Source organism: Larkinella humicola, assembly GCF_008727875.1.
GTDB lineage: Bacteria > Bacteroidota > Bacteroidia > Cytophagales > Spirosomataceae > Larkinella > Larkinella humicola.
In genome coordinates this window covers 1-57671 of sequence record NZ_VTWS01000009.1, presented here as the reverse complement: position 1 = coordinate 57671, position 57671 = coordinate 1, and the positions used below count along the sequence as shown (strand labels likewise).

Below are 57671 nucleotides of genomic sequence, written 5' to 3'. Positions count from 1 at the left end.
TTGGGAACGGTGATGGCCACTTTGTAATTGCCAAAAATCAGCGTGAACTCGCCCTGTCCCAGAAATTGCTTGTTCTGCCAGCCGTTCACGTCGTCGTAGGCGCACAAACGCGGAAACCAGTGGGCAATGAAGTAATTCCGGTTGCCATCGTTCTCGAAAAATTCGTAGCCGCTCCGCCCATAATAAGCCGTGATGTTGTAATTCCAGTCGACGCCGAATACGAAATTCTGACCCGGTTTCAGCGGAGCGGAGAGATCGATCCGCATCATGGTTCCGTTGATGGTATACTTCAGCGGTTTGCCGGTCGCGTCCCGAACGGCGGTTATTTTATGGCCATATTCTTTTTGGGGATCGACCTGGGCACCGGGCTCGGCATTGTTGAGGTTGTGCAACCGGGTCAGGTTGCTACCGCTGGTCGAAACCGCCGACCGGGTGGTTAAGTTGGCCGTTGAATTCTTCTCAAACAGGTTCTGATCCAACTGGAGCCAGAGGTATTTCAGGGCGTCAGGCGAGTTGTTGTAGTACGTAATCCGTTCTGAGCCAATGATTTTCTGGTTCGCGTCGTCCAGTTCCACCTTGATGTCGTAATCGGCCCGGTTCTGGAAAAAATCCCGGCCCGGTGCACCGGTGGCCGTCCGGAAAGTGTTGGGGGTGGGGAGTTGGGGGCCAAGCTGTTCAAAGCGGTCATTGGCCTTGTAAGGCGTCGTTGAAGGAGCCTGCGCCCAGATTCGGACGGTCAGGGTCATGCATACCGCAACCAGGGCGGTGATTTTTTGTCTCATGGGTTAGTAACCGTTTTTAGCGTAGAAAAGTAGATGAAGTGCGCTTTAAAGATAAAACGAAAGCGGAAGTGTCCCAAATTTTCGGCTACGATTCCGCAGAAGACCCCGGTTATTACAAAAAGCACAACGCGAATCCGGCATTCTGTGCCCGATTCGCGTTGTGCTTTTTGGTGGATTATCTCCGGATCGAATGTTCCTGTGGCCAAATTAGAAAGCGTGAATAATGACCCGCTCGGCAATCTTTTTAACCACCCAGGGCACCTCACCGGACCGCCGGGACGGCGTATGGTTGACCTTCCAGGTGCCTTCTTTCGTGCCCGCGATTAGTCTCGGATTATCGGAATTGACCAGCCCGGGTGTCCAGACCACCTTAAGCGATTGACCCGGTTCGAGAAACGTATAGCCCGCAAAGGGTTTGTACTGGTCTTTTTCCGGCAGCGAAATAACCTTCAAATCATCGTATCGTTTGCCTGGATCCCAAACCGACTCGATAAATGTATCACCCTGATAAACAAATCGGTATCCGGTGACGGGAATCCATTTGCCCTCTACTTCGTCGGACCAGGCCATGTAATCCGAGTGCAGTAAACCGGCTTCCCAGTGGGTTTCCAGCCCTTTTGCTTGATCGGTAAATTGATAGCCCGGAAGTGGTTTCCAGTCGCCCTGGGTTGGGGTCGTTTCGGCATTGAACTCCGGATGTTTGATGCCCGCCAGCCATTTTACGCCGGTGATTTGCCAGAAAAACCGGGCATCGGCATTGCCGCTGTCGGCCCACCCATACCCTGGGTCAGCCGGTTTCGACAAAAACAGGCCGCAGACCGTAATTTGGTTGGTCATGGCCACAACGAGATGCCACAACACGACCAGAGCGACTATCCCAATGGCAATTTTCTTGTAACTATTCATCCGTCAAAACCGTTTGATCGTCCTGGTGTCCTTAAAATTTGACCGAAAGCCCAACCCGCGACGACGACAGGCCGGTGTAGCCCAGTTCCAAAAAGGCACCAACTTTCGGGCTGAAGTAGTATTTGCCGCCAATAAAGTAGTTCAGGAATAGCCCGCTGCGGGCATCGTACCCGTAGCCATACGCCGAATCATTCCACCGGAAGCTGCGGTAGCCCAACCCCAGCCCGGCGTAGAGGTCGACCTTCTGGGTGTTCAACTTCAGGAGCCGGTTGACGTGAAAAGACCCACGGAGACCCAGATAAGTGGCGGTATACCGCCAGCGGGAGCTGTTGTAGTAGTAATTGCCGTAATTGCCGGAGTTGTAATCCAGTTGAGCACCGACGCTGAAATCCTTGTCGATACCCGCTTCATACGAAATGCCGAGGGGGTTGCCGTAGTAATACGATGACAGCCCAACGCCGATGTTCAGCAGGTTGTCGCCTTTTTTGTAGCCATAGCTGGGCGAGCGGCTCGATTTCCAGGCATACCCCCGGACGGGCGACGACTGGGTCGTCGTACTTGGTGGAGCCGGTGGCGGAGTGGGTGGCGGTGGTGGGGGCGGAGTAGTTTTCTGGGGAAGTTTCGACGAATTGGCCCGGTCTGCAGCGGGGGTGCCGGGCGTGCGCGGTGCCGGTTTTCTGGCAGGGGCCGCAGCCGGTGTTTTCAGAACCCGCGCTTTGGTCTGGGCGCGAACGGCAACCGGCAGACTGAGGGCGAGCAGGATCATCACTAATGTTAAGGACTTTTTCATTTGTGGGCTTGTTTAGAGAAGTTACATCTTTTTGAAATCGGTGAACTGGCCGTGAACCGTGAGGGTGTAGTTGCCAGGGCCCCGTCTGGTTGCAGAAGGATACGATTGCACCATGATCCGGTAGGTACCCTGTGTTACTTTTTCAATCGCGAGATACGTTGACTTGACCGCACAGCAGGTGTTGTCAAGTTGCTGACCGACGCTGTTCTGCAAGTTTATCCGAACGTCGATGTCGGCCGAGGAGAGATTTATATCCAGTGGCGAATTAGTATTGGTAATCTGGATCGTATAGGTATCGAATGCGGCACCTGAGGCCCAATTTCCCGATACCGTTGTCGACTGTGAGACCACCCGTTTCAGGTTACCTACTTTGCCGAATACGTTCAGGCGATAACTTCCGATGCTTCCCCGCTCACGGGTACCAGCCATAACCGTGTAAGTGCCTTTTTTCGCGGCAATAATTTTGAATCCGTAGCGGTTACCGTATTCCTTTGTAACAAGTTGCCCCAATTCATCATATAAATGCAGCGAAATATCCGTATCGGGCGATTCCAGTTCAACATCGATGCTGGTGTTATCGTCGGTAATGTCAAACGTGTAGAAATGATTCTTAAATGATTTATCGAGACCGCCACCACCCAGCGTTCCCCAGTTCTGGGTCTCCGATTGCAGAAGCTGCGACGGTATTCGGACGGGTTCACCGTTCACCCCCAGCATTGTAAGTTCAAATTTGCCCACGGCCCGCCGGTCGGAGGTAACCACCACGCGGTGTTTTCCGGTGTTGAGTTTGTGCAGTTTCGACATACTCCGCGATTGCCCGCTCACATCGATACGCTGTCCCAGCGGGTCGAACAAGGCATAGGCTACATTGATGTCGGACGAGGTAAGTCCGACAATCACATCCTGATTCGCGTTTTTTACCTCAAAATTGAACTGGTAATTTTTGAAGGTATCGAAGTTATTGAAACCGCCCCCCCCACCCTGGGCCGCCACCCACTCGCCGGTAACCTTTTGGGGTGTACTAATCGGGTCAACAGGTGTAGGAACAACGGGTGTAGGCACAACGGGGGTAGGGGCAACGGGATCAGGCTCCCCTTGTTTTTTGCAACCCAGCAGAATGCCGATCAGCAGGGCGAAAAATAGACTATGTTTCATGATCGTGTTCGTTTTGGATGTGGGTATATAATCAGTTGGTGGCCAGGGTGTAGCGGTTGTAAACGCTCCCCCGGTTTTTGACGCGGATGGTAAACAGACCGGTGTAGCGCGGTGTCCAGGAGGCCACACAGCCGTCGGTGTAATCGTCATCGCGGGCAATCAGATTGCCGTTGTCGTCGTAGATATACAGGTCGAGATCCGTGTCGCCATCACCCCGCAGGGCTACGATGGCCGACTCATACCCGCGAAACCGAATTTGGAACACGTCGACCGAGTTGGCAGAAACGCTGGTCGTGCTGCGCTTGGGGCCACCAACAGCGCCCCGGGTGGGCAGAGCAGGCTTCACCCGGTTTGCCAGGGCCAGCACGGTCGCATCGCCTTTGGCCAGCCGTCGGGCGTCGATCAGCAGTTGTTCAGGATTGGCCAGGTCGGGTTTGGCGGGTTTGGAATCCGTCGGCGCCGATTCGTAGGGGTTCTGACGGGCGCTGGCGGGCAGGGGGCTGACATTCAGCTTGTACATCATGTCGGCAGCCGTAATCAGACACAACGCGTTTTTCGTGGCATAACCGTAGCGGGCCAGGCTCAGGGCCGAGCTGTAGTCCTGCACCTTCTGGGTTTGGGGTGTTGTCGGTACGGCGGGTTTTTCGGTCTCTTCGGGCTTGGTGACCGGGGTCTTTTGGGCGAACAGAGAACCACACAACAGGGTTAAAATCAGGGCGAAAATAGCGGGCTTTTTCATGGGACTTAGCAAAATGTTTGGTTGTTTAGTAGGTTATTCAGGAGGGGGGGTAAAATGTAACAACCCGTCCGGAAAAATTTTACAACCTTTTTTTGCCTACACGTCACGCCCGCCAGTTAACCCGGGAAAGCCCGGGACTCCTCACGGTTTCACCAGGGCCTGCGCCCGGGTCAGCACCGACTGCGCCAGCTCGGGTAGCTTGCTTTTTGTCCCCGTTACCACAAATTCGCCCACCGCAACGGTGGCCCTAAATACTTTACACGACACCGAAATCTCCTCGCCCCGCAGCGTGTAGCGACCGCTCAGGGTGTAAGCTCCCGGATAGTCTTTGGCCTCCATCGTGAGCACCGGCGCGTCGGCGCCCCGCGTGGCGATCAGGTCGTTCAGGGCATTTTCGACCTTGTTCTTCAAATCCAGCACGTCGTCAAACTGCGTTTCTTCCTGAAAGCTTCTGACCAGCAGTACCGGTTTGGGTTCGGATATCCGGATTTTAGCTTTCACCTCCTCCGTCACCCGCCCCACATCGAAACTGCGCTGGTTCTGAATTCCCCGGTAGAACGGCTGCTGGATACCACCAATGCCTTTGGCCAGCAGCGGAACCTGCTCCACGGCGTAGCCCAGCCACTTTTCTACGTCCACGAACTCCTCGGAACCTTCCCGGCGCAGGGCCGCACCCCGCAAGCCTTTCAGGAGGGCGTAGGTGAGTAACCCCTGCCCATACACGCTGGCTTCGTAGCTGACGGCATCAGCCGCCGAACCGGCCAGCACGTAAAAACCGGTTCGCTCCTGGAGTCGATCCAGTGCCCGGATCTGGCTGGCGGGAATGTCACGGGCCGCGACGAGCAGCTTCTCTGCGCCTTTTCCAGCCGCGCACACATCCAGAATCAGGAGCTTCTTCCGGGCCGGGATTAGGTTGAGAAACTGGGTCAGCTCCTGACTCGACAGGGCGTAGGTCTGTCGGATAGCGGGATCGGTGAGGTAACTGGCGTCGGCCGAGGTGGCCCCGGCGGTGAGGTAATACAAATCGCCATCCTGCCCGCCGTAGTTGATGGCATGGCCCGACAGGTGTAGTACAAACAGATCCTCCGGCCGGGTTTTCTGGGCGGCTTCCAACGCTTTTACAATGTCGGCTTTGGTGGACTGGGGTGGTGCGCCCGGCTTGGTAACGAGCCGTTGCACGCTTACATTCGTCGGGCCGAGCAGTTCGGTGGCGGCCAGTTGCAGACCATTCGCAATCTGCTCGGCATCGGTATGGGCAAAGTGCAGTCCGACGTTGGACGTGCCGACCACCACGGCCCGCAGCCGCGCGGTTTTGCGAACGCCCGGCGATGATGGCTTTTCGGCTATGCCTCCCCTTGTCGTACCACCAGTCCGGTACCTGATTTCGGCGGGGCGGCTGTTGAGCCAGTTTGCTCCGTTGGCGGCCACCACCCGGATGGTGTTCAGCATATCGAATCGATTGGCAAACCGGGTCAGCGGCAGGGTGAGCGTGAGGACATTCTGGTTGACATCACGCTGCGGATTGGCGCGTAAATCGTCAACCACCTCGGCTCCGTTGATAAAGACGGCAATCCGGCCAATACCACCCCTGCGGTTTATGAGTTTGACCGTAAGAGCTTCGCCTTTCAGAGAAAGCTGGATGCTGGGTGGTAGATTAACATTCTCAAATGCGGGCACCTGACGGAGCGGTTCTTGACTAAAACCCATCAAAATAGGCAGTAAACCCGGTTGGTAGTAGCGTTGTTTGAGTTGATTGAGTTCAATCACTTTCCAGGGTTCATTCTGGTCCGTGTAGTCGTTGACCACGTAGTGCATGAGGTCCATGGCTCCCGGCGAGGCATCGAACAGCCCGGCAGGGGTTGTGACAACCCAATCGGTGGAGTCGACAGCGATGAGGGTAGCGATTTCTTTGCCTGTGACTACGTTCCAGATTTTGAGCGTTTTGTCCCATGATCCAGACAGAATAAAACGACCGTCGGGTGAAAAGCAAACAGTTGTTACAATCCCTGAATGACTAAAAGTGTGAATCGGTTTGCCGGTGTTAACTTCCCACATTTTGAGAGTTTTATCATTTGATCCCGATAAGGCATAGTGACTATTGGGGGAGAAAGCAACCGAGCTAATTTTGTTAGAATGGCCCTCAAAACTACGAATTAACTGGCCACTATTTACATCCCATAGCTTTAGACGTCCACCATGTGATGAAGACAGTATATGGCGACCATCGGGGGAGAATGCTATTGGTGTCTGACTTAAAGAGATTTGGGTTTGCTCAAAACTGCGAATTAACTGGCCACTGCTCACATCCCAAAGCTTTAAGGAGTCGTGACCTGATCCGGACAAGACATGGCGACCATTGGGGGAGAAAGCTACAGAATTAACCCCATCCTTATGACCTTTAAAAGTGTGAATTGGTTTACCCGTATTAATGTCCCACAGCTTCATCGTATTATCCCATGATCCGGACAGGGCATAACGACCATTAGGGGAGAAATTTACGGATCTAACTCTACCTGTATGTCCAGTAAAAGTGTGAATCGGTTTACCCGTATTAATGTCCCAGATTTTGAAAGTACTGTCCCGTAATCCGGTCAGAGCAAAGCGACTATCGGGGGAGATCGCGATGGACTGAATCTCGCTTGAATTGCTCCCGAAACTACGAATTAGTCGTCCACTGTTCACCTCCCAAATCTTCAGATTATCATCCTCCTTCCCTGATCCGGCCAAGATATGGCGACCATCAGGGGAGAAAGCCACGAATTCAATTTTCTTCGAATTGCCCTGAAAACTGCGGTATAACCGTTCACTGTTGATTTGCCAAGATTTTAAATTTCTGTAGAATGAAGACGAGTCATAGTGGACATCCGGCCAAAGAATCCTGGAGGTTGCCAAACCCGCATATTTTATGTTAGTGTGTAGTAACTTCCCACTGTTCACTTCCCATAAAAATAAATTCTCTGCTGATGCAGACAGTATATGGCGACCATCGGGTGAGAAAGCAACATAAGTTACATCATCCGTATGTCCATAAAAAGTGTGAATTGGTTTGCCTGTATCAATGTCCCAGATTTTGAGGGTTTTGTCACCTGATCCGGATACAACAAAACGACCGTCGGTTGAGAAAGCCATTGAAGTAACTTTATCTGAATGGCCTTCAAAATTACGAATGATATTTCCACTGCTCACATCCCATAGCTTCAAAGTCCGGTCGCTTGATCCAGACAATGCATATCGCCCATCGGGCGAAAAAGCTACTATATTTATCTCTTGAGTATGACCCTTAAATATATGCAGGAATCGGCCGCTTTTGACCTCCCACAGTTCCATCGTATTATCCCATGATCCGGACAGGGCATATCGCCCATCGGGGGAAAAAGCAATGGAGGAAACGTTAAAAAAAACGCCATTTGAGTGGGTATAAAAATTGTGCACCAATCGGCCGCTGCTAACCTCCCACAACTTCATGGTGTTGTCCATTGATCCGGAAAGAGCAAAGCGACCATCGGGAGAGAAAGCAATGGATGATACCGGATTTAAATGTCCTTCAAAATTATGCAGTAGCTTTCCGCTGCTAACCTCCCACAGCTTCATGGTGTTGTCCATTGATCCAGTCAGTACATACCTTCCATCCGGTGAAAAGGCATGTGAAATAGAATTATCCGTATGCCCAACCGGCACCACTAGCTCCGGTTTTTGGCTGTACGTGATGAGCGGAGCCAGCACAAGATATAAAAACAGAATGAGCAGAATCAGGCGTTTCATAGTGCTTAGTTGGTAAGATTCAGGTTGGGCGTCCGTTGGGTGGAAATACGCTACAAGATAAAAATGAATTGAATTCTGCCAATCGATCCACCCCCCGGCTTCGTAGAGACCGAAACCGGGGGGTGTTTCAATGGATATGGATAAAATCGGAAAACCGTGGTGTGGCGGGTGTTACATTTGGTTATTCTTGCGGAATAAAGAAATGTAACAGGTTCGCCGAAAAAAAACCGTTTTCACATGGGCCAGCCCTTTTTCATGCACTTTGTACTGGCAGTTAGCCTGCTTTTTCCCGTATCACCCCCGAAAAAACCGGTCGATCAAACGGTTTTGATGCACCGCGTTTATGCCCGGCTGCTCCGGACCATTGGCAATCCGCCCGATGCGCCCGTGCTGAAGCTTCTGCCACGGCGACAAACCGGTGTCGAAGGCCGGTTGAGATACCGACCCGACAATCCGACCCGAATCGAACTGGGTGACGATGTGCTGTCGCTCTGCGGGGGCTTTGGTGCCGATGCCGATGCGGCACTGGCCTGTTTGCTGGGGCATGAACTGGGTCATTTTCAGTATCGGCACGGCAGTAAAAAGGAATTCTTTTCGCCGTTGGAAGTGCCAAACAGCAACCCCAATTCGTTCGAAAATCAGGAAGCCCTCGCCGATCGTTCGGGGGTATTTATGGCTTATCTGTCGGGCTACGATGCTTTTTCACTGGCCCCGGAAGTCTATACCCGGTTTTACGACGCTTTCGTACCCGGTCAATTGACGGGGTATCTCAGCAAGCAGCAACGCTTAAAAATGGTGGCCGACACCACCGACCGGGTACGGGAACTGGCGCAACTGTTCGAGGTCGGCGAAATCAGTTACCTTTTGCGCGATTATGAATCCGCCAGCAATGCTTTTGTCGGGTTAATCAAACGGTATCCGAGTGCTGCAACGCGCAACAATCTGGGAGCAATCAAACTCAATCAGGCGCTGGCCCTGATGCCTCTAGAAACGGAAAATCCCCGGCTGCGGTTTAAATTTCCGGTCGAATTCGATAGCGATAACCGGCTGCTGACCGTGCTGCGACGCGATCGCTCATTGCCGTTTCGGCAACTGTTGACCGAAGCCCGGACCCTTTTCCGAATCGCTTTGTCGGAACAACCCACGCACCAGACGGCCGGGCTCAACCTGTCCATTGCGGAGTATCTGCTCAACAATTCCGGCGAGGCCCGGCAAACGCTGGCCAATTTGCAGAAACCGCTGTCGGCCAATGCCCATCTGATGTTGGGCATCGTTCAGGCCGACCTCGGTCAGACTGACGAAGCCAGGAAGTCGTTCAAGCTGGCGGTAACACAGGGGGCTTTTCGGGCAGCCGAAAATCTGTCGTATTTTGAAAAAGGTCTGCAACCCGGCTGGAAACAGTGGCTGGACGGCTTCGTTCGGGACCGGGATGCAAAATCGGAGAAACAGACGCCCATTCCGGCCTGGCCAGATCCGAAGAATTTGCCCAAACTTCCGCCGATGGAACAACTCCCCGGCGTTTCAAAGGCCGCCCGGATCGCCCGAACCGACTCGCTGACCAGCTACTTGCTGCCGATTGCCGACGAGCCAACCAGGAATTCGTCGCCGACAGTGCGGATGCACCGGGTCTTGAAAAGCAGCCGACTGGCACTGAAAGGATTCGCCATCGGTAGTCCGGCCAGTCAGCTAAAACGGTATGGGGCACCGGCGACCGTTATCGCCGGTGCCCGGAACACGGTTTTCTACGGATTTCGGAGTGCCAAACGGTGGCTTTTTCTGGAATACCGCGACAGTCGGCTGGCGGGCTGGGTGGCGGCCGAAACTAATTAATCGGTGAAAGCGGTTTTCGTTCGCCAGAGGTTTGTTTATCAAGCTGGTAGGATTTTCCCTGGGGCGTTCTGAGCAAATAGTCGCCCTCACGCCGATCGCTCAGAATCCATTGTTTTGCATCGGCAGGCAGCTCAGGCAGGAAAAGCTGGATACGGCCTTCACCGCTGCTGTATTCGCCCCCCGACGGCCCCCGGCTGTTGAATTCAACCGAAAAAGTCGTTCGGTTAACTGAGCTGTCAGTTGCCATCCCAAAGTCTCGTTGGTCATATGGAATTTCAACCGCCAGCATTTCCGGAGCGCGGTTGTTGTAGGCCAGCCAGCCTAAGCCCACCACCAGAACGAGGACGGCTGCGGCCCGGAACCAGGTTTGTCGCCAAATCGGTACCGGCAGCGGCTTCACGATGCCTCGCTTCGGCCGGTTCGCCATGAACTGCGCTACGATTTCGCGGTCTTCGGCCTGTTTCTGCGCTTCGATTTCGCGGTTAAGCGCCTGTTGAATCAGCACATCGGTTCGAAAAACCGGGTCCTCGTCCATCTTCTGCCGGACCAGGGCTTGCGCCGACGCATCAAGTTTTCCGGCCAGGAATGCCTCGATAAAGGTCCATTTATTTTCGTCCGTAATCATTGGGCTGAAGGGGTAATGTTAAGTTTGCTTTTCAGGCAATCATAAATCTTTTGCCGGGTCTCATATAGTCTTGAGGTAGCCATTCGGGAATCCTTGTAGCCTGCCAGTTCGGCGATTTGTTCCATGCTTAGTTTGTCGAAACTGCTGTCTATCTGTTCGTCGCTTAGCGGCCCTTTGTCATAGCCTTTCCAGAATGCGTATTTGAGCCGAAGCAACAATTGCCGTCGGTCCTGTAACTTCTTGAAACAATCAGCAATGGAGCGCTGGAGTTCGGCATAGTCAATTCGTTTGAGGAGGGGTCTTTCCTCATCGGGTCGACCTGGTGTTGTATTTTCCCGGACAACCTCTTCGAACCGCAGGTGAAGATCGACACTGTCTGGTTCCTGACTGTCATCGGGTGGGACGGGGTAGTCGAAGGTTCCGATGTCGTCGTCTCCATCCGATTCATAGGTTGTTTCGAGCCATTGCCACGAATCTTTTCGATTGATGCCCAATTGTTTTAGGGCCTTATAGCGGGCAATTCCCTTCACGACGGTTGAGATGAGGGCCACCACCGGTTTTTGGTTGGCGATCATTTCAAAAAACACCCTGAAACTGTCGTTCAGAACCTCTTGTTGCTGGTCGGTGGTCCGAAAGGTGTAGGCCCCTAAAAACCGCTGGACGGTGGCCTGATTTTCGGCCATGATCTGGTTCATGGCTTCCGCCTGCTTTCGGGATGTACCGTGTACGGCCAGCCAGACCTGCGCCTGCTCCCGGGTCAGCCGCTGCGCAAAAGCGGCCTGGTGCAGCCGCTGTTTGGTGGCCACGCGCCGGATGTGGAGCGCCGTCTCAAGCGTCTTGCCCGTAATCAGGTCGATAGCTGTTTCCGGCAAATGGGCAAAGTCAGTCGCCAGGGTCTGAGCAATAACGGGTTCGATCTGTGATAGATACAGCGGGAGGTCGTCGGGAGTGCGCGGGGGGGCAGCCATCAGAAACAGGAGCGATTAAGCCACAAAGTAAAGAAAAAGCCACCACATTACACTCCCGTAATGTGGCGGCTGGTTTTTACCGCCCGGGCGGCTTGCCAGGTCGGTCTGGTGGGTCTTCGTCGGCGGAAGTCACGCGGACAGTGGGCTGCGTTTCGGCCGGAGCGGGTTCAACCGCCACCGATTCGCAGGCACTCATCGCCAGCATCACCACCAATCCGCACATGCCCATCCAGCCCATAGCCGAAGCTTTGGTCTTTTTTTGCATAGCCGATACCCTTTTACGGGTCGTTTATTGGTTGGTGAAAACCGGCTCCGGGACGTCCGCTAAAAGCTTTCGAAGCAGGGTTTCGAGGGTGTATGCCCGGCTTCGAAAAAAAAATCACAACCCGCCTGAAAAAAATGTTACATTCCTCGGCTATCGCGGAATAGGTGTGTGAAACCCAATTCGCTGCCGCATGACCAGCCAGGACCAAAAGCTCTACGAAGACCTCTGCTCAGACGACCCGCGCCGACTGGCCGGTGCGATCCGCCTGCTAACCCGGCGGGTCAACGTGATTGCCCGGCGCATGGTGCTGGGCAACAGCGGAACCCGTTCGGATGTTGATGATGTGGTGCAGGATACGGTGCTGGCTGTTTGGCAGCAGGTCCGGTCGGGCAGCTATCAGGTTCGGCCCGATGTAGCGCTGGATGCGTATGCGACGACCATTGTGCGGAATAAATGGCTGAGAACGCTGCAAAGACGGTCGGTGGTCGTACCCGGCGATCTTGATGAAAACCGGACCAGCGACGCATTCACCGAAGACCGTCGGCTCCCGGATCTGGAAGAGGCTCTGGCGCGGCTGGGTCAGGCCTGCCAGCGACTACTCAAACTGTTTTACTGGGAGGGCTATTCCATGGAAGAGATTGCCCGCCTGCTGGAGATCACGATGGAAGCGGCTAAAGTGCGGAAATACCGCTGTATGCTGCGACTGGGTGAAATCCTGCGCAAAAAAAACGGTCGGGCTGAGTGATTTGCCCGTACCGAAACCGTTCTGATTCCGAACGGATGATTGACTAAAAACACCAGGAGCATGGGCTTCGGCCCGCTCCCCACAAACCACATCTGTTATGCGACCAACCGATCAAGTACAACAATGGGAATGGATCGAAGCCTACTACCAGAACAAATTACCGGATGCCGAGCGGCTGGTTTTTGAACAGGAACTGGCCCGCGATGCCGACTTCCGGGAAACCGCTCTCCGGCTGCAAACCGCCGATGAGGCCCTGAGGATCTTAAGTTTGGAACATACCGTTCGGAAAACCGTCCGGCACGAATTGGCGCACCGCCAGCCACTCCGCCGGTGGCGCCTGGGGCGGGTCGTGGTGAGCGGAATGGTTTTGATCGGGTTGGGACTGGCGTACCTGACTTTCGACCGGGTTGATCTGCAAAGCTACCGCGACGACGTGACGCTAACCCAACGCTACCGGGCGTCGGGCGACGATTTGCAGGAGACCGACCTGACCCCCCGGCAGCGGGCGTTTTACCGCGACTTTTTCGATGCGCAGGCGTTTCTGGCCAATGGGCAACCCGAAATGGCCATTCCCTCGCTGGAGACGCTGTCGCGGGCTGACAGCCTGCGGCCGTATTTCCGGCAGGCGGTGCAGTGGCACCTGCTGAACGCGTATCTTCTCAACAACCAGCCCGACAATGCCGATGCGACGTTTCAGTTGCTCGACCAGTCGGGGGAGCCGGTGTATCCCATCAATCGAACCGATCGCTGGAAGGTCTGGTGGCAAATTCGCTGGAAAAAACTGGCACCTTAGCGTAATCGATAGTAACGGTATAGTATATACGTAGTAAAACCCAGAAAAACCGTAATGCCCATCCCCAGCCAGCCCCAGGGCCACCCGGACGGGCCGGGGTAAACGGGCTGGTGGTTGCCCATCAGGATCAGGTGAGCCCAAAAATGCGGTGGGGTAAATGCGCCTGCCGTCGCCTGCATCATCAGAAACCGGAGCTTGGCCTGTTGCAGGGCTACATCCGTCGGTTGGCCGCGCCGGAGTTCTTCATAAAACAGTCGTGTCAGGGTCGCCGTGGTACCGTCGTTGGCATTCCAGAGCGAGGTAATCACCTGCGGGCAACCGGCAGAAGCGAAAGCCCGGCTGAGGCTCAGGAGTCCTTCGCCCTCGTGGAATTGGCCGCTTCCGGTGCGGCAGGCACTCAGCACCGCCAACCGGATGTGCCGCAAATCCAGTAAATCCAGTTCGTGGGCATAGAGCCGGTGCGACGAATCGGCGGGGAAAAACGCAATGTTGGAATTACCGGGGTCGGTATCGCTGGCTTCGGCATGGGTGGCCAGGTGCAGCAACTGGTGCTGGGGAAGCAGGGCCAGAAAAGTGCTTTTGCTGGCGTTGTTTGCCGTTGAATGGGTTCCCGACAACACCTCGGCTTCAACATCTGACCCCGCCAGGGGTTCGTAGCCCCATTGCCGAACGGTTGCCAGGGCGGTTTTTGTTACGGCAAATGGCGCCATACTCAGCACCGATGGATTCCCGTCCGGGCGAGATCCCTGGCCTTCGGCTACCCGGTTCATCGCGTACGCGTAGGTGATGGCAGCATAGCGCAGCAGGTAATCATCCGGGCGAAGGCCCGTTTCCAGCACCTCAAAGGGAACGTAGTGCAGCGGCCCGTCGCGCACGATCATCAGTCGGGTGATGCCTTGTAAATCCGTCCAGACGGGACCCAGGAGCCGCTCGAACAAGGCCCGCGCCGTGGCCTGACCGGCGTATTGAAACGGGTCGGGATTGCGGTAGGCTTCGCGCCGGAGGAGGACACTCAGCCGGTTCAGGTCGGCTCCGCTAATGGGCAACAACTGCACCCGAACCGTATTCGCCTTCACCACCGTCAGCAGCAGCGAGTCGGGCGTAAGGCTGTACTGTAAGAAGGCGGTTTGGCGATCCAGGCGGCTTTGCAGGTGCTTTAGTTCATTGGGTTGCGTGGGGAGATGCCGACTGTAGGGCTGTAGCTTCTGGTAGGCGCGGCTCCAGGCCAGTTCGGCGTTGACCAGGTCAGGATCAATGGATTGCGGTATACCCGCCTGATTGCGTTCGACCCAGACGGTTTTGGCCTCCGATAACCGGCTTTTGGCCTGTTGCAGAGCTTCAATCAGGTGCGGGGGCGCGTTGGCATACGGTTTTTGCAATGTTTGGAGCAGTTCGTGCAAAACCGACGCGTTGCCCTGTTCCTGCCGGTGCAGCAAGGTTGCGAGCGTGGCGGGGTCGGGCTGCTGCCGGTAACGGGCGTAGGCGACAGCGACGGCTTCGCGATAGGCTGGGCGGAGTTTTTCCTGCACAAATAATTTGGTCAGTTCTGAACTGTATGACCCCTGCAACAGGTCGCTGAGGGCAAAGGCCCGCTCAAAAGTTTGGTCGGCCAGGCGCAGGTGGTTGGGGATTTCACGCGCCGATCGGAGCAAGCGGGCTTTCTGACAGAGCGATTCGAAGAGGTCAGGTCCATTTAAAAAATCACCGGGGGCGGGATTCTGGCTCAGGTCGGCGCTTTGAAACCGGATGCTGGCCTGCTGGATAGCCCGCTGGGCAAAGGCCAGTGCGCCGGGCAGGTCGTTCTGCTGCCGGGCAATCCGACTCATCGCCATCAAACCACGCCACTGTAACCGGTACGATGCCGCCAGCCGTTGGCTCATTACCAACGACCGGGCAAACAAACCCTCGGCCTCAACTAGCTGGTTTTTTTGTTCCCGGTACTTACCCAGGGACTGATTGAGGTAAGCAGCCAGTTCGGCTCCATCGGCCCCCGCGCGTCGTACGCATTGCCTCGCTTCACGCACGAACAGCAAGACCGAATCGGTCCGCTTTTGGTGTAATCGACACTCAATCAGACCCAGCAGTAACCATCCCCGCGTGAGATCCGGAGCGGTGTAATGTTGTAGCGATGCGCGAAAGAGCGAGTCAGCGAGAGCAGGCTGGTTTGTTTGGAGGTAGAAATAAGCGAACTGATTTTCAGCGATGGCCTGACGGGTAAGGGTATTCTGGTTGGCCAGTAGCAGGAGCCGTTTCTGAAAACAGGTTTCAGCCCGTCGGTAGTCGCCTTGTTCCAGGTAAGCCATACCCTGGTTACTCCAGAATACAGCTACGTAGGCAGGTGTTTCCCGTTCGAGGGCGTGCCGGGCCGTCAGCAGGGCGTTGGCGCGTTGCCAGAACCAGTTCAGCGAGTCGGGGCGGTTTCGCAGGTGGTACAACTCACCCAAACTGGCCCAGAGTTTAAACCGGGTGCTGTCGGCCAGCGGGCTAAGTTGAAGACCGGCCCGGCAAATCGTGGTGGCCTGGGGGTAGTTGTCGTACATCACATTATACACCGTGGCCTCGTCTACGAGAATATTGGCGACCCGGTCGGGTTGTTTGTGCCGGAGCGCCAGTTGCCGCGCCTGCCCGAAGAGCCGGAGGGCTTTGGCGGGCCCGGTGCGGTAGATGGCGTTGCCCTCCCGTTGCAGAGCCTCTGCCGACTGCGCCAGGGCAGGGAGCATCCCCAGCGGGGCGAGTAAAAGCAGCAGCCAGGCTCGGAGCGGCAGAAAAGAATGGCGGATCAAAAAAAACGGGTTTTGATGTTACTATTTCACCGAATTAGCGAATATAGATGAAATTCCTGTTTGTATGCCAACACTTTCTCTGTCAGGTCGATTCGGACTTCTTTTTTTGTTGCTACCGCTGCTGGTGCAGGCTCAGATTGACCCGCCCATTCCATCTGCTCCAAATTTGCGTAATGCTGCTGGACAACGTGTAGGTAATTGGGTTATTACTTATACGAAAACCTGGAAAGAAACAGCTCTGCCGGACAGTATCGCTTATTATCGTCTAATTTCTTTTAACAAAGCGGGCAAGCCCATCGGTATAACCCGTGATTTTTACCGTTCTGGTTCAAAGCAGTGGGAAGGGAAAATGGTTCAAATAATCCCAGAGGAAATAATGGAGGGGATTTGTATCTGGTATTATCCGAATGGAAACCGGAGCAGACTTTCAACTATTTACTTGAAGAAAGAACAAGACACTACCTACACCTGGTATCCCAGTGGTGGTCCGAGTTCAGTTATTTCCTATAAAAATGGGTTAATGGAAGGGCTGGCACAAGTTTGGAATAAAGATGGTGTAAATCATAAATTCTGGTTTGAAAAGGGACGACGCGTGGATTTGGATACGCTAACCTCGCAATTAACCACTTTAGTAAACAGGCGTCTCTTCTTGAGCGCAGTACCCGTCGCTGAGAAAATTCTGGATGTCCGTCTTAGAACAGTTGGTAAGATGAATGCTGACTATGCCGCTGATCTAAATAACCTCGCTTTATCGTATGAGCAAACCGGACAGTTTAACAAAGCTTTGCCATTGTATAAAGAGTCTCTGAAAATTCAGGAGCAACTGTCGGGAAAACTTCATCCGAATTACGCGATGATCCTGACAAATATAGCTGCGCTCGCCCGGAGTATGGGTCAATATCAAGAAGCGCTGACGTTCGCGACGGAAGCGTTAGAAATCAGATATAAAAATTTTGGCAAGGAGCATATTGACTATGCCACTACCCTGAATTTAGTAGCTGTAATAAACGTTAACCTGGATAATTATAAGAAAGGGATCGGATTAGCAGAAGAATCTCTGGCTATTGTGAAGCGCGTAGCGGGAAAAGACAGCCTTGTTTTGGCTAGTGCAATGGGTAATCTGGCCGGCATTTATGTCAAGACGTATCAATTTGAAAAAGCAACAGATCTCTACGAAAATGCCCGGATAATTATTAAAAGTAAACTTGGGCAAAATCATATCAACTATGCAGTTTCGCTGTTTAATTTGGCGAAGATGCACGTAGAGATGGGGCAATATGAGAAAGTTTTGCCATTTTATCTGGAATCCTTATCTATTGTTGAAAACTCATTAGGGAAATTAAATAATAGGTATGCTGATGTGCTGTTTAATTTGGCTGATTTTTATCAAATCATCGGTCAGAATGAAAAAGCTATTCCAATTTTAAAGGAATGTTTAACGATTAGGGAAAGAGCGTTAAGTAAATTACATCCTGACTATGCTATGGTGCTAGCAGATTTGGGCTTACTGCAAGGATACATGGGGCAAGATGATGAATCGTTGCATCTTTTTGAGGATTTTCGCACACTCGCAAAAAACATACCCGATCTGTCCAATAGTTTTCAGTACACATTAGCGCTGATAAAATTTGTTATGTTATTTCAAGCCTATGGTTATTACGAAGAAACAGTGCCTGTATTGAAAGAGGCCCTTCCTATTATTGTAAAAGTGGTGGGTAAGGGCCATCCGCTCTACGCTGAGACATTGAGAATTATAGGTACTTCGTATGTTATGTTAGGTGAATTTGAAAAAGCAAGAATAAATTTTGAAGAGTCGAAAAATATTCTTGAAAAAGCAGTAGATAGGGCTCATCCAACTTACATTAGTTCGCTCCTTCGTTTGGCATTGGTATATAAATCAATGGAACAATATGAGCTAGCGATCCCAATGATTTTAGAAGCACAGCAGCGATATAAAGTTCAGCTTCTTCAAAACGTATATATGCTCAATGAGTCAGGATTGGTTCAGTTTCAAGAAAAACTTGATTTTTCAGAAGCGGTTTACTCCCTCGGATTTGAATCACCTAAAAAGAATACGGTTCTACTCGGACAAAATTATAACGACGCCCTACTTAGCAAAGGCATGGGCCTAATGGCTTCTCAATTACTGAATACTCTCCTCACTCAAACCAAAGACAGTGTAACCATCCGTATTGATAGTCAACTCAGAAGTACCAAAATAATTCTAAACCGCCAGCTCACACTACCCTTAACCAAGCAACAGGGCGTAGATTCGCTCCAGCGTAAAGCCGCCGACTTAGAGCAGCAACTCGTTTTGCGTTTGCCCGAATACGGCCAGGCCTTCACTTCCTTGCGCATAGAATGGCCCCAGATTCAGCAAGCTCTCAAGCCCGATGAAGTCGCCATCGAGTTCGTTTCCTTTCGATATTACCATAAACGCCCGACCGACAGCACTCTTTATGCCGCTCTGGTGCTGAGACCCGGTTATACCCAACCCAAGTTCGTGTTTTTGGGCGAGCAACGACAATTTGATCAATTGCTCACTGCCGGAACCGCATCTCCTTCCGACATCAATGGGTTGTACCGGGGCGGTGTGGCCGAAACCGGCAACGGTAGCGCTCAATTAGGAAAAGGACTCGCCCTTTCGCGACTTATCTGGCAACCGCTCGATTCCCTCTTACAGGGCGTCAAAACCGTATTTGTTTCCCCCGCCGGGCGGCTGCACCAAATCGCGCTGGCGGCCCTGCCCAACCCCGCCGACACCAGCCAGCGCATGGCCGACCGCTTCCGGATTCGGCAGGTGGGCAGCACCCGCGTGGTAGCCTTGCGTACAGCCCAAACCGAGCAGCCGCTGGCTAAAAATACCCTCAAAACCAGTCTCTACGGCGGCATTACCTACGATGCCGACAGTGTGGGGTTGGTTCGGCAGACCCGTCTGAAGGAGGTTCAGCAGCGACTGGCCCTGCGCGAAGCGACCCGCTCCGGCACCTGGGATTATTTGCCCGGCACCCAGGCCGAAGTGGATAACCTGCGCCGGATACTGCCCCCTACTCAAACTACTTACCTAACCAAAGAAACCGCTACGGAAGGCAGTGTAAAAGCGTTGTCGGGTCACTCGCCGAAAATCCTGCACATTGCCACCCACGGTTTTTTCTTTCCCGATCTGCCCAAACCCAAAGCCGACGGAATAGCGCTCGTTAGCGACGAACGCAACCGGTTTCAGTTTTCGGAGAATCCGTTGCTGCGGTCGGGGCTGGTGATGGCCGGAGCCAACTACGTCTGGAAAGGGGGGACGCCCATCGAGGGCGTCGATGACGGCATTCTGACCGCTTACGAACTGTCGAACCTGAACCTGCGCGGCACCGAACTGGTGGTGTTGAGCGCCTGCGAAACGGGGCTGGGGCAGGTGAAGGGCAGCGAGGGAGTTTATGGCCTGCAACGGGCCGTGAAGATGGCCGGAGCGCGGTATCTGCTGATGAGCCTCTGGCGGGTGTCTGACCAGGAAACCGCCGAATACATGACCCTCTTTTACGGTCAACTACTCGAAAAAGGCTCTGTCCCCGCAGCTTACGACTATGCCCAAAGCCAGATGCGGAGCCGGTATCCGAAGGAACCGTTCAAGTGGGCGGCTTTTGTGCTGGTGGAGTAAGGCGTTTGATTCAGCGTAAAATCAATTTTGTGGTTTTGTTACATTCTTAAGCACCAACGGAATAATCAAAAAAGACCAGCATTTGCGCTATGCTCACCCGACTTTCTCTGCTCCTTCAATCCTTTATTTTTTGGCTCTTAATTACTTCCGTCTTCGCCCAGCCACCGTCTACCAACCGGGGCGGCAAGGCCGAGACGACTCAGACAGCATCTGGCGTCGGCACGACGGCCTACGGTGTGGTGGTGGGAATTTCGACCTACCAGTTCCTGCCGTCGCTGCGGTTTGCGGACCGGGATGCGCTCGTTTTTGCCGATTACCTCGTCCGGTCGGCGGGCGTACCCGCGTCGCAGGTCGAGACGCTGATCAACCGGCAGGCTACGTTGATCAACCTGACCGACGCCCTGACAACGGTCAAAAAAAAGGTGAAAACCGGTGATCGGGTGTATGTCTATTTTGCCGGACACGGTGACATCGAAACCCGAACCGACAGTGCCGAAAACGCCATGCTGATGCTCTACGGAGCTTCCCGCCAGGACTATAACGCAACGTTTGACAAGTGCTACCTGCGGGAGATGAAACGCTGGCTCGACGAACTAACCGCAGCCGGGGCCGAGGTGGTATTTGTGGCCGATGCCTGCCGGTCGGGGGCGTTTGCGCTGATGGGCGGAAGTGTGGGCCAAAGCCGGACGATGCTGGGTCTGGGCAAGGAGTGGGCGGGGCAGGTCAAAATCCTGTCCTGTGAGCCGGGTGAACTGGCCATCGAAGGGGTTGAATTCGGCAATGGCCGGGGGCTGTTTTCCTACTGCCTGGTCGATGGCCTGATGGGCATGGCCGACAGCGACAAGGATCGTATCGTCACCAAATCGGAACTGGAGGTATACCTGAAAACCACGGTTCCCAAAACCGCCCGACCCCACGTCCAGCATCCGGAACTGCTGGGTGGCGAGGGCGATATGTCCATCGGAACCGTCAATTCCGACTCGTTGCGGGTTTATCAACAGCGCAAAACCCGCGACTATTCCCTGCTGACGGCCACCCAAACCAAGGGCTTTGAAGCCGACCTGCTCCGGGGCCTCGACTCGACCACACAGCGGGTCTATAAGCAGTTTGAGCAGGCCCTCACCGCCCGGCATCTGCTGCACCCCGCCGGGCAGTCGGCACTGGATTACCTGCGGCAACTCCCCGCCCGCAACAACGCTAAATTGCGGGGTCTGATGACGCGAAACCTCGTGGCGGCTTTGCAAGTTCGCACGGAAGGGTTGCTACGGCCTCTGTTGCAGGAGATTCGGCTATATGAACTTCCTGCGTCTATCGCCCAGCTCGACTCCGCCATTGCTGAAATCGATACCTCTATCGTGCTGCTGGGGAATAATCACAACCTGATTCAGAACCTGACAGCCCGGCGATTATTTCTGGAAGGGAAACGGTTGTTGACCACGAAAAGGAATCGGATCGAATTCAACGATAGCCTGACCCTGATGGCTATGAATCGCTTCCGGGAATCGGCTAGATTGGAGCCGAATATGCCGTATACGTATTGGGAAATGAGTATGACAAGTTTTGTTTTAACGCAGCTCGATTCCTCAATGATATATATGGAAAAATGCCTGGAATTATTGCCGAACAGCGTAGCTGTACTAAATTTAATAGGAGAACAGTATTTGACAAGAAATCAATTTAGTAAGGCCAAAAAGTATTATGAACAAGCCCTGAAACTTGATGCTTCCAGTCCCATGAGCCATGCTGGATTAGCTAAATTTTATCATGAATCAAAAGATGAAAAACGTACTGAATTTCATCGGCAAAAAGGAATAGAAGGTTATGAAAGACAGTATAAAGGAAGGCTAAATGAAATACAAACAGCTAAGATTGACATATACCGAAAGATTGGTCAACATGACAAGGCAATCAGTATAGCGCGAGACTTGCTAAAAATGGACTCGACCTATGCTTTTGCACTGGCTGAAATTGGCTTGAACTACTTTATACAGCAAAGATGGAATGAAAGTATTGATGCCTATGAGCGTTATTTTCGACTTAACTCATCCGATGGCCTTTCGCATGCTATGATAGCCTTCGCTTATCTGCGACGATACGAAAAGACCAAACAAACTATGGACAGGCAATGGGCTGATGAAAATTCGCAAGTTAGTTTACGCTTGAATCCGGGAAATCTAATCGGATTGCTAGTGCGCTATGACCTTGAGTTCGAAAACAAGAATTATTCTGCCGCTTTGCTTTTTGCTAAACAAGCGATGTTGATCAATCCATCCTTTGCCAGTTCCCAATTTAGGTTGGGTAGGGTATATTTAGCCCTAAACGATACATTACAAGCCTGGCATTGCTTTCAACTGGCCGACTCGCTGAGTACTGAAGGGGATGATGTATCTGTAGAGCTAGGTAACCTCTATTTTTCTAATAGAAAATATATTGCAGCAGAAAGTATCTATCGCCGGGCCGTTGCTCTGATACCTGATCAGCCGGAAGTTCTGTTAAAGTTAGCTATGACATTGGTAATGGTTGGGCATCATGACGATGAAGCTTTGGCACTTTGTCAACAGGTTCAGAGACTTAACCCCAAAGATGATGCTCAATGGTTTTTAAGAGGTGGAATACTGGCTAAACAAAATAAATATCCAGAGGCTCTTGCCGCCTTTACAGAGGCCATTCGGTTGAATCCTAAAAATGTCCAGGCACTGGCTTTTATGGGAAAAATCCAGAAGATTGTCGGCCAATATCAACCAGCGGCCGAAGCTTACCGCCAAGCCGCTTACGTTGATAGCGCTAACTCCACTTACCCTATTGAAGCGGCCTGGTTATACTACAATAAGCTCAGAAAGAATGACTTGGCTTTTGAAATGTGTAGCCGTGTGCTTGCCATTGATACAGCCGCTTATCCAATAGCTGCACAACGAGACCATAAAGTGATTGAACGCCTGGCGATAGCTTACGCAATTATGGGTCACATTTCTATTGATCGGAACCAGTATGATCAAATTATCCATTGGTACGCGAAAGCAATTGCCACCAAGCCAGAAGGTAGTGATAACGACAATTATCAGTTCCAAATTGGATTAGCTCATATCGATCTGGGTCAACCAGCCAAAGCAATACCTACTTTACAGGAGGCCATTCGGTTGAAGCCATATAATATAGATTACCATAATTTATTAGCTACAGCTCAGGTCCGATCGGGTGATGCCGTCGCAGGTGAAACCGAAGCAAGGGCCGTGCTGCGCATGGACTCGATCAACGTGCGGGCTACGCAGACACTGGCCGTTGCCCTCTTGCGCCAAAACCGGTATGCCGAAGCCTGGCAGTGGGGGCAGCGGCTCGAAAAAATAGCCACGGTCAACCTGTGGGAAGCGCCCTATTTCTACGCCCGCTGGTTTGCCCGGCAAGGCAATACAAAAGAAGCGTTACCCCACTTGGAGAAAGCCTTTAAACAAGGCTTCGGCACCGATGCCAGCGTCATTCTGACCAATCCCGATTTTGATCCCATCAAACCGGACACCGGGTTTATGAACTTGATGCGAACCTATTGCCCGGAAAAGAAATAAAACCGCTACTCTTAACCCATTTCGGCCGTTCGCACCTGTTACTTTTTGCCCGGTTTTCGGAATAACCCACTGAATACGTTCTTTCAACCTAAGTCTTTTTTCTATGGATCTTCGTCAATTTATCCCGTATTCGGTTCTGGCGGTTTTAGCTGCGTTGGTGCTGGCAACGACGCCCGCGCTGGCCCAGACCAAACGCGCCCTCATTGTTGCCATTGGCGACTATCCGAACGAAACCAACAAAAACCGGGGCAACACCGACTGGCCGGATATCAATTCGGCCAACGATGTGTTGCTGATTCAGGGCGCGCTGAAACGGCAAAATTTTACGGACATCGTTGTGCTGCGCGACGCCCAAGCGACCCGGAAAGGTATTCTGGCGGCCGTAGACACCCTGATTGCCCATAGCCAGAAAGGGGATATTGTGGTCATTCATTTCTCCAGCCACGGCCAGCAGATTAATGATAATGACAGCGATGAACTGGATGCCCTCGACGAAGCCATCGTGTGTTACGGCGCACCGAGCGATACGACCGGTGAATTTGCAGCGTATGACGGAAGCCAGCACCTGCGCGATGAAGACCTGGGCGAATCCATCAACCGCCTTCGTACCAAACTGGGGGCCGATGGCGACGTCCTGCTGATTGCTGATGCCTGTCATTCCGGCACCATTACGCGCGGAAACGATGGCCCGTTCCTCTTGCGAGGCAACAAAAAGCCGATGTATCTGGCAAATCATAAAACCAAAACCGCCCCCCCGGTTGCGCCAAAACCGCGCCCTTTTTTGGCTGCGACCTACAACCGCCCCGCCAGCCAGACCGATATGGCACCCTACGTCGTGATCTCGGCAGCCCGGGCCAATGAAGTCAATCAGGAGTGCATTACGGCAACCAAAATGCCCGCCGGATCACTCTCCTACGCGTTCACCCGATCGATGACGAACCTTCGGCCGGGGGAGACCTACCGGTTATTATTCAACCGGATTGTTACGGAGTTGCTGCGCATGGGCAAAAGTCAGCACCCCGAAGTGGAAGGGGATGTGGACCGGCAACTGTTTGGAGGGCAGGTGGTGGAGCAGCAAGCCTATTACACGATCAGCGAAATGGCTGAAAACCGGCGCCAGTTGACCATTCCGGCGGGCCGGTTGGAAATGATTTATCCCGGAACAACCGTCCGCGTTTGCCCGGCCGGAACCCAAAATCCCGCGATGGCTACGAAGGCCGTTTCGGGCACCGTAGCGACCGGTACGCTGTTTTCGACGACCATCAACCTGGCCAAACCGCTTCCTCCGGGTCTGGAGAGTGAATACTGGGTGTTTCTGCAGGAGCGGACTTTTGGCGATCTAACGGTTCGGGTTAGTCTCGACAGCCTGCAGCGACCCGCCTTGCGGCAACAGATGCAGGCTTCATTGGCTAAACTGCCGCTGGTGAAATTTGACCGGACGACGCCCGACTTGCAACTCTGCCAGCGCGATTCCGCGGGATTTTCGCGGGTGGCCGTGAAGCGAATGTCTGATGGAACGCAATTTGGCGACTTGATAAAACTGGATGAACCGGGCGGGGCAGAGAGGGTGAGTCTCCGGATTCAGGATTATGTACAGGCCACATTTCTGCAAAATTTCAATCCATCGTATCCCGGTATCGACGTTCGGATGGAAATCCTTCCCAACAAACCCCAAAGCCGCGACGCCAACGATACCACCAGTCGGCAGCCGTTTCTTCAGAATGGGTTGCTGGCGTTGCCGCCGGGGTGGATTTCGGTGCGCATGATCAATGCCGGCGATTTACCGGTTTATTATTCCGTGATCGACATTCAACCCGACGGCATCGTGTCGGTTATTTTTCCCCGACCAAACACGCCCGATACGCCCGACCAATACCGACTTGAACCGAAGCAAAGCCTGATCATTCCGAGCCGCGTGGCAATTTCTGCGCCCTACGGAAGCGAAACGTTCAAAGTGCTGGCATCCCTCGAAAAATTTGACTTGCGTAATGTCATTAAAATGCGTGAACGGGGCAATTTGAGCATGAGGGGCGTCAAAAATGTGCTGGAACTCCTGTTTGGCCGGGCTCAGGTGATGGCCCGGTCGTCCGTTGCCGAAACCGGGTTCCCCGAAACCACCATCGGATCATTTAGCTACCCTTTCCTGATTGTTCCGAAAAAGCCGTAAGACTGTCTGTCTGAACCACAAAACCGTTTACTTCCCGTCTTTCTCATAAAACCGCCAGGAGGTCTTGAAATCTTTGCTCAGTTTCTGATTGGTCAGAATGGCCCGGATCATTTCGACCGGCATGGCGTTGAGTTGCAAAATGGCGTCGTGGAATTGCTTGTAGGTCATTTTTTTACTGTCCACGAATTCCTTTTTCAGGCCGTAAAACTGAAAACCGCCCGTCATGTAAGCCAGTTGGTAGAGCGGGGGATAACCGCCCACGAACGACCGGCGCACTTCGCCCTCGGCATTAGCCCGCTCGTGGCCAACCCGGTCCACCAGAAAGTCGATGCACTGCTGCGGGGACCATTTGCCGAGGTGGTAATTGAGCGAAAAAATGATGCGGGCGCAGCGGTGCATCCGCCAGAACAACATCCCGATCCGGTCTTCGGGCGACTGCGGAAACTTCATGTCCCACAGAATCATTTCCCAATACAAGGCCCAGCCCTCCGTCCAGAAGGGTGTGTCGAAATTGCGGTAGGTCTTATAGCGGTTGTTCATAAACCCCTGGAGATGGTGTCCGGCAATCAGTTCGTGGTGAACCGTCGAGCGCGAAAAGTGCGGATTGTTGCCCCGCATACTCATCAGCTTATCCTCGTGCTCCATGGTGTTCGTCGGATACGAAATCAGGATGGATTCGCCCCCCAGAAAGAACGGTGACACCTTCTGCCGGGCGGCTGCCATCATGTTCATTCGCCAGGTTTCTTCGGCGATGGGCGGAATGGTCACCAGGTCGTTTTTTTTCAGGAACGCAATGGATTCATCATACAGCCGTAAGATCAGTTCAGGCTGTTTGCCAGCCGGAACGGCGGTATTTTTGACTTTTTCCTGAGCGGCTTTCCAGTCCGCGCCAAACCCCATCTCCTGCGAAGCTTTCAGCAACTCCCGGTCGCACCACGCAAATTCGCGGTTGGCAATGTCGATCAGTTCTTCCGGCGAATACGGAATGAGTTCAAACTGAAGCTGCCGGAGCAGTTCTTCACGACCCACGGCAATGCCCGAAATACCGCTGCCGTCGTCTTTGGTCGGCGCGGCCTCTCTGACTTTTTTGGTCAGCAAAGCCGTATAGGTTGTCAACAGACTATCGGTTTTTCGGTACGGTTCGGGCACCCACCAGCTAAATTGCGGGTCGTAGGCGTTGTAGAACGTAAAGACGCTTTTCAGGGCAGCCTGCAAGCCTTTGGCGGTTCCTTCGGCGCGTCGGGCCTGCGCCGGTTCGATCTTTTCGGTTTTCTCCACCACCTTCCGAACCGTGATGATCTGTTTTCCAATGGCGTTCAGGTCCGCAGCCACCTGCTCGGCCACCAGCGGCATTCCGCGCCGACGGAGTTTTTCCAGCGCGTAGATTTTGTCCGCAAACGGAAACCAGTCTTTGGTCTGGTTAACCTCGCGTTCTTCGTCTGCTAATTCCTGAAGCGCTTTCTTCAGGTTGCGTTGAAACAGCAGGTAATCCACCCGGCTGTCGGTGCTCATCCGGTCGAAATCCAGTTGCTGCAATTGCCGCAGGTAATCAGCATGAAACGTCTTGAAACGCTCCCGCCGTTCGGGCGAATTTTCAAGGGTGTAAAACCGGCTGAGACTGCCCCGATCGGCTTCGTAGTTCGTCAGCAGATGATGAACATCGCTCGTTTGCCGGTATAATCCGTTCGCCGGATTCGGTTGAGCGAATGCCACCAGTGGGCCGACAAAAAGCAGGAAGGAAAGGAAAGAACGGGTAAACGGTGGTTTCATGGACGGTTTCATCGGTGGTTTCAATTCACTAAAGTAGTTATTGTATAATAAAAACCGGAAAATATTCGGCCAAAAACGATTTTTGCCAACTATTCTGTAACTTTTAGGCCTGTTAACCTGAACAACCTGCTCATCTATGAAACACAACTCCGTTTGCTCAGTGCTTTGGCTGGCGTTGAGTCTGACCGCGGCACAGGCCCAAAAATTTACCGGTTTTACCCCCGCTCGTCAGGCCACTGAGGAAAAAGCGGAAGCCGAATTCAAGAAACACCAGTCGTCGGCAGCTTTTAAAAAGCACCTCGAAATGCTGAGCAGCGTGCCCCACGTGGCCGGAACGCCCGAAAATGAGAAAGTTCGGGACTATATCGCCGAAACCATGCGGAAAGCGGGCTGGCAGGTCGATATTTACCCGCACGACATTTATTTACCCAAAGGTCCGGGCGAAATTGCCGTCGAACTGGTAGAACCCATTCGCCAGCCGCTGAACATTCGGGAGTATCTTTTTGCGGAGGACAAATACGCCAAAGACCCGCGCCTGATGCCGGGCTGGAATGCCTATTCCGGTTCGGGCGACGTCACGGCGGAAATCGTTTACGCCAACTACGGACGCAAGGAAGACTTCGAGCAACTGAAGGCAATGGGTATTTCGGTGCAGGGAAAAATCGTCATGGCGCGTTATGGCGGTAATTTCCGGGGCTACAAAGCCCTGTTTGCCCAGGCCGCCGGAGCTGCCGGGGTGATCATTTACACCGATCCGGCCGACAACGGCTACACCAAAGGTTTGACGTTTCCGGAAGGACCGCAACCCAGCGAGAGCGTCATTCAGCGCGGATCGTTGCTGACGGTTCCGTACACCGGCGACCCGCTGACGCCCGGCGAACCCGCGTTGCCGATCGACGGAAAAACCAAAATCAAACGGCTCGATCCGAAGGATGTTGCCCTGCACACCATTCCGGTGACGCCCATTCCGTACGGTTCGGCCACCGAAATTCTGAAACGCATGACGGGCAGCAAGGCCGTTCCGACGGGCTGGCAGGGCGGTTTGCCGTTTACGTACCGTCTGGAAGGCGGTTCGGCCCTGAAAGTGCGGCTGATGGTGAAGCAGGAAAAAGCCATCACCCGAATTTATGAAGTGGTTGGAACAATGGTTGGAACGGAATTTCCCGACGAATGGATCATTGCCGGGTGCCATTACGACGCCTGGTCGTTCGGGGCTACCGATCCCAACAGCGGCACGGCGATGTTGCTGAGTCTGACCGAATCGTTGGGCAAACTGGCAAAAACCGGTCAAAAACCCCGGCGAACGATCAAAATAGCGCACTGGGATGCCGAAGAGTTCGGCGTTATCGGCTCGGCGGAATGGGCGGAGCAGTTTCGGGATGAACTGACGCAGAAAGCCGTTGCCTACATGAATTACGATGCTGCCGTGTCGGGCCGGAATTTCGGAGCCAGCGCGTCGCCGTCCCTGAAAAAGATTCTGATTGAAGCCACGCAGGCTGTTCAATATCCTGATTCCAACAAAACCGTCTATGAGCATTGGCTGGGGCAGGGCGGTCGTCGGGGTGGCAGCACGGTTGGCATTGCTTCATCAGCACCGGCTACGGTCGTCAACGAGCCGGTCATCGGCAACCTGGGTGGTGGTTCGGATCACATTGCGCCCTACATGCACGTCGGCATTCCGTCGCTGAACGCCGGAACGGGTGGCCCGACGCTCTACCATTCGTCCTACGACGACCTGTTTTTCTACGATAAATTTGCCGATCCGACCTACAAAATGGGGCCGATGGTGGAGCAGGTGGTGGGAACCATGACGCTGCGCCTGGCGAATGCCGACGTGCTGCCCTATGATCTGGTGCGCTACGCCAACGATCTGTCGACGCATTTGAAAGCCGCCGAAAAAGCCATCAAAGCGTATTCGCCGACCTATTCCATCGAACCGTTGCTGACAGCGGTGGTCGATCTGAAAAAGAATGCCGAAGCGGCCGAAACCGCCCGCCAGAATTATTTACAGGCGGGTCGCACCGATAAACTGGCGGAACTGAACAAAACCATGCGCCAACTGGAACAGTCGTTCATCGACCCCAAAGGCATGGCATTCGGATCGTGGTATCGCTCGTTGTATGCTTCTTCAGATCCGAACAGCGGGTATGCGTCGTGGATGCTGCCGGGCCTGCTCTACGAAGCGTCGCTGAAATCGACCGCCAACCTGCCCGATCTGGAATCCCGCTACAAGAAAGCCATCCAAACCCTGAGCGACCGGTTGGGAACGCTGGTGGAAGGCATGGCTTCGGGCAATCCGGCGACCCTGGGCGGAGGGAAAAAATAGCGGTTTTTGGTACCTTCGGGCAGTTGAGGAGATTTTTGATTGCCCGAAGGCATCTGCCACTAACCCGACCCGTTACCATGACCTTTTTCAGTGTTCGAACCGTGATTCTTATCGGTTCATTTTGTGCGTCTTTCGTTGGATTTGCCCAAAACCAACCCATTATTCTCCGAAACCAGCGGGAGCTGTTTGTCGACGATTACCTGATCGACACACGCACCAACCTGGAACTGCGTCTGGGAACTCCGGTTTCGGCCGGAAAAGTGCTGCAATTTACCGAACCCTGGGAAGGACAGTTTTGTACGTACGTGTCCGTTGTGAACGCCGGTGACCGCTTTCAGCTATATTACCGGGGGCTGGCCGGCTATGAAGGCAAAGGTGATCAGCAGGTTACGTGTTACGCTGAAAGTCAGGACGGTATTCACTGGATGAAACCGAAACTGAAGCTTTTCAAGGTGAACGGCACGCTGGAGAACAACGTGGCGCTGGGCGACAATCCTCAGCGGAGTACGCATAATCTGGCGGTGCTTTACGACAACCGGCCCGGTGTTCCGGCCGACGAACGGTACAAAGCTGTTGGCGGAGAGTCGAACACCAAAATTCCGTCCAGCGGGCTGTTCCGGTATGTTTCGCCGGATGGCATTCACTGGAAACGCTACGCCAGGGATACCGCGGCTTTGTTCCATGATTATGCACTGGACTCCCAGAATGTACTGACGTGGGTGCCTGAGGAAAAAGTTTACGCTATCTACCTCCGCGCCTGGACGGGTGGAAAACCGGGTGAACTGTATCCCATTGGCGGCATTCGGTCCATTGCCCGGTCCACGTCCCGCGATTTCATCCATTGGTCAAAACCGGAAATGATGACCTTCGGCGACACCGCACGGGAACATCTGTACACCAACACCACACAACCCTATTTCAGAGCACCCCAGCTTCTGATTTCCATGCCTTTCCGCTTTTCACCCCAGTTAAAAGTGCTTTCGGATGCACAGTTGATCGAAAACGGGACTGACAAAACCCAGTGGAAGGGCGTTGCCGATGGCGTTTTTATGACTTCCAGGGGCGGAACAGTTTACAACCGGAAATTCATGGAGTCGTTTGTCCGGCCGGGTTCCGAGCAGAAAAACTGGGGAGCGCGGAGTAACATTCCGGCGATGGGCGTCATTGCAACCGGTCCAGCCGAAATGTCATTTTTCGTCACCCGGGCCTACGGCACCAAGGCGGTTTTTCTGGAGCGCATGACCCTGCGTACGGACGGTTTTGCTTCCCTGCATGGCGGTTATACAGAAGGAAGCGTCGTGACGAAACCGCTTGTTCTTCAGGGAAATAACCTGGTCGCTAATTACGCAACTTCGTCGGTGGGTTACGTGAAAGTGGCGGTTTTGGATGATAATGGCAAGGCCATTGCCGGTTTTGAAGAGTCGGAATTGTTGGTCGGCGATCAAATCGATGGCCTGGTAAGCTGGAAAAACGGCAAAACCGTCAAAGAACTGGGCGATCGGAAAATTCGGTTGAAATTCAACGTTCGGGATGCTGATCTGTATTCCTTCGCCATCCGTTGACCCGGCGGGCATTGCTTGTCCGGCGAATGTCTGAGCAACGGAAAGTATTCTATCTTTGCAGATCAACTTCCTGAATCCCATGAAACACCTGATTCGACACACGTTCGACCGTGTCACGTATTGTCTATTCTTCGCAACGCTTCTCCTTCCGTCCGTTCGGGCGCAAACCAACGCCACCGGTCCGGCCACGGCGGCCATTCTGAGTCGCTGGGAAAAGCAGGTGACGCCCGAAAACGCCTGGCGCGACTACCCCCGACCGCAACTGACACGGGCCAACTGGCAGAACCTGAACGGAATGTGGGAATACGCCATCCGGCCCAAAACTGAAAGTCAACCTTCCAATTTCGACGGGCAAATTCTGGTGCCCTTCTGCGTGGAATCGACGCTTTCAAAGGTTACGAAATCACTGAAATCCGACCAGCGGCTGTGGTATCGCCGGAATGTGACGATCCCCACCGACTGGAACGGGCAGCGGGTGTTGCTGCACTTCGGCGCGGTGGATTATGAATGCAATCTGTGGGTCAACGGCGGATTGGTTGGATCACACGTCGGCGGCTCGGATGCGTTTGAGTTCGATATTACGGATTTTCTGAAATCGGGTCAGAATCAACTGGTTCTGGGCGTGACGGACCCCACCACCGACGGCGAACAACCGCGTGGCAAGCAGGTTTTTAATCCCAATGGCATCTGGTATACCCCGGTGTCAGGCATCTGGCAAACGGTCTGGCTCGAACCGGTTCCCAACCCCGCTTACATTGAAGAAGTTCGGCTTACGCCGGAACTGGATTCCAGCCGGTTGCGCGTGGAAGTGCTGTTAAACCGCCCCATCACCAGCCCAACGAGCGCCATCCGGCTGACGGCGCTGGACGGAACCCAAACCGTTGCGAGCCTCTTGGTTCGGTCGGGACGGGTGGCCTATTTGCCCATCAAAAACCCCAAGGTCTGGTCGCCCGACAGTCCGTTTCTCTACAATTTCAAGGCGGAACTGGTGACGGTGAAAGACCCCTTTCCCGGAACCGAAAACCGCAACCGCCCGCGCCACAACGACGCCGAACGGTCGGCTTATGCCAAAGCCGAGGTAACGGGCAACGCCGTCGATGCCATAACGAGTTATTTTGCGATGCGGAAAATGTCAATGGGGCCGGGAAAAATCGCCGGGCAGCCCATGATGTTGCTGAATAACAAACCGGTATTCCAGAACGGCCCGCTCGATCAGGGCTGGTGGCCGGGGAGTTTGCTGACGCCCCCGTCGGATGAAGCGATGATTTTTGAGCTGGATTTTCTGAAAAAGTCCGGGTTCAACATGCTGCGGAAACACATCAAGGTGGAACCCGACCGGTATTATTACCACTGCGACCGCCTGGGTTTGCTGGTCTGGCAGGACATGCCGTCCGGTTTTTTGAGCGGCCAGGACATGGGCCGCCAGGAGGTCGTCGAACCGTTGCGCCGGTCGAAAGGCAAGGAGCAGTTTGAACTGGAACTGCGCCGGATGATGAACCGGCTGCACAATCACCCCAGCATTGTGACCTGGGTGGTACACAACGAAGGCTGGGGGCAGTACGACAACGTTCGGCTGGCGGATTGGGTGAAGGCACTCGATCCCAGTCGGTTGGTGAATGCCGCCAGCGGCTGGTCGGACCTGGGCGCGGGCGATTTTTTCGACATTCATACGTATGAAGAAGTGCCGAATATTCCGGAGCCCAAAAAAGACCGCGTCATTGTCGTTGGTGAGTTTGGAGGCATCGGCTGGCCGATCACCGGGCATTTGTGGGACCCCAACAAACGGAACTGGGGGTATCAGACGTATCAGGATAAGGATGCGGTTTTGAAGGCGTATCGCACCAAATACGCCAAAATGGTGGAAATGTACCAGAAAAATGGCGTTTCCGCAGCGGTGTATACCCAGACGACGGATGTGGAAGGCGAGGTCAACGGGTTGCTAACCTACGACCGGGAAATCATCAAGATTCCGATAGAAACACTGCGGGAAATTCACGCGCCCCTGTTCAAATGAAAGCGGTTTTCTAAACCGGTCAAAAGATAGATACGGGTTCGTCGGATTTTGAGTCAACAGAAACAGGCCTGCAACGGGCAGCATCCACTGGATGCCGCCCGTTACAGGCCTGTTTCTGTTGCTGCGCAGACGTATCGTCTTAGTAACTTCCAAAATGGGCTGGATTGCGTGCCCATTTTGATCGAAACCACCAGCTTCGTAACCGGTACAATCTGATTATCAGTCCGTAAATTCTTGTTTCGGAACGCTTTCCATCCGTTTTCGGTCAAAATTTTGTCGTTTCCTTGCGTATATAAATAAAAAACGATTACTTGCTTGTAACTACAAACAACTATTTCGATGAAGACACGATTTCTACTTCTGTTTTCTTTCATCCTGTTCAGCCTGGTGGGATCGGCGCAGGATTTGGATTGGAATACCTTTCCGGATGGCTCGCTCAATCATACCTATCCGACGGTTGGCAATGCTCCGGTCAGTGTGGGAGTTGAGACGACCGGCAGTACGTCGTCGCTCAATGCGAATGAACCCAACGGCCGTCCGACGGGCCTGCGGCTTGCGGCTGATTTTCCCGCCAGCGGCAATTGTGTTTCGGTGAAAATTACGTTTTCGCAGCCCGTCAGTAACCTGAATTTCAATCTGATCGATATTGATTACGCAGATGGGGATAGTGACTATCAGGACGTTGTAACGGTTTCGGGTAGCAACGGGGGAACACCGGTTAGTCCGAGTATTGGGTCGGCGGCTACCAACACGGTCAGCGGCAATACCGTCACGGGAACGAACAGTGACGTTGCTTTAGCCCAGAATCTGGTCACGTTCAGCAGCCCGGTCACCGAAGTAACCATTCAGTACTGCGCCGGACCGGCTTTTGCTCTTCCCGAATCGCAGGAAATTTACATTGGCGACTTTACCTGGGACGATGCTGCGGCCATGCCGGTGCGGCTGGCGTCGTTCAGTGGCAAGCGGGTCGAGCACCAGATGCTGCTGGGCTGGCAAACCACCTTCGAATCCAACAGTGCTTATTTTGTCGTGGAACGCAGCACCGACGCTCAATCCTTTGAAGCCATTGGGCGAGTCGTTTCCAAAGGGTTCTCCGAATCGATGCAGGTATACGGTTTTACGGATGAAGCTCCGCAAAAGGGAACGAATTATTACCGCTTGCGGCAGGTCGACCGCGACGGCCGGTTTGCATTATCGAAAATCCTGGGGCTGACGTACGATGCCGACGGCTTCTATTTTGAGGTACTGGCGCTGGAACGGGGCCGGATCGAAGTGAAAACCAATGCGCCGGACCCCGCGTTTGCGGTGGTGGATATACGGGGCATTGGCAACCTGGGTTCGGTTGAAAAAGTGGGCGCAACGCGGTATGTTTTGCAGGTAACGCCCTCGGGTCTGGTTACACCGGCCCTGAAAATCGTCCAGATGCGAACGAACCAGTTCGGCTACGCCAAACGCGTGCTGCTGAATGAATAACTTGAATTAATGTTTATTTGTGTATACCAGACACCCTGCCGGTTTTGCTGACAGGGTGTTTTTATGCGTATTGCTCAAGGGCTGGTGTGAACGCCGAAACACGACCGGAGAATCGCGTCGAACGTGGCTCCGTAGGTTTCCTGATCCGGGAGGTTCACTTCTACTTTCCGGGTGAGGGGCGCCCGGCTGAAAATGAAGACCTTTTCTTTGGGGAGATCGGCGGGAAGGTAGGGCGAATGGGTGGTGATGAGGCAGTCCTGCCGGATGGTTTCCGCGTGATCGCTGCGCTTTCCGTCCGACGTCGGCAATTCCCGCAGCCGATCCATCAGGTTCATTCGCCAGACCGGATTAAAGTGCGATTCGGGTTCGTCCAGCAAGAAGAGGACATTCGAAAACGAAATCATGCTGAAGGTGCCCAGAAGCTGGGCCAGTTGATGTTCGCCGTCGGAAAGAGACACATAATCGACAATAGCGGTATGATTCCGGGCGTGGAAGTTCACCCGTTCAAAACGGAAAACCTTGTCTTCATCCTGCGGCTCCGGCAACCGCGAGGCAAACCGACGCGCTTTGGTTTCCTTGCTAAACCGTTCGCGGGCGTGTTTGGGAATCACGAGATCATTCAGCATGGCGAGCTTGTGAAATGCCGAATACAGGTCGAAGGCGGTTTTCCAGAAAAACCGAAAGGCGGTTTTGGTTTCGGTATCGACCAGAAAATCAAAGGTGTAGGTTTCGGTTTTGTCATCGTACTGGTAGCAGGTGGCACAGCGTTGCAGTCGGGTCAGGTATTCTTCGAGTTCATCCGTGAGCTGAATGCCTTTTCGTTTCGACTGCTTGCCCGCGCGGGCCGGTGCACGGGGAGCTGCTCCGTGGGCCAGTTGAATGCTGCATCGAAAGGAATGGAGGTCGTCCAGGTGGGCGTGTTTCAGCAGGGCGGAACGCTGTTCATCACTGCCCAGCAGCAGATTGGCAACCAGCACTTCCAGGTGCGTTCCGTAGTCGATCAGCATCAGGCGTGTATCCTGAATACCGGTTGGCGGGGTGGCACGGTCGATCGCGCTCTCGCGTACTTCCTCCGCATACCCACTCCGGCTGAGCAGGAAAGGCAAACTCAGCGTCTCGTTATCCCCGGACGAATACCCAACCACCTTGCCGGGTAGCAATTCCTTCGTTTCGGGCGCGGTCAGTTCGCAGTTTATCCAGGCTCCGTCCACTAGCTTCCGAATCGTCACCACCGGACGGCGTTTGGTTTGCGCCCGGCGCGAAATCCGGACGTGAACCGTTGCCGGGCTGCCGTGGGGGCGGATCAGGTAGTCGACTTCGAACTGCAAACCGGGGTTTCCTTCAATGCGTTCTTCCTGACACACCACGGCATGAAAGGCCGACTGAAACATTTCGGCCAGCACCTGGAGCAACTGCGACTTGCCGGTTCCGTTGGCACCCAGCAGACACAGGGGAGTGAAAGTTGTTTGCTCATCCATTTGAGAGCGCAACGAAAGGTCGAGTCCATCGAGCAGTCCGCCACACGTATCGGCTGAAATGATGTGAATGCGTAAAAGCTTCATGGGTTTATCCGGATCAGGGTCATGGCCTGTTTTTCGGGGTCAAAGACCTGTTTCAGTGCCGGTTGTTTTTCGGAGAGAAGCGTAAAAACCGCTTCTTTCAAGGCATCGTATTCAACGGCGAGCTGACGGCGCAGTTCGTCGAACGTAAACGGTCCATCCGGCAGGAAGCGAATGGATTCCAGCACGGTTTCGGGTGAGAGTGGGGTCATTCTGGGTTTTCGGGTACGTTTGGGCAAGGGCGTCGTCTGGAATCGGGCGGTTTTGTCGGCCTGCATGCGCTGGAGAAGCAAGCCAGTGGGTTCATCTTCCGGATCTTGCGGGACCAAGTGTCCGCGAAAGGCGCTATCCAGGGTGGCGGCCGGCAACCGCTCAATTTTTGCCCGGGCCGCCACGCAGCGGGCTTCCAGGGCATCGGCATACGCAAACAGGGCGTCTACCCGGCGGACAATTTCGTGCTGCTCGGCAACGGGCGGCACCGGAAACCTGAAATGGCGGCATTGGGAAAGCGAAATGTTGATCTGCCCCGCCGACCCGCGCGTCTCGTGCAGGATGGACGCCAGGTTATCACCTTTGCAAAGCAGGTAATACAGCCAGCCGCTTGTGATTCGCGGGCCAGGCCGGAAGAGCGTCAGGGCCTGGTTGATGTTCCATTCGGGATAGGTATCGGGCACGATGGCAACCTTCCCCAGCGGTGGCCCCACGATGTTCATCAGCACATCCCCCGGCACGGTTTGCGACCTTTTCAGGGCCTTGTCGTGCGATGCCGTCGAAATGAACTGCGGTCTGGAAGTGAAGTCAATCGACTGATTGACAATATTATAAACCTTTAAAAACGGAATATTGGGGTGGTCGAGGAAACCTTCTGCGGGGGTACCGCCGTTTTGAACTTTCGCGCAAACCGCGTCTGCCCGCTCCAGTGTCCAGTCCGAAAGGTCTTTTCCGCGCCATTTCTCTGTGAGTTTTCCGGAAATAGCCGCCGATAGAATCGACTGGCGCAGGTTTTTCAGCAGGCCCAGCACGCGGTCCAGACGGTCGCGGCAGGCTTCGATTCGGGCGAGAGTAGCCCCGATTTTGTTCACAATCCGGTGCTGCTCCCGGAGCGGGGCAATCAAAACCGGCAAGGTGGCTACTCGCTTGGGTTGCGCCCGGGTGAGCGACCCCCCAACGCCCGTGACCCCCCGGCAAATCAGTTCGCGGAAAACCGGCGTGCTGAAATAATACCGTAAAAAATCAGGCGATAAAACCGGTAACCGCACCACAATCCATTCGGACGATGCAATTTGCCGGAACTCGCCTTTCGGCATCACCCGCCAGACGCGGTTGATCCGGGGGTTGATCTTGCAGATCAGAATGTCGTCGGGCTCTACCAGTTGTTTGACGGAACCAATGGCCGCGCCGGGGAGCCGTTCAGGCTGACGGGTTGGAAAGGCCGGTACGCTGTAGAGTTCAAAAATGACATCGGGTTGACTGGCCGGGTTGATCACCAGCGACGCGAATTCGTTGATTGCGCCCAGATCGACCCTGGTCCAGCCCTGTGGTACGTCGCTCATACCTCCACCTCCTCTCCCAACTCCTCCATGATTTCCCGCAATTCTTCCAGCGCCCCCTCCAGTTCTTCCATCACTTCCAACGCCAGCACGCCCGGTTCCGGCAGTTCTTCACTTTCGTCCTTGAGCCACGAAATATCCAGGTTGTCGTTGTGCTGCGCGATCCACTCGCGGCTAAACCGGCGGAAGCGGTTGGTGATGCCGGTATCGTCCCGTCGCCGGGACAGAGCCTCCGGACGCCCCAGCGGATCGTCGCCAAAGGCGGCTTCAAATTCGGAAAAGTGGTTCCGGGTCAGGAGCGTGCGTTTTCCGTATTGCGGCATGTTCGCCCGCAAATCATACACCCAGACTTCTTTCGTATTACCCTGATCGGTGTGGCCTCTTGTGAAGAAAATCACGCAGGTTTTTACGCCCTGGGCATAAAAAATGCCCGTCGGCAGACGCAAAATGGTGTGGAGATTGCATTTATCCATTAAATCGGCCCGAATCTGTTTTCCGATGTTGCCTTCGAAAAGCGCGTTGTCGGGCAATACGACGGCAGCCCGGCCACCCGGTTTGAGGCCCCGGTAAATGTGCTGTAAAAAACAGAACTGCTTGTTGCTGGTCGGGTAGGGGAGATCGGTGCGCTCGGGCAATCCCCCGCCTTTTTTGTTGCCAAAAGGCGGATTGGAGAGAATCAACGTGGCCCCCGGCAGCTTCTGACCGTCGGGCGACAGCGTATCGCCGTAATGAACACCACCCGCATCGGGGTTGAAATCAATACCGTGGAGAAATAGATTCATGAGTGCCAGTCGATGCGTATCCTGCACATGTTCCATGCCAAAAAAAGTCCGGGTGCGGTATTTTTCAAGCTGGTTTTTGTTCCAGTTTTCCGGATTCTGGTGTTCACGAATGTAATGATTGGCTGCGATCAGGAAACCGCCCGTTCCGGCCGCCGGATCCTGAATCAGATCGTCCAGCGTGGGTTTCATCACCGTCACCAGGCTGTCGATCAGCGAGCGGGTGGTGAAATACTGACCAGCTCCCGACTTCTTTTCGTTCGCGCTCTTTTCCAGCAGTCCTTCGTAAATGTCCCCCAGATCTTCCCGGCCGGCATTGTACCAGGCTAGTTTATCGATTCCATCTACCAGCGCGGAGAGAGTCGCTGGTTTTTTGATGACCGAGCTGGCATTGCTGAAGATTTCCTTCACAATCTGCTCCCCGTGTGCGCCCAGGTGAATCAGGGTAATTTTATAGGCTTCAAGTCGTTCCGGTTTTGGTTTGGCAATCAGGTTGTCCCAGCGGTGGCCCTTCGGAATCTGCCCTTCTGTACCGGTTTCCTTCGCCATCTTGAAAAAGAGCAGGTAGGTCAGCTCAGTAACGTATTGGTGATACGTCACGCCATCGTCTTTCAGCACATTACAGAGATTCCAGAGCCGGGCGATGATGTCGTTGGAAATAGGTTTCATAGAGTCGTTTTCCGGTTTGTGGGGCCGGAACTAAAAAGCCGGTTAGGCTGCGAAACCGCAGGGGTTAAAATGGATCAATGGCCCAATCTAAAGAGGATGCCTGCGAAAAACAAAGCGGAACGCGGTATTCTGTACCCTCATTTTCCGAAAAAAGTTACATGGGGTAACTGTGGTTATGATTCGCTGGAGCTACTGAGTCGGGCCAAACCTCTCTTTGTTGTTTACAAGATGAATCCCTCTGGTACATTCTCTGACGCCTTTTTGTCTTTTTCTCCTACGGTATTTGACTTTTGCTTGTGTTTAACCTGAATAATTGTTAATTCGCATGTACACACAAATAAACATTAAGCATCATGAGACAATTTGTACGATTAGCCATTTTTTGGCTATCAGTATCGGTGGGTTGGGCCCAGGACCTCAATTGGAATACCTATCCGGATGGGGAGTTAACGAATACCTATACCAACATCGGGAATATTCCGGTCAATGCCACGGTCGATATAACCGGCCTGACGAGTTCCTTTTACCTCGATTATCCCCGCCCGAGCGCCAACGGGCTGGAGCTAAATGCCAACTTTCCCACGAATGGCAATTGTATTTCCGTCAAAATTACCTTTTCGCAGCCCGTCAGTAACCTGAATTTCAACCTACTCGATATCGACCGGATCGATGGCGACAGCCAGTATCAGGACGAGGTGACGGTTTCGGGCAGCAACGGAGGAACGCCGGTTAATCCGGTTATCGGATCGGCGGCAACCAATACCGTCAGCGGCAATACCATCACGGGAATCAACAGTAACGTTAACAATGCGGTCAACTCGATTACGTTTAGCAGTCCGGTGACCGAAGTGACCATTCAATACTGTGCCGGACCGGATTGGGTCGACCCGAAACGACAGTTTATTTTCATTTCCAATTTCAATTGGGACGATGCTGCGGCCATGCCCGTGCGGCTGGCGTCGTTCAGCGGCAAGCGGGTCGAGCACCAGATGCTGCTGGGCTGGCAAACTACTTTTGAATCCAACAGTGCTTATTTTGTCGTGGAACGCAGCACCGACGCTCAATCCTTTGAAGCCATTGGGCGAGTCGTTTCCAAAGGGTTCTCCGAATCGATGCAGGTATACGGTTTTACGGATGAAGCTCCGCAAAAGGGAACGAATTATTACCGCTTGCGGCAGGTCGACCGCGACGGCCGGTTTGCATTATCGAAAATCCTGGGGCTGACGTACGATGCCGACGGCTTCTATTTTGAGGTACTGGCGCTGGAACGGGGCCGGATCGAAGTGAAAACCAATGCACCGGACCCCGCGTTTACGGTGGTGGATTTGCAGGGAATTCCGAATCTGGGAACAATTGAAAAGGTCAGTGCCACCCGGTATGTGCTCCACGTAACGCCCTCGGGGCTGGCCACGCCGGTCCTGAAAATCGTCCAGATGCGCACGAATCAGTTTAAGTATGCCAAAAAAATTCTGCTGAATTAACGGGTCTTTACGGCCAGAGCCAGATCGGCCCCGAAAGCCGGAGTTTTAAGCGTTGCCAAACCGCCGGAATGCCGAAGTGTTTTCTTCTGCTTCCGGCCGGTTTCCGGCTCAACGTAGGTGACCGTGTAGCGACCGGCGGGTAGATTCAGCGTCAGGTCCATCGACTCGGGCTGTTTCGGATGATTGCCGTTGTAGACGTACAGGGCATACTGTTTCCCGGTTTCGCTGAGGGCGTGAACCCGCACCCGCGACGGCAACGAACCGCCCGGCAAAACCGTATCCGGTTTCATCCGAACGAAATCCAGCCCTTGCATAAAGTCTTTCAGAACACCCAGTTGCTTCCGAAACGCCGGACTGCCCCCACCGGGCGATTTCGGCCCCGGCGTGTAGGTTCCGTTGGGTTGAACGGACGTGAACGAATAATCGAGGTTGTTGTAGAGACCGCCCCCGGCCAGCAAAAACTCCCAGCCTTCCTTGCGGTAGGTGGAGTCGGCAGTGCCTTTAAAACCGGTTTCGTTGTCGCCCAGGACTTTGTTCAGCCCGTAATTGAGCGGGACCGCTTTGGGTGGCGTTGCGTAGTGAAAGTTAAAAACCGACACGGCCGGATGCGGCTTTTCGATTTTGGCCGAACCATTGGCGATGTTCTGCGTAATGAGGTGTTTGTTGGGTAAACTGGTCTCGGTTTCCACAATGAGGTCGGCGATGTGGTGCTGCCAGTTTAGTTGTACCCCGCCAAAATACGGTTCGTTGCAGATTTCAAACAGCACATTGCTGAAACCGTTCAACTCGGTCACGATTTTCCGCACCATGGCTTCCTGAATGGCCAGCAAACCCCCGTTTTTGTCGAGCGTGTAGACGTCGTTCCGCCCGACCGTTCCAACCGAATTGACGTTGTTAGCGGCATTCATCGGACTGATGACCCACATTTTTTCTTCGTAAAACGGACAGAAGAGCGCCAGTTCGACAATAATGCCGCGTTTTTCAGCGGCTCCCACAAAGTCCTTCAACCGGTTGAAATAAGCCTCATCCCAACGCGAAAGGTCAAACTTGTTGCCACCCAACGCGTAGCCAGCCTGTTCGCTGCGGGGCCACGGACAAACAAACCGCCCCGTTTCCGGTGCCATCGTGTTGTGTTCGATCCCGAAGTCGCCGGGGGCTTCGCGGTAGGCTCCGGTGAAGGTGCGGGTCAGGTTCAAACCGTCTTTTTGAAGCGTGTTGAGGTACGTAATGAAATCAAAATCCAGGTTCAGAACCGCTCCGTAATGTTCGCCCGACGTAATCAACACCGTGGGTTTGCCCTGGTAGCTGAAATAATGCGGATTGTCGGGGTGCAAACGGATGGGTTGCGCTGAAAGCCAGCCCGTTAGGCTAGTTAAGGCAAGGGTCGCTAGAAACCGGTTTCTCATGGTTCAGGAGTCGAATGGATAAAGGGCTATCTATACTCTCTTGTCTTTGCTCTCAGGTCTATTTCAACAAAAAATCCCGTGCCAGTTCCAGTTGATCGGTGCTCAGAAAATCGGCACCGGCTTCGCGGAGTTTGGCCCACACCGCCGGATCTTCGGGACAGGCCCAGAGCCGCAGTTTCTTCCCCTCGGCGTGAACCCGCTGAACCAGTTGCCGGAGTTTTTGAAACTGCTCGTCCGGCATCGGCCCTTGTCCGCGCCATTGAAGCTGGTTGCCATAGGCATCGCTCACCACCGGCATCAGGTCGCGGCTGAATCCCTTGCCCAGATCGGCGGCCCGTCCGTCGATGCCTACCAAACGCTCTTTGGCTCTTTTTACGGTTTCGATGGGGCGGTTTCCGGAAATAAAAACCGTGACAGCACCCGGCTGGCAGCGGTTTCCCTTGCAGGTGGTCAGAATCGACCGATAGCGTTGCAACACCTTCTCCAAAGCCCGGTAGGTGCTGTCGGCTCCGGTTTTGAAGTCGATCATCAGGTAAACCGGGCCGCTGTAGTTGGCATACACTTTCCCGCCGTTTTGGCGAATTCGCTCGGCCAGCGGGCGCAGGTACAGATTTTCGAGTGACTTATCCGTGTTCCAGAAAGCCGGGCGGTTGTGGGCGACATACAGCGTGTCCTGGTGCGCATACACATCAGCTTCTACACTCGTAAAACCGTGATCCAGCGCATCCCAAAGCGGGCGCGATTGCTCATAATCATTGTGGGCGTGGGCGTTGGGCAGTGGCACCACGCTGGCGAGCGGCTGCGGAGTCTGCAACGGAGCCATCGGCTGCGTCCAGGCAGTTTCGACATCACCCGGTTCAAACGGATTGAATTTAGGTTTGGTCGAAATGACTTTGGCCCGCACCAACAACTCATCGGTTAACGTGTAGCTGGCTTCCGTACCGGTCAACTCACGGAGAATTTCCGCCTTTTCCTGCCCTTTCCGAATCCCGATGAACTGAATTCGGTAGGTGACATCCGGTTCGGTTTTGATCTTGAAGGCCACCGTCGTAGCGGTTTGCGTCAGACTTTCGAAGGTAACCCCCGTGGTCGCGTAAAACCGGCCTGCTTCCAGAGCTTCCACAATCGTGTTGGGTTTTAGCTCGGGCGCGTTCACCATCACCCAACCCCGCCCCGAATTGCTGTAGGTGGGTCCGAAGAAATTATAATTATGACTGTCGTCGGTGGCAAGGCCGAGCATCAGCGGTCGACCCTGGCGCAGAAATGTCAGGTTGATTTTGTCCCACATGGCCTCGGTGCCTTCGCGGGTGCTGTCGCCGTAGTTGTGCACCTGCGGGTGGCCGTTGAAGACCTCGAAAAACCGCTCGTGCCGGAGTTGCATCAGGTCGTTGGCCGTAATGGCGTAATGAAAATTGGGGTGGTTGATGTGGGGAAACATGGGCTGGCCTGTTTGCCGCCGTTGCGCTACCACCGCGTCGATGTTGTTCTGCATGACCTCGGCTACGCTGTTGCCCGGCAGCGGTTTCAGCAGGTTCTGGAGGTTGGTCATGTTGATGTGAATGGGCTTGCCCTGGTAACCCGTCGAAACTTCTTCGCTCTTGAGAATCAGGAATTTCTCCGGTTCTTCGAAATAGCTGCGGTATTCGCTGAGGTTCTTCAGCCGCACTTTCAGGGAATCATTCGGGCCGGTCTGGTATTTCACCCAATCGGGGCCGAAGGTGCGCAAATACCGTTCGAAGGTGCGCCGACGGTCGGGAGCGCGCGGCACTTTGATCCATTTTTCGCCTTCCTGAAAGGTGTTGTGATCCGACAAACCGATGAACTGGTAGCCGTTGGCCTTGTACCAGTCCATGATCATTTCGGGATAATCGTCGCCGTCGCTCCAGAGCGAGTGCGTGTGGAGGTTGCCTTTATACCAGTGCTGGGCCTGGGCAAGCGGAATGAACAACAGAAGGAAAAGAAAGAGGAAAACCGGTCGCATGGGAGCATAAATGAGGATGCAACCGGGAAAGGGATTTGAGGGCGTTTTCTAACCTCTTCCACTTCGTTATTCGGTACTAACTTCGAAATTCGGTGTTCGTTATTCACTATTCGATATTAAGTTGAAATGAATATCGAATAGTGAACACCGAACACCGAATTTCGAAGTAAAATGGGAAGGCATAAAACAAAAAAAAACATGCCGGGAAGCATGTTTTTCAAGCGTTTCAAATTATTATATCTTTCGATTAAATAACCTCTACGTTAACGGCATTCAAACCTTTTTTACCTTGCTCAACTTCAAATTGAACTTTGTCGTTCTCGCGAACTTCGTCAATCAAACCTGATACGTGAACAAAGATGTCTTTGTCTGAATCCGAAGGGGTAATAAACCCAAAACCTTTGAGTTCATTAAAAAATTTAACAGTTCCTGTTTGCATTATATTGTATTGTATTTTAAAATTTCACCAAAGGTAACAAGAATAAATCAGAACCGCATCATGTCCTTTATTTATTTTGATACAAGCCATGATGAATAAAACCGTCCTGTCTGGATTTCCCGTTTTTTTAAGCCCATTCCGTTAGTTTCTTTTCAAGACCACCGCCTGCCCGCCGGAGGGTAACAGATTGGCAGTCAGGCGGTCTTTCGACGTGACGGTGCGGGTTTGCTTCCGGATCTTTCCGGTTCCATCGTCTTCATACACCGAGAGCGAATACTGTTTCCCCGGTTCCAGAAAGGCCAGCGACAGGTCGATTTTCCGGGCTTCGGTGCTGGTAATGGTGCCGAGAAACCAGTCATTTCCTTTCCGCCGGGCCACCGACACATACTGACCGGGCGTTCCATCCAGCACTTTCGTTTCATCCCAAACCGTCGGGAGGTCTTTCCAGAATTCAATTTCCTGCCGATCCGGGAAATCGGCCGGTTTGCCGTACCAGTACAAATACTGAAGCGGACTGAAATAAATCACCGGCAACGCCAGTTGGTGGCCTTTGGTGTTGGTCAACCGCGGCTGGTTGAAGCAGAACGTATAATCGGCGGCTCCGGCAATGTACCGCGTGAAGGGCAAAACCGTGTTGTGGGTCGCATTGGGCCATTCTTCGTTACCCCGCACGCCTTCCTGCGTCAGCAGGTTCGGATACGTCCGGCTGAAACCGGTCGGGCTATATTCGTCGTGGATGTCCAGCACCAGGTGGTGTTTGGCGGCTTTGCGGATGGCGTCGTGCAGCCAGACCGTCCAGTGGTGCGAGCCCGTATGCACAAAACCGTATTTGATGCCGGCAACGCCCCAGCGTTGGTAGAGCGGCAGCAGCGTATCCAGTTGCCGTTCGAGGGCGCGGTGGTTGACGTACAAAATGACTTTCTTCCCCTTCGATTTGGCATACCGAATGGCTTCGGGCAAATCCAGATCGCCTTTCGGATTCCGGCGTGGATCGACCGACACCCTGGTGGCGTCCGACGCAATTTCGTATTCGTGGCCGTACCAGCCCGCGTCGAAATGCAGGTAGTCGATGTTTTGCTCCACCGCAAAATCAACCAGATTTTTGGCCCCGGTGGTCGACAGCGTCACTTCCCGCATCACTTTTCCCGGTTTGATCCAGCTCACGTCCTTGATTTCATTCGGCGGATTGAGGTTCTGAATCAGGTAGTTGTGTTCCAGCAGATCGCCGGGGCGGTCGGCTGCCATCACCACCCGCCACGAACTGGCAAAGGGCGAAGCTTCGGTGATTTCGCCCGCCAGTTGGCTGACGAGTTGGTTCAGACCGGCGGTTTTGAGCCGCACCAGCGGATAACTGCTCTGCTCGGCTTGTGTGATGCAGGCCCAGGTTCCGTTGTCGAGTTTCAGGGTGAGCGGCATCTGGGCGGCTTTCGTCCAGTTCTCTACGTTCCGTTCTTCGTAGCTCCCCTGCGCATGATCGGTGTAGAGGGCTTTCGTTTTCGGCGGCAGGTTGAAAAAGGTCATTTCCTGCCCAACATCCAGAATCTGCATGCGCAGGTCTTCCGGGAAAAAATACCGGAAAGCCACGCCCTCGTCGTACGCCCGGACGATGAGTTGCATCGTTCCGCCCGACCCCGGCCCGTTGCGCAGGCTGACAACCAGTTCGTTGTAGTGATCCGGAATCTCGGCGCGTTCACCCCAAACCGGTTTCCAGTTTGCTTGCTGGCTTCGTTTCGTCGCCGACACGATCCGCAGGTTCTTATCCCAGTTCAACGGCCGGGAGCCAGCGGGATTGCCGCCCAGTCCCAGCCGCGAAGGCTGAATCAGGAGCTGGTTCCGGTACGTTATTTCGTATACAGGACTTTGGGGTGATTCCGGCAGGTCGCGCAAGCCAATCGACCAGGTGAGCAGGCCGTTGGGCGAACTGATCCGGAGCGAATCCGGCGTTTGCGCCCGCCCCAAGTTGATCAGGGTCAGGGAGAAAATAGCGAAAAGAATTCGGGCCATTCAGGTTGAACGTTTAAAAGGGTACATACACCAATCTCGCTGATTGTTCGCGATGATGGTTGAATATAAGGATTAAAAAGGTGAGCCATTCATCCCGCAGGGATTTAACAGCGCAGCGTCGGTAGTAGTAGGTCAGGCGATTTGTGGCTCTTGCGTGCCGTGAGGTACGCGACCCATTCTTGCGGTATATTGTCGCGTACCTCACGGCACGCGGGACGTTGAAATTCGTTTTTCTGCTACCGACGCTACGCTGTTATGCGCCTGACGGGGCACGGTTTTTCAATTAATACCCCGGATTCTGTTCGATTTTGGCATCCAGGTTGGCATCGATGAATTTCTGCGGAATCGGGAATAATTCGTGTTTTTCGACGATGTTGCTGCCGGTTTTGGTATTGTACTTCTTCACTCGCTCCACCAATAGGGGCGAATTGGCCAGAAAACCGAAGCGGATGAGCGTTCGACGGCGGGGCTCTTCCATGATCAACTCCCGCACGCGCTCGTCCAGAATGTAGTCGAGCGTGGCGCGGTCGGCCGTAACCGGTTTGGCTTTGGCCCGGCTGCGCAGCACGTTGAGGTCGTCGGCGGCTTTTGGCCGGTCACCTTTCCGGATGTAGGCTTCGGCCCTGAGCAGGTAGGTTTCGGCCAGCCGGATTTTATAAAACTCCACGAACGTTCGCCCGGCGGTATTTCCGGCCAGCGGATCACCTTCAAGTTTCCGGGTATACGGATAATACTAGCCGGAGTTCAGCGTGTCGATTTTGGCCGCCACGGGATCAACTTTCTGTCCGAAAAAACGGGAGGAGGCATTGTTGTAATAGAACGTCCGACGCATGTTGTACGCCGAATTCCGCATGTCGTTCCAATCTTCTTTCCAGACGTCGTAACTGGCGTAGGGCGTTCCCATCACCCAACCCACCGGACGGCCCAGGCTATCGCAAACGACCATACCCGACTTGCCTTCCGGGTCTTTGATGTTGTGATACCCGGCTCCCCAGGCCCGCATGCTGCTGTTTCCGCCGAAAGCGGTCGCGTTGGTTGCATTGGTGTAGGCAACGCCACCGGGTGTCTGGTATTCGAACTGAATGGCCCAGATGGTCTCGGTATTGGCCGCCAGATTCTGGTTTTTATCCCGAAACAAATCCGAAAAAACATCGCCGGGTTTGTCCAGTTTGCTGCCAAAGCGCTGCGTCATGAGCTTGTACGAACCGTCGTTGATCACGGCGGAAGCGGCTTCGATGGCTTTGTCGTTGTTGCCCAGCGCCAGGTAGACTTCGCTCAGAAAATGGTCGGCAGCGGCTTTCACAATGCGACCGGGAGCCGCCGGTTTTTTGGGCAACCACTGCGAGGCAAATTCGAGATCCTGCCGGGCAAACTCCAGTACCTCCTGACGACTGGCCCGCGTATAATCCGTCTTGGGTGCCGTTTCGACATGCGACACCAAGGGGACGCCACCGTACAGATTGGCCAGAATCGAGTAGGTGTAGCCCCGAAAAAACCGTGCTTCGGCCAGAATGGCGTTCTTTTCAGCCTCATTCGCCCATTTGGCGGTCGGTTTATCGGCATAATCGACCACAATGTTGGCCCGCGGCAGCATTTTGAGATACGCCCATTCCCACCACAGATCGACGGACGCCAGCGTCGGCGTCAGCGAAACGTTGTAGTCGCGCAACAGCGTCGATACGGCCCCCGGCATGTAGGCGTCCGTGCCGATGTTCATGGCGTGCAGGTTCTCGGTGTCGGTGCCGAATAGTTCGTCCCGGGCAGCCGAATGAATGGCGATGATGGCGGTTTCAAAACCGGCTTTATCCACAAGCACCACATCGGGATTCAGAAAGGCGCGGGGTGTTTCGTCGAGTACATTGTCTTTGCAGGCACTGGCCCAGAAAACCAGCAGCAGCGTTCCCAGCAAGGCCAGAGGCCGTTTTGACGCTAATAAAAGGGTATGTTTCATGGGTTGAAATCCGTTCAGGGTGACAGGAATGGAGTTAAAAACTGAGGTTAATACCGCCGGTCAGGGTGCGGGACATGGGATAACCGCTGGCTTCGGAACCGATTTCGGGGTCAAAACCGGGGTACTTCGTAAAGGTGAGCAGGTTTTTGCCGCTGACGTAGGCCCGGATGGTTCCGACTTTCCAGCGATTCAGGAGCGTTTTCGGCAACTCATACGCCAGCGAAACATCCTGCACCCGAACAAAATTGCGGCTGACGTAATACCCGTGTCCGTATGGATTGGTATACACCAGCGATGCCATTGTGTTCGATTTGTTTTCGGCCGTCCACCAGCCGTTGTCCGGAAAATTCGACGCACTCCCCGGAAAATTGTTGCTCGGAATCATCTGGTTGTAACTTTTGATCCAGCCCTGCATGGCATTCAGAAAAACCGACAGCGTGAAGTTGCTGTAGCGGAACGTGTTCGTCAACCCCCAGCGGTATTTGGGTTCCAGCCGCCCCACCACCGTGCGGTCGTCGGTGGTGATTTTGCCGTCGCCGTTCAGGTCTTTCAGGCGGTAAAAACCAGCTTTATAACCGGTCGGGAGCTGATCGCCTTCCTGGTAAACGCCGTCGATGAGGTAATCGAACGCAACCTGCACGGGCTGACCGATGAACCATTTGTTGCCCAGATCATTGTCCTCTACGTCGTCGCCGTTCAGATCGCGGCTGTAGATGTGCACAATGCGGTTTCGGTTGGTCGAAAACACGATGTTGCTGCTCCATTCAAAAGGACCCCGCTGAAGGTTGGCGGTATTGATCGTCAGCTCGAACCCCCGGTTGTTGGTGGCTCCCAGGTTGGTGATGACCGACTGAAAACCGGTAGCGGAGGGCAATGAACGGTTCAGCAGCAGGTTTTTGGTGTCCATGTTGTAGTATTCGAGTGTGCCGCCGAACCGCCCTTTCAGGATTTCAAAATCAATGGCGACGTTGGCTGACGTGGTGGTTTCCCACTTCAGATCGGTGTTGGCCATGCCAGACGGGTAGGTGCCGTTATACGTTGCGCTTCCATCGCCGAAAACATACTGGACCGTCCCGGAACGGCTCAGGGATTGGTAAGGCGAAATCGCCTGGTTGCCCACCGACCCGTACGACACGCGAAACTTCAGCAGGTCGATGAAGGGCATCGACTTCAGAAAAGGCTCGTCGGAAACAATCCAGGCCAGGGCGGCCGATGGAAAGGTCGCATACTTGTTCTGCGCACCGAACACCGAACTGCCATCCCGGCGGGCGGTGAGTGTCAGCAGATACCGGTCTTTGAAATGGTAGTTCAGCCGCAGCATCGACGATATACCGTCGATGGCCGAGGCTCCCGTTGTTGTTTGCTGGGTTTGGGCGATGCCCAGGTTATTCCAGCCGTTGGCGCCGTTGAAGAAATTGGAAGCCGTAGCGGTGGTCGATTCCGACTGGCTGTGGTTGCGGCCATACAAAAGCGTTACATCAAAAGCATGATCGCGGCCCAGTTGGCGGCTGTAGGTAGCAATGTTTTCCAGCACCCAGTCGAAAATTTCGACGTTGTATTTCGTGGCATTGGCCAGAATGTTCTCGCCAAAACGCTGGTACGCCGGTTCAAAGGTGTAGTTGTGCTGCCAGCGGTAATTCGGCGAGTAATTGATCCGGTAGCTAAGTCCCTTGATGAAAGGCACCTCAATTTTGGCGTAGAAATTTGAAAACAGGTTGTGGTAAATTTCTTCATTCTGACGCCGGATGGAGTTGAAAAGGGGGTTCGGCACCAGTTGCACATCCTGCGGAAAGTGGACCGGGTCTGTTTTGGCGTCATCGTAATACATTTTGGCAAAGGGGCTGATCTGGGCCGCCCAGTTGAGGGCCACATCGACGCCCGACAAATCCCGCCGGGCGTAGGTGGCATTGGTGCCCACCGTCAGCCAGTCGGCCACCTTCGTCTCCAGATTGGTTCGTAGCGTAACGCGTTTCGCCATGTCCTTGTAAATCAGCCCCTGTTCGTTCACAAAAGCCCCGGAGACGAGGTAGTTGGTGCGGCCCGACTGGCCGGCAATGCTCAGGTCGTAGGACTGCACCCCGGCTTTCTGCGAAATTTCATCCCAGGGATCGGTGACGGTGCCATTGCGGTAATTCTCGGCTTCGGTGTTCTGGAGATAACTGACCACGTTGGCCGGATTGGCTTCCTGCCCGCTCTGGGCGCGGTAATCCAGTGTTTTCTGGAGGTAGCGTTCCGGCGACAGCATTTTGATGCGGTTACTCCAGTCGGCCACGCCATAATAGCTGTTCACCCGAATGGTCGGCTTGTCGCTTTTGCCGCGTTTGGACGTAATCAGAATAACACCATTGGCGGCTTTGGAACCGTAAATGGCGGCTGCACTGGCGTCTTTCAGAATTTCCATCGACTCGATGTCGTTCGGATTGATTTCGGCCAGACTGCCGTTGAAAAAAATACCGTCCAGAATGATGAGCGGATCGTTGCTGGCGGTGATGGAACGACGCCCCCGAACGAGGATGCTGCCGCTTTGTCCCGGTCGCCCGTTGTCGATAAACTGCACCCCGGCGACGCGCCCGCGCAGGGCCTGAGCGACGTTCGTATTGGGCAGGTTTTCGGTGACTTTCATGTCTACTTTTGCCACCGAACCGGTTACGTTTCGTTTCGACTGGGTTCCGTAACCCACCACGACAACTTCACTCAGCGCCTTGGTATCGGATACCATCTGAATGGTGAGAACCTGCCGGTTGGTAACCGGAATTTCCTGCGTTACGTAGCCAATGGAGCTAACGACCAAAACCGCCTTCCCGTCGGATACCTGAAACGTAAACTTGCCGTCTTTATCGGTGGTCGTTCCCCGGCCGGTGCCTTTCTGAATGAGGTTGACACCCGGCAAGCCCTCACCCTTTTCGTCGGTTACAGTGCCGGACACGGACTGATCGAGCGGGGCGGTTTGGGCCATGTCGTTGTCGGACAGCGGTTTTGCCACGCCGGCCGGTGTTGCGGTGAGCAGAATCTGTTTGCCTTCCACTTTATAGGTAATCTTCAACGGCGTCAGGAGTTGATCGAGGATCGTTTCCAGCCGTTCATCGACCGCCGTAAACGTTACTTTCCGGTCGGCCTGAATGAGCAGCGAGCTGTACAGAAACCGTACCTGAGCCGCTTTGCCAATGGACTTCAGGGTGGTTTTAATGTCCTTATCGACCACCTGTACGGTTACTTTCTTGTTCAGCATTTCCTGAGCCCGGCTATCGCGGGCGAAGGAGAGGCTAACCACACAGGCAGCAAGCAGCACCTGGAGGAGGGAAAGTTTCATAAGCTTGATAAAGGAGGGTGAAATCCAGTCTGGATTTTTCATAAATTGGGTCGTTTTTTGAGTCGTTTCGGTTCGAAATGGACAAAAAATCCCTCATCGACGCCCTGTTGGGCGTCTTGCAATCCGATGAGGAAATGGGTGGAACGGGCTGGGGGGCGCGGTCGGGTGTCAGAACGATGCTGTTGGAACCATTACCGGTCAGGCAGTCGGACACGCCAACCCAGCGACGTTTTCGCGAAGGCGGTGAAGAATGTAAAGTTTTTATTCTGGCATAGGCAGTGCGGGGCGGTTTTTAAAGTTAAAAATCACAAAAGCATTCATCGCTGGTCAGGGCGCGCAGCCCCGGCTGTAGATTGCCACCCGGCCATCGTTTACTTCGAACGTTGCACCAATCGCCTGGCAAATAAAACCGAGTTTTACGGACAGCGTTTCATCCGAAAATTGAGCAGTAATCGGGCATTTTTCCAGCAAATTTTCATTATAATCGATCTCGACGCCGTAGGCTTTCTCCAGCCTGGCCAGCACCTGCGTTACCGGAACGTCTTCAAAATCCAGCTCCTGGACGTGCGTGGCAACAGCCACCAGCTCCGGTTTTTCGACCAGTCCGCGTTGCAACTGTTCGGTTTTTCGGTTAAAGACCACTTCCTGATTTCGCATCAGGAGAACGCCGTTGCGGGTTTGAGTCTTCGTTTTCCGGAACGTCTTTTCAGCGAAAACCGAGACTTTTCCGGTTCGGACGGCCACGGCCACTTCCGGTTCGTGATCGAACGCCCGAATGCGGAAGCTGGTCCCCAGCACTTTGGTAACGGTTTCACTGGCGTAGATCAGGAACGGTTTTTCGGGATTCCGGGCAATTTCAAAAAATGCTTCGCCCGACAGATACACTTCCCGAAACGAACCGGTAAACGTCTTCGGGTAACGAATGCGGCTGTTTTTCTCCAGCGTAATGGCCGACCCATCGCTCAGCACCAGCGTCAGCGGTTCGTTGGTCGTATTCACTTTTTCTGAAAGCACCGTCGAACCAGCGCTCAAAGGCGGGCGGTAGGCCGTCTGATGGGTCGGTGAAGGGAGTTTCGGCCGCAGCAGCAACAAGCCCAATCCGATGATCACGAGAACCGAAGCGGCCAGACTCCGCCAGGTTCGCCGGTTTTGCCCCCACCAAACAATGGGTTCAGATCGGGATTCGTCGTCGTTTGTCCGCTCGGCCTGTTTCCGTTGGCGGAACTGCCCCACCAGGTGTTGCACTTCCTGGCGGACTTCGTCGTCCGACAAATCCACCGGTTGTTGTTTCAGGGCGTATACCAGTGCTTTGGCCTGATTCAAAACCGCCCGTTGTTCCGGGTGCTGGCTGCGCCAGGCCGTCCAGAAGGCCGTCGCGTCCGGGTCGCCGTCGATCCAGGCATGGAAGGTGGCGTCGTTCAAAAAATCGTCAACCTGCTGGTAGAGCTTCATGAAAAAGGCGGAGCGTTAAAAGGGCGGTTCAGAGAAGGAGAATCAGCATGGTGCCGGAAATAATCAAAAAAATCATTTTATTTTTTTATAAATGCCGGAAGTACCCCGACTTTTGTAGCCGCCAGAACGCCCCGGGAGCGGGTAAAAACTGGTTGATAGCCTCTTTTACCGGCGGCTCCTGGTGGAATATGGTTTTCGTTTGCCGGTTGCTACCACCAGAAATTAGTCGTACCATGCCGTATGTTTCGCTCATCCTCCCAAAACCGTCCTTCTGAATCGCCAACCGATGCGGCCCTGTGGCATCAGTTCAGGGAAGGGGATGAAGTGGCATTGGGCGAACTGGCGGAGCGGTACTACAAACGCCTGTATGGCTACGGCAGCAAATTTTCCCGCGATCGCGAAGCCATCAAAGATTGCATTCAGGACCTCTTTCTGGAAATCTGGGACAAACGGCATACCATCAGCGAACCGGATTCGGTTAAACTCTATTTGCTGGTTTCGATCCGGCGAAGAATTCTCCGGCGGAAAACCGGAGACAAGTGGCTGGAACAAAGTGAAGAGCTGGATTTCGATGCCGCTGTAGTGGGTGATTTACCCATCGAAACCGCCATCATCGAAGACGAAACCAGCCAGCATTACGTCCGGAAACTCCAGCAGCTCATTCCTCAGCTTTCCCGGCGGCAGCAGGAGATTATTTACCTCCGGTTTTACGAAAATCTGGACAATGAGGCCATTGCCGAAGTCATGTCGCTCAGCCGGGGTGCCGTTGCCAACCTGCTCTGGCGGGCCCTGAAAGAACTCAAGGAATACTGGTACGCCGGTTTACTGCTTTTGATGATACCGGGCCTGTATCTTTTGCAATAGCGGGGCAGAAAGCTCCACGTTCAAAATCACCAAATTGTGGCATCACGTGCCGCTCTATCCCCTGATTTGGGTGAAATTAACGCAGCTTCCGGCTAAAATTAGTAAAATATACCGGAATTCGCCTTCGATTCGTTATACTAGACTGCTACCAGCGCGAACCAGTTTCTGTTTCAGTTGTTAACAGAAATAGACAACTGCTAACCTTCTTTTCTATGTCGTTCAAAAAGTTTGTATTCCGACTCCTGGGTCTCTATACATTCATCCTGTTTGGTTTCGCCCGTGGGCAGGCCCAAACGTCCCAATGGTTCCACCTCGATTCGAAAGCCGACAGCGTCTGGGGAATCAGCACGGATCGTACCTACCGCGAGTTACTCAGCAACCGCAAACCGACGCCGGTCGTCGTGGCCGTGATCGATGGCGGAATCGACTCCACGCACGAAGATTTAAAACGAATTCTGTGGACCAATTCGAAAGAAATTCCCGGCAACGGGATTGATGACGATAAAAACGGCTACGTTGATGACGTCCACGGCTGGAATTTTATCGGTGGGAAAGATGGCCGGAACGTCCAGTACGAAACCGCCGAAGTAACCCGGCAATACGCCCGGCTGCGCCCTTTGTATGAAGGCAAAAACCGGTCGTCGCTGAAACCGGCCCAACAGAAGGAATTCGACCAGTTTGTGAAATACAAAACGGAGATGGAGAAGAAACGCGCTGAGTATAAGGAGCAATACGATTCGTACAGCACGTTCAGTACCCAACTGGTGACGATCATCGATGGGCTGAAAAAAGCCCTGAACGTCTCCAAACTGGACACCGCGACGCTGCGCAATCCGGCCAGCGACAATGATTTTGTGAAGAAAGCGGCTGCCGCTCTCTATGAAATGACCAGTGCGCAGGGATTCGGGCAGGCCGAAGATATTCAGGCCGAACTGACCAGAGGGCTGGAAGACCTGAAAGGCAAAGCGGAATACGCTTACAACCCCGACTTCGACAGCCGCTCGATTGTGGGCGATAAACCCGACGATCTAACCGAAACCGCCTACGGCAATCCCGACATTACCGGCCCCGACGCGCTGCACGGCACGCACGTCGCCGGCATCATTGGCGCCGACCGCACCAACAACCTGGGGGTGCAGGGCGTGGCCGATCAGGTTCAGATCATGGCCGTTCGGGCCGTTCCCGATGGCGACGAGCGGGACAAGGATGTGGCCAACGCAATTCGCTATGCGGTCAATAACGGTGCTCAGATCATCAACATGAGCTTCGGAAAAGACGTGTCGCCCCAACGCAAAGCCGTCGACGACGCCATGCGGTACGCGCTTTCCAAAGGCGTTCTGCTGATTCATGCGGCTGGTAACGACAACAAATTACTCGATACGACCGCCAGTTTTCCATCAGACCGGTTTATGGATGGGTCGGCCATTCCAAACCTGATTACGGTGGGAGCCATTACGTCCAAAAACAACGAAAGCCTGGTGGCCCCGTTTTCCAACTACGGTCGCAAAACCGTCGATGTGTTTGCGCCGGGCATGGCCATTTATTCGACAACACCCCGCAACGGGTATGACAACCTGAGCGGTACGAGCATGGCGGCTCCGGTCGTAAGTGGCATTGCCGCCGTCCTGAAATCGTATTTCCCGAAACTGACGTACAGTGATCTGAAGCGGATTATCGAAAAATCGGCCATTGTGCAAAACCGGCAGGTGCTTCGCCCTGAGTCTACAGATCTGGTCAATTTTACCGATTTATCGAAAACCGGCGCCATCGTGAATCTCTACGAAGCCGTCAAACTGGCCGAGGCCGAAGAAGCCGCAGCGGCTGCGAAAAAAGGCTGACGGTTTAAAGGAATAAAGAAGGCGGGGCGCACTATCGGGTCAGACTGAGTGCGCCCCGTTTTTGTTCAGCCAGCACGCCGGTGCCCTGCCGAAGCTGGTAGCGAATCTGCCAGCCATACACGCCAACGGGTGCGGTTTTTCCCTGATACATCCCGTTCCAGGCAAATGGCGGCTCGGCGGTCTGGAAAACCAGTTCACCCCAGCGGTTGAAAATCGACAGTGACGTAATGGTAATGTCTCCGCAGCCAAAGGGTTGAAAGACATCGTTTTGTCCGTCGGCGTTGGGCGTAAAAATATCCGGTGTATACAACACGCAACCGCAATCTTCATACGAAATGCGAACGGTATCGCGAACGGTGGCGCAATCGTTGCTCACCGATGCCTGAAAAAAACCGGACTGCCCCACGGTTCTGATAACCGCTTCGGATTGATCCTGCCAGCTAAATTTCCCCTCGGCAAAGTCGGGCCGGATCGTAAATACTTCGGCCCCGCACAGGTTTTGATCCGGCCCCAGATTCAGCCGGGGTGGCGGCACAAACCGGACCTGAATGCTGTCGGTAGCCACGCAACGAGCCTGCTCGACCCGCAAGGTGTATAAACCATCCTCTCTAACAGTGTAGGTAGGCGTGGAAGAACCGTCCTGCCAGCGGAATGTTGGCGGAACATCGGGGGGCGTTTTGAGCGTCAGGGTTTGTCCCGCACACAGCATCGTGTCGCGGCCGAGGTCGAAATCGAGGGCGTAATCCACCCGGATGGTGTCGCGCAGGACTTTGCAGGGTGTGGTGACCGTGACGGAATAATGGCCCGGTTTCGTAACCCGAAACGTGGGTGCCGTGCTGCCGTCATGCCAGCGGTATTCGGTGGCACCGGGTGTGGTGGCATCGAGCAGGAGCGTGCTGTTCCGACCACAAAGCGTGGTGTCGTTTCCGAGGTCCATTTTAATCGGGAGCAGCGAAACGTCGTCGATGAACAGGTAGAAATACCCCAGAAAAACCGGCAGTTTTTTGAAACTCCCGATGGTTAAATATTGCTCCCCGCCTTTGGCTTTAACGTAGCCCGAAACCCGTTCCCAGCGCAACATTGGAATGCTGGTGGTCAGGGCATTGTCAATCACCTGAGCATCCGCCGGAAGCAATCCTTTTTCCGGGGAAGTGATCGGTTTTTCAGACAAGAAAGCACCGATCGTTCCGCTTAAATATTTGTTCGGCGTTGGCGTCGCGACGTACATCTCGAAAAAATAACAGTCGTCGGCAACCAGCGGTTTTTTCAGGGGTGTCGCCAGGTATTCAGCCCAGCTTACATCCAGAAAAAGCCGGGCCAGGCCCTGCCCGGAACGGGGCGGCAATTCCATTTGAACCGTTGGAAAACACTGGTGATAAAAATCAGGCGTGGCCCCGTTGGGATTGTACCAGGGAACCGCTTCACCCAATAGATTATCCTGACGGGGGCAGGTTCGGTATTCCTCAAAACTGCCGTTCTGAAGCAGATTTTGGGCCATAGTGATGCAGGGCAGGCAGAATACCAGCCACCACACCATCCAATCGGCACGGCTCCGCATGTTTTAGTAAATCGCTAAAGTGATCGGGGACATCTAAATATACGGTCTTTTTGCGAATAACAGCGGATTGCATCCAGGGCTGGCGGGATCAGGCGTCTGGGAGATCGGGCAGGTGCCCCGGATTGCATCCGGGGTTATCCAGAGTCAACCCTTGCAGGGTTGTAGC

At 54.0% G+C, this 57671-nt stretch carries 36 protein-coding genes and 1 pseudogene (1 of these 37 running past the window's edge); 14 read left to right on the top strand and 23 right to left on the bottom strand.

Annotation, left to right across the window (positions count from 1 at the left end; translation table 11 throughout):
• From F0P93_RS27010 to F0P93_RS32085, 6 genes are all read right to left on the bottom strand, one after another.
• Positions 1-746, bottom strand: the 5' portion of a protein-coding gene (locus F0P93_RS27010) for a M1 family metallopeptidase (protein ID WP_374756787.1). It extends 1624 nt beyond the left edge of the window; 746 of the gene's 2370 nt are visible here — the first part of the coding sequence; its start codon is at positions 744-746; its stop codon lies beyond the left edge, outside the window.
• Positions 747-989: 243 nt separating this feature from the next.
• Positions 990-1688: a hypothetical protein gene (locus F0P93_RS27005; protein ID WP_150880889.1), complete on the bottom strand. Its 699-nt coding sequence runs from the start codon at positions 1686-1688 to the stop codon at positions 990-992.
• Positions 1689-1719: 31 nt separating this feature from the next.
• A complete protein-coding gene (locus F0P93_RS27000) occupies positions 1720-2478 on the bottom strand; it encodes a porin family protein (protein WP_150880888.1) in 759 nt (252 codons plus the stop codon).
• A 21-nt stretch (positions 2479-2499) separates the two neighbouring features.
• Positions 2500-3633: a hypothetical protein gene (locus F0P93_RS26995; protein WP_150880887.1), complete on the bottom strand. Its 1134-nt coding sequence runs from the start codon at positions 3631-3633 to the stop codon at positions 2500-2502.
• 31 nt (positions 3634-3664) lie between these two features.
• On the bottom strand, positions 3665-4372 hold the full coding sequence (locus tag F0P93_RS26990; RefSeq protein ID WP_150880886.1) for a hypothetical protein: 708 nt from the start codon (positions 4370-4372) through the stop codon (positions 3665-3667).
• A 141-nt stretch (positions 4373-4513) separates the two neighbouring features.
• Entirely contained in the window at positions 4514-8134 is a 3621-nt protein-coding gene (locus F0P93_RS32085) for a WD40 domain-containing protein (RefSeq protein WP_150880885.1), read from the bottom strand.
• A 237-nt stretch (positions 8135-8371) separates the two neighbouring features.
• Between F0P93_RS32085 and F0P93_RS26980 the strand changes: the two genes are divergently transcribed.
• Positions 8372-9964: a tetratricopeptide repeat protein gene (locus F0P93_RS26980; RefSeq protein WP_150880884.1), complete on the top strand. Its 1593-nt coding sequence runs from the start codon at positions 8372-8374 to the stop codon at positions 9962-9964.
• On the opposite strand, the gene F0P93_RS26975 is transcribed toward F0P93_RS26980, so the two are convergent.
• From F0P93_RS26975 to F0P93_RS26965, 3 genes are all read right to left on the bottom strand, one after another.
• Positions 9957-10589: a hypothetical protein gene (locus F0P93_RS26975; protein WP_150880883.1), complete on the bottom strand. Its 633-nt coding sequence runs from the start codon at positions 10587-10589 to the stop codon at positions 9957-9959. The two genes, F0P93_RS26980 and F0P93_RS26975, sit on opposite strands and share 8 nt — an antisense overlap.
• A complete protein-coding gene (locus F0P93_RS26970; protein WP_150880882.1) occupies positions 10586-11557 on the bottom strand; it encodes a hypothetical protein in 972 nt (323 codons plus the stop codon). Before F0P93_RS26970 ends, F0P93_RS26975 begins: the two co-directional genes overlap by 4 nt.
• Positions 11558-11633: 76 nt before the next feature.
• Positions 11634-11822: a hypothetical protein gene (locus F0P93_RS26965; protein ID WP_150880881.1), complete on the bottom strand. Its 189-nt coding sequence runs from the start codon at positions 11820-11822 to the stop codon at positions 11634-11636.
• Between the two features lie 190 nt (positions 11823-12012).
• Between F0P93_RS26965 and F0P93_RS26960 the strand changes: the two genes are divergently transcribed.
• Positions 12013-12567: an RNA polymerase sigma factor gene (locus tag F0P93_RS26960; protein WP_114409231.1), complete on the top strand. Its 555-nt coding sequence runs from the start codon at positions 12013-12015 to the stop codon at positions 12565-12567.
• Positions 12568-12664: 97 nt separating this feature from the next.
• On the top strand, positions 12665-13360 hold the full coding sequence (locus F0P93_RS26955) for a hypothetical protein (RefSeq protein ID WP_150880880.1): 696 nt from the start codon (positions 12665-12667) through the stop codon (positions 13358-13360).
• On the opposite strand, the gene F0P93_RS26950 is transcribed toward F0P93_RS26955, so the two are convergent.
• Positions 13357-16143, bottom strand: coding sequence for a CHAT domain-containing protein (locus tag F0P93_RS26950; protein WP_150880879.1), 2787 nt, complete (start codon positions 16141-16143; stop codon positions 13357-13359). The genes F0P93_RS26955 and F0P93_RS26950 overlap by 4 nt on opposite strands.
• 64 nt (positions 16144-16207) lie before the next feature.
• Between F0P93_RS26950 and F0P93_RS26945 the strand changes: the two genes are divergently transcribed.
• The 3 genes from F0P93_RS26945 to F0P93_RS26935 all read left to right on the top strand — a co-directional run bounded on the left by F0P93_RS26945 (position 16208) and on the right by F0P93_RS26935 (position 25519).
• Positions 16208-19792 (top strand): tetratricopeptide repeat protein, encoded by a 3585-nt coding sequence (locus tag F0P93_RS26945; RefSeq protein WP_150880878.1) that lies wholly within the window; start codon positions 16208-16210, stop codon positions 19790-19792.
• Between the two features lie 89 nt (positions 19793-19881).
• Positions 19882-23352: a tetratricopeptide repeat protein gene (locus F0P93_RS26940; protein WP_150880876.1), complete on the top strand. Its 3471-nt coding sequence runs from the start codon at positions 19882-19884 to the stop codon at positions 23350-23352.
• Positions 23353-23455: 103 nt separating this feature from the next.
• A complete protein-coding gene (locus F0P93_RS26935; protein ID WP_150880874.1) occupies positions 23456-25519 on the top strand; it encodes a caspase family protein in 2064 nt (687 codons plus the stop codon).
• Between the two features lie 27 nt (positions 25520-25546).
• Here F0P93_RS26935 and F0P93_RS26930 read toward each other — a convergent pair whose 3' ends face one another.
• A complete protein-coding gene (locus F0P93_RS26930; protein ID WP_150880872.1) occupies positions 25547-27289 on the bottom strand; it encodes a DUF885 family protein in 1743 nt (580 codons plus the stop codon).
• A 136-nt stretch (positions 27290-27425) separates the two neighbouring features.
• On the opposite strand from F0P93_RS26930, the gene F0P93_RS26925 reads away from it, so the two are divergent.
• From F0P93_RS26925 to F0P93_RS26910, 4 genes are all read left to right on the top strand, one after another.
• Complete coding sequence (locus F0P93_RS26925; protein ID WP_150880870.1) at positions 27426-29615, top strand: M28 family peptidase; 2190 nt, start codon at positions 27426-27428, stop codon at positions 29613-29615.
• A 77-nt stretch (positions 29616-29692) separates the two neighbouring features.
• Positions 29693-31177 carry a glycoside hydrolase family protein gene (locus F0P93_RS26920; RefSeq protein ID WP_150880869.1) on the top strand — a complete coding sequence of 495 codons (1485 nt, stop codon included), beginning with the start codon at positions 29693-29695 and terminating at the stop codon, positions 31175-31177.
• Between the two features lie 79 nt (positions 31178-31256).
• Positions 31257-33191 (top strand): glycoside hydrolase family 2 protein, encoded by a 1935-nt coding sequence (locus F0P93_RS26915; protein WP_225309662.1) that lies wholly within the window; start codon positions 31257-31259, stop codon positions 33189-33191.
• Between the two features lie 339 nt (positions 33192-33530).
• Positions 33531-34664, top strand: coding sequence for a hypothetical protein (locus F0P93_RS26910; RefSeq protein WP_150880867.1), 1134 nt, complete (start codon positions 33531-33533; stop codon positions 34662-34664).
• 74 nt (positions 34665-34738) lie between these two features.
• On the opposite strand, the gene F0P93_RS26905 is transcribed toward F0P93_RS26910, so the two are convergent.
• From F0P93_RS26905 to F0P93_RS26895, 3 genes are read right to left on the bottom strand one after another with little or no spacing between them, the layout of a single operon-like run.
• Positions 34739-36226 carry a restriction system-associated AAA family ATPase gene (locus F0P93_RS26905; protein ID WP_150880865.1) on the bottom strand — a complete coding sequence of 496 codons (1488 nt, stop codon included), beginning with the start codon at positions 36224-36226 and terminating at the stop codon, positions 34739-34741.
• Positions 36223-37776, bottom strand: a complete 1554-nt coding sequence (locus F0P93_RS26900; protein WP_150880863.1) for a restriction endonuclease subunit S — start codon at positions 37774-37776, stop codon at positions 36223-36225. The genes F0P93_RS26905 and F0P93_RS26900 overlap by 4 nt, the downstream gene beginning before the upstream one ends.
• Positions 37773-39221 (bottom strand): class I SAM-dependent DNA methyltransferase, encoded by a 1449-nt coding sequence (locus F0P93_RS26895; protein ID WP_150880861.1) that lies wholly within the window; start codon positions 39219-39221, stop codon positions 37773-37775. The genes F0P93_RS26900 and F0P93_RS26895 overlap by 4 nt, the downstream gene beginning before the upstream one ends.
• Positions 39222-39574: 353 nt before the next feature.
• Here F0P93_RS26895 and F0P93_RS26890 point away from each other — a divergent pair, with 353 nt between their 5' ends.
• A complete protein-coding gene (locus F0P93_RS26890) occupies positions 39575-40702 on the top strand; it encodes a hypothetical protein (RefSeq protein ID WP_150880859.1) in 1128 nt (375 codons plus the stop codon).
• On the opposite strand, the gene F0P93_RS26885 is transcribed toward F0P93_RS26890, so the two are convergent.
• The 7 genes and pseudogenes from F0P93_RS26885 to F0P93_RS26860 form a co-directional block, all read right to left on the bottom strand.
• On the bottom strand, positions 40699-42108 hold the full coding sequence (locus F0P93_RS26885; RefSeq protein WP_150880857.1) for a cellulase family glycosylhydrolase: 1410 nt from the start codon (positions 42106-42108) through the stop codon (positions 40699-40701). The two genes, F0P93_RS26890 and F0P93_RS26885, sit on opposite strands and share 4 nt — an antisense overlap.
• Positions 42109-42166: 58 nt before the next feature.
• Complete coding sequence (locus F0P93_RS26880; RefSeq protein ID WP_150880855.1) at positions 42167-44089, bottom strand: histidinol-phosphatase; 1923 nt, start codon at positions 44087-44089, stop codon at positions 42167-42169.
• Between the two features lie 247 nt (positions 44090-44336).
• Positions 44337-44528 (bottom strand): cold-shock protein, encoded by a 192-nt coding sequence (locus F0P93_RS26875; RefSeq protein WP_114409215.1) that lies wholly within the window; start codon positions 44526-44528, stop codon positions 44337-44339.
• A 141-nt stretch (positions 44529-44669) separates the two neighbouring features.
• Positions 44670-46532 (bottom strand): glycoside hydrolase family 97 protein, encoded by a 1863-nt coding sequence (locus F0P93_RS26870; RefSeq protein WP_150880853.1) that lies wholly within the window; start codon positions 46530-46532, stop codon positions 44670-44672.
• Positions 46533-46815: 283 nt separating this feature from the next.
• Positions 46816-47244, bottom strand: a pseudogene (locus F0P93_RS31780) (RagB/SusD family nutrient uptake outer membrane protein); the annotation flags it as partial.
• Between the two features lie 21 nt (positions 47245-47265).
• A complete protein-coding gene (locus F0P93_RS26865; protein ID WP_225309661.1) occupies positions 47266-48483 on the bottom strand; it encodes a RagB/SusD family nutrient uptake outer membrane protein in 1218 nt (405 codons plus the stop codon).
• A 34-nt stretch (positions 48484-48517) separates the two neighbouring features.
• Positions 48518-51793 (bottom strand): TonB-dependent receptor, encoded by a 3276-nt coding sequence (locus tag F0P93_RS26860; protein WP_150880851.1) that lies wholly within the window; start codon positions 51791-51793, stop codon positions 48518-48520.
• Between the two features lie 77 nt (positions 51794-51870).
• Between F0P93_RS26860 and F0P93_RS26855 the strand changes: the two genes are divergently transcribed.
• Positions 51871-52068, top strand: coding sequence for a hypothetical protein (locus F0P93_RS26855; protein WP_150880849.1), 198 nt, complete (start codon positions 51871-51873; stop codon positions 52066-52068).
• A 52-nt stretch (positions 52069-52120) separates the two neighbouring features.
• On the opposite strand, the gene F0P93_RS26850 is transcribed toward F0P93_RS26855, so the two are convergent.
• Positions 52121-53245 carry a FecR family protein gene (locus F0P93_RS26850; protein WP_150880847.1) on the bottom strand — a complete coding sequence of 375 codons (1125 nt, stop codon included), beginning with the start codon at positions 53243-53245 and terminating at the stop codon, positions 52121-52123.
• 240 nt (positions 53246-53485) lie between these two features.
• On the opposite strand from F0P93_RS26850, the gene F0P93_RS26845 reads away from it, so the two are divergent.
• Together F0P93_RS26845 and F0P93_RS26840 are read left to right on the top strand one after the other, a co-directional pair.
• Positions 53486-54109, top strand: a complete 624-nt coding sequence (locus tag F0P93_RS26845; protein ID WP_150880845.1) for an RNA polymerase sigma factor — start codon at positions 53486-53488, stop codon at positions 54107-54109.
• Positions 54110-54321: 212 nt separating this feature from the next.
• The gene (locus F0P93_RS26840; RefSeq protein ID WP_150880843.1) at positions 54322-55947 is read left to right on the top strand and encodes a S8 family peptidase; all 1626 of its coding nucleotides are present in this window, start codon (positions 54322-54324) and stop codon (positions 55945-55947) included.
• A 31-nt stretch (positions 55948-55978) separates the two neighbouring features.
• On the opposite strand, the gene F0P93_RS26835 is transcribed toward F0P93_RS26840, so the two are convergent.
• Positions 55979-57505 carry a T9SS type B sorting domain-containing protein gene (locus F0P93_RS26835; RefSeq protein ID WP_150880842.1) on the bottom strand — a complete coding sequence of 509 codons (1527 nt, stop codon included), beginning with the start codon at positions 57503-57505 and terminating at the stop codon, positions 55979-55981.
• Positions 57506-57671 lie beyond the last annotated feature (166 nt).

Bases quoted from the DNA above. Each gene is read 5' to 3' on its own strand.
- F0P93_RS26850 (WP_150880847.1), bottom strand. From the start codon at position 53,245: ATGAAGCTCTACCAGCAGGTTGACGATTTTTTGAACGACGCCACCTTC.
- F0P93_RS26880 (WP_150880855.1), bottom strand. From the start codon at position 44,089: ATGCGACCGGTTTTCCTCTTTCTTTTCCTTCTGTTGTTCATTCCGCTT.
- F0P93_RS26915 (WP_225309662.1), top strand. From the start codon at position 31,257: ATGAAACACCTGATTCGACACACGTTCGACCGTGTCACGTATTGTCTA.
- F0P93_RS26865 (WP_225309661.1), bottom strand. From the start codon at position 48,483: ATGAAACATACCCTTTTATTAGCGTCAAAACGGCCTCTGGCCTTGCTG.
- F0P93_RS26885 (WP_150880857.1), bottom strand. From the start codon at position 42,108: ATGAGAAACCGGTTTCTAGCGACCCTTGCCTTAACTAGCCTAACGGGC.
- F0P93_RS26960 (WP_114409231.1), top strand. From the start codon at position 12,013: ATGACCAGCCAGGACCAAAAGCTCTACGAAGACCTCTGCTCAGACGAC.
- F0P93_RS26970 (WP_150880882.1), bottom strand. From the start codon at position 11,557: ATGGCTGCCCCCCCGCGCACTCCCGACGACCTCCCGCTGTATCTATCA.
- F0P93_RS26840 (WP_150880843.1), top strand. From the start codon at position 54,322: ATGTCGTTCAAAAAGTTTGTATTCCGACTCCTGGGTCTCTATACATTC.
- F0P93_RS26910 (WP_150880867.1), top strand. From the start codon at position 33,531: ATGAAGACACGATTTCTACTTCTGTTTTCTTTCATCCTGTTCAGCCTG.
- F0P93_RS26925 (WP_150880870.1), top strand. From the start codon at position 27,426: ATGAAACACAACTCCGTTTGCTCAGTGCTTTGGCTGGCGTTGAGTCTG.
- F0P93_RS27005 (WP_150880889.1), bottom strand. From the start codon at position 1,688: ATGAATAGTTACAAGAAAATTGCCATTGGGATAGTCGCTCTGGTCGTG.
- F0P93_RS26895 (WP_150880861.1), bottom strand. From the start codon at position 39,221: ATGAAACCTATTTCCAACGACATCATCGCCCGGCTCTGGAATCTCTGT.
- F0P93_RS26920 (WP_150880869.1), top strand. From the start codon at position 29,693: ATGACCTTTTTCAGTGTTCGAACCGTGATTCTTATCGGTTCATTTTGT.
- F0P93_RS27000 (WP_150880888.1), bottom strand. From the start codon at position 2,478: ATGAAAAAGTCCTTAACATTAGTGATGATCCTGCTCGCCCTCAGTCTG.
- F0P93_RS26900 (WP_150880863.1), bottom strand. From the start codon at position 37,776: ATGAGCGACGTACCACAGGGCTGGACCAGGGTCGATCTGGGCGCAATC.
- F0P93_RS26965 (WP_150880881.1), bottom strand. From the start codon at position 11,822: ATGCAAAAAAAGACCAAAGCTTCGGCTATGGGCTGGATGGGCATGTGC.
- F0P93_RS26855 (WP_150880849.1), top strand. From the start codon at position 51,871: ATGGACAAAAAATCCCTCATCGACGCCCTGTTGGGCGTCTTGCAATCC.
- F0P93_RS26930 (WP_150880872.1), bottom strand. From the start codon at position 27,289: ATGAAACCACCGTTTACCCGTTCTTTCCTTTCCTTCCTGCTTTTTGTC.
- F0P93_RS26875 (WP_114409215.1), bottom strand. From the start codon at position 44,528: ATGCAAACAGGAACTGTTAAATTTTTTAATGAACTCAAAGGTTTTGGG.
- F0P93_RS26835 (WP_150880842.1), bottom strand. From the start codon at position 57,505: ATGCGGAGCCGTGCCGATTGGATGGTGTGGTGGCTGGTATTCTGCCTG.
- F0P93_RS26995 (WP_150880887.1), bottom strand. From the start codon at position 3,633: ATGAAACATAGTCTATTTTTCGCCCTGCTGATCGGCATTCTGCTGGGT.
- F0P93_RS26975 (WP_150880883.1), bottom strand. From the start codon at position 10,589: ATGATTACGGACGAAAATAAATGGACCTTTATCGAGGCATTCCTGGCC.
- F0P93_RS26905 (WP_150880865.1), bottom strand. From the start codon at position 36,226: ATGAAGCTTTTACGCATTCACATCATTTCAGCCGATACGTGTGGCGGA.
- F0P93_RS32085 (WP_150880885.1), bottom strand. From the start codon at position 8,134: ATGAAACGCCTGATTCTGCTCATTCTGTTTTTATATCTTGTGCTGGCT.
- F0P93_RS26935 (WP_150880874.1), top strand. From the start codon at position 23,456: ATGGATCTTCGTCAATTTATCCCGTATTCGGTTCTGGCGGTTTTAGCT.
- F0P93_RS26940 (WP_150880876.1), top strand. From the start codon at position 19,882: ATGCTCACCCGACTTTCTCTGCTCCTTCAATCCTTTATTTTTTGGCTC.
- F0P93_RS26860 (WP_150880851.1), bottom strand. From the start codon at position 51,793: ATGAAACTTTCCCTCCTCCAGGTGCTGCTTGCTGCCTGTGTGGTTAGC.
- F0P93_RS26990 (WP_150880886.1), bottom strand. From the start codon at position 4,372: ATGAAAAAGCCCGCTATTTTCGCCCTGATTTTAACCCTGTTGTGTGGT.
- F0P93_RS26845 (WP_150880845.1), top strand. From the start codon at position 53,486: ATGTTTCGCTCATCCTCCCAAAACCGTCCTTCTGAATCGCCAACCGAT.
- F0P93_RS26955 (WP_150880880.1), top strand. From the start codon at position 12,665: ATGCGACCAACCGATCAAGTACAACAATGGGAATGGATCGAAGCCTAC.
- F0P93_RS26890 (WP_150880859.1), top strand. From the start codon at position 39,575: ATGAGACAATTTGTACGATTAGCCATTTTTTGGCTATCAGTATCGGTG.
- F0P93_RS26870 (WP_150880853.1), bottom strand. From the start codon at position 46,532: ATGGCCCGAATTCTTTTCGCTATTTTCTCCCTGACCCTGATCAACTTG.
- F0P93_RS26980 (WP_150880884.1), top strand. From the start codon at position 8,372: ATGGGCCAGCCCTTTTTCATGCACTTTGTACTGGCAGTTAGCCTGCTT.
- F0P93_RS26945 (WP_150880878.1), top strand. From the start codon at position 16,208: ATGCCAACACTTTCTCTGTCAGGTCGATTCGGACTTCTTTTTTTGTTG.